Here is a 55411-nt window from a genome sequence, read left to right as displayed (position 1 = left end):
CGGTGAGTACACGCGCGAGGCGGGCGTGCGCAACCTGGAGCGGTCCGTCGCACGGCTGCTGCGCAAGGTCGCGGCCCAGCACGAACTGGGCGACCGGGAGCTGCCGTTCACGGTCAGGGACGAGGACCTGCGGGGCCTGATCGGGCGGCCGCACCACGTGCCCGAGTCCGCCCAGGACCCGGCGGAGCGGCGCACGGCGGTGCCGGGCGTGGCGACCGGGCTCGCGGTCACCGGAGCGGGCGGCGACGTGCTGTTCGTGGAGGCGTCGCTCGCGGACCCGGAGACGGGCGCATCGGGGCTCACGCTCACCGGTCAGCTCGGCGACGTGATGAAGGAGTCGGCGCAGATCGCGCTGAGCTTCCTGCGCTCGCACGGCGCCGAACTGGAGCTGCCCGTCGGCGACCTGAAGGAGCGGGGCGTGCACATCCACTTCCCCGCGGGCGCCGTGCCGAAGGACGGACCGAGCGCGGGCGTCACCCTGACGACCGCCCTCGCGTCGCTGCTCAGCGGCCGCCTGGTCCGCACGGACGTGGCGATGACCGGTGAGATCTCGCTGACCGGCCGCGTCCTGCCGATCGGCGGCGTCAAGCAGAAGCTGCTCGCCGCGCACCGCGCCGGGATCACCACGGTGATCATCCCGAAGCGGAACGAGGCGGACCTCGACGACGTGCCCGCCGAGGTCCTGGAGAAGCTCGACGTGCACCCGGTCACGGACGTGCGTCAGGTGCTTGAACTGGCCCTCACGGAGGCCGAGGTGAAGATCCCGGCCGCCGCGTAGCAGCGCACGAGGGAACGGCGGTCACCCCCGCGCAGGGGTGGCCGCCGTCCGTGCGCTCAGCCGTTGGCGAGCGCCACCACCCGGTCGAGGGCGCCGTTGAACTTGTTGTGGTCACCGACCGTCGGACCCGACGAGGTGTACTGCCACATCGTCTGGAAGCCCCAGCCGGCCGGGAGTTCGCCCGGCCCCGTGTCGTAGCGGGCGATCCAGAGCGGGTTGCTTGCGCCGAAGCCGCTGTAGTTGCCGGTGCACTGCTTCCACCAGCTGGTGGCGGTGTAGATGACGGCGTCGCGGCCGGTGCGGGACTTGTAGGTGTTCAGGAAGTCACGGATCCAGCTGACCATCGCCGACTGCGACTTGCCGAAGCAGGCCGCGCCGTACGGGTTCCATTCGATGTCCAGCGCGCCAGGCAGCGTCCTGCCGTCGCGCGACCAGCCGCCGCCACCGCTCGCGAAGTAGTTGGCCTGGGTGGCACCGCTGGAGGTGTCGGGCGTCGCGAAGTGGTACGCGCCGCGGATCATGCCGACGTTGTACGAACCGTTGTACTGCTGGGAGAAGTAGGGGTTCTTGTACGACGTGCTCTCGGTGGCCTTGACGTAGGCCCACTTCACGCCGCTGTTCCAGAGCGTCTGCCAGGCGACGTTGCCCTGGTGGCTGCTGACGTCGACGCCCTCGGTCTGGGCGGCGTCACCGCCGGTGGGCCTGCCGCCCTGGCCGTCGTGTTCGATGACGCCCTGGCCGAGGCGGGCGGTCCCGCGGTCGGGGACGTCGTCCGCCTGGGCCGCCGTGGGGAGCGTCAGGAGGAGGGAGAGAGCGGACAGTGCTGCGAGGAGAACCCCCGTCTGCGACAAGCGCGAGCGGCGGGCCGTTCCGGGTCTGTGCACGGGCATGTGCGTGCCTCCGAAGGCCTCGGTGGTGCTCGGTGGGGACCTGTCGACATGCAGTGGTGTGAACATGTCACTTGAAACGCTACGCACGTAGACCGCCGCTAGGGAAGAGGGTCAGAGTTCTGCCGTTGGTCCACTCCTGTGGCGGCCGCACCGGAGCGGCACCGCCCGGACCTTGCGAAATACTGGTCAGGCCGCTGTCACGACGGCCGCGGTGCGAGGGCCTTCCGGCGATAACTTTCAGAATCGGGAAAGCGGGACATGGGTGCTGCAGAAGAGGGCGTTGAGCCCGGCGCGCAGGACGACGTGGGGCACGATGTCGAGGACACGCGGGACGATGCGGGGCAAGACGATCAGGAGGCGCAGGGGGCGGACCGTGAGTTCCTCTCCCTGGAGCGGGAGTTGTCCCTCCTGATGCGCCGCGCCCGGGCCTCATCGGGCGAGATGGCCCGGCAGGTCCACCCCGACCTGGAGCCCGCGGCGTACGGACTGCTCGTCTGCCTGGACGACTCGGGCCCGCAGCGGGCCACCGACCTCGCGGCCTTCATCGGCGTCGGCAAGGCCACCATGAGCCGCCAGTTGCGGGCGCTCGAAGAGCTCGGCCTGGTCGCGCGCGAGCCCGATCCCGCGGACGGGCGCGCCTGGCTCATCCGGCTCACTCCCGACGGCCGCACCCGCTTCCGCACGGTGCGCGCCGCCCGCCGCGCCCAGTACGTGCGGCGGCTCGCCAGCTGGGAGCGGACGGAGGTCTCCGAACTGGCCCGGCTGCTCGGGCGGCTGAACGCGAGTGCGGACACCTGAGCCCCTCGGCCCCGGGTGCCCGCACTCGCGTCGGGAGCGGCGGCTACTTCGCGCCGAAGACGACCGCCAGCGGCTGCTTCTCCTTGTAGACGTCGGAGGGTTCGCTGACGTGGTCGGCGCCGAGGTAGAGCCGCTCGCCGGCGAACAGCAGCCGCCGGTCCGTCTCGAACCGAGCCTCCATCTCGTAGCTCCTGCCCGGGTTCTGCAGGACCTTCGTCTTCTCGAAGGTGGCCGGGTCGATCCGCCAGACCGCACCGCCGGCCTCGCCGACGATGTTCGCCTCCTGGTACGCGACGACCTTGCCGCCCTCGTCCACGCCCATGGGGATCAGCGCACCCTCGTCGGTCCCCTGGGTGGTGCCCTTCTTCTTCCCGGTCCTCAGGTCGAGGGCGACGACGTCGTTGTCGCCCTCGGAGCCGGGGCCCGCGTCCCGGGTGGGGAGGAACAGCGTGCCGGTCTTCTTGTCGACGGCCAGCTGCGAGCAGTTCGTGACGTTCGTACTGGCGCACTCGGCGTCGTACTTGCCGTACTTGCCGCCCGTCGTGCCGATCGTGGCGAGCAGCTTGCCCCGCGCCCCGGAGTCGTCGAGGGACAGGAACTCGGTGATGCCCGAGCCGCCGGGGGAGTCGCCGTCGTCCACGGCGACCGCCAGCGGGTCGGCGGAGACCACGTGCGCGTCCTCGGTGCCCTGCTCGAACTCGTAGGCGGACTTCACCGCGCGCGTCGCGGGGTCGACGGTCTGCAGGGTGAGCCGTGGGTGGTCGGTGTCGCCGCAGTCGCGCACCACGACCAGCTTCTCGCCCTCGCCCGCGAAGCCCTTCGCCGGGCACTTCTCGTCCTCGGTGGCGGCGGGCGACCACAGCGGCTTGCCGCCGGTCGTCCAGCCCGCACTGGCACTGGTGCCCGCCGCGGCCACGGTGCCGCCGCCGATGGTCACCTCGTCGAACATCTGGCGGCTCCCGTAACCGTCCAGGCCCTGCTTCTGCCACAGCAGTCTGCCCTTGTCGATGTCGACGAGGCCGACTTCGGTGCAGACCGCGGGGTCGTCCTTGTCGTTCTGGAAGAGGACGGCGACGAGCCCGTCCTCCGTTGCCTGCGGCGAGGACCAGCAGACCTCGCCGCCGAGCGGTATCTCCCACTCTGCTTTTCCGCCTGCCAGTGGATATCCGGATATCTTCTTCAATCCGGCCTTCACGAAATTCTTTTCCGTGGTCCACATCCCCATCGCGCCCGCCATCTCGCTCACCTTTGGCGTGGGCACCTTGCCGAGTAATGCCGCGTCGAAGGACGACGATTCCGAACCGCCACCGCCCTCGCCGCCGTTACCGCTGTCCTTCTCGTCCGCACCGCAGCCGGTGACGACCAGTGCGGCCGCGAGCGCGGCGCCGAAGATGGCCGCTCTGCGCGACATCCCGTTCTCCTCTTGTGCGTGGGCGCACGGCCGGGCATGGCCGTGCGATCTCCTCGCATTCGATCCTTCCCTTTCCGGGAGCGGAATTTCAACTCCGAATTCCTGATCTCTACTTCAGTTGAAATGTTCCGCAGGTGTATTTGTTTTTCTCTCACCATTCCGCGTAGACGACCGCCGCGTCGTCGTGCCGCTTCCCGCGCGGGAAGGCGAGGCGGTCCGGATCCGCGAGCTCCAACTCCCGCACCCGGTCCACCAGATGCTGCGGCCCCTGCTTGCGCAGCAGCGCGAGGCAGTCGGCCCAGTCGCCCTCGCGGAACGTCTCGACCCACCGCCCGGCCCCGTCGGTGAGCGCCGCCACCGCCGTGACGTCCGCCCGCGGCAGCTCTCCGGTGACGGCGCGCAGGGCGGCGGCGGGGTCGGAGGCGGCCGTGAAGAAGCCGTCCTCCGCGTTGCGCAGCGCTTCGACCGCCGCTCCGTAGGCACGGGCCGCCACGTCCCGCTCGGCGGAGCCGCGCGGCAGGGCGCGCACCTGGTCGCGCAGGGCGTGCACGGCGGGCGGCAGCTCGGCGAGGCGGCGGTCGAGGACGGCGGTCACCTCGCCCTCGTGGCCCGCGATGAGCAGCGCCGAGTCGGACAGGACCAGGTGCTCGACGCGCTCCTCGTCCCACCGCACGAGCACCACGGTTGCCTGCGGAGTGCGCGGGTGAGAAAGGTCACAGGTTGAACCATGTGCCTCGGCGGTACGGGTGATGGCCGCCGCCAGGATCTCAGTGAGCGTCATATCCCGCCGTGAAACGGACAGTTCCCCCAGCGCGCCGCCGAGTCGCGCGGTGAACCAGGGGACGGAATGCGGACAGCCCACCGACCCCTCCGGTGGTGTCACGCCGTCCAGGAGGACGAGCGATCCGCCCTGTCCGGACGCGGGAAGCGCGACCGACGCGTAGTCCTCGTTGGGGCGTGCGGGGTCACCGGGCTCGGTGGCGAGTTCGATACGCATCCGGCCAGTCTGCACGAGCTCTTCACAGGGGCCACCGGATGCCGAAAAGAGGGGGCGAACCGGCACCCGCGGGCAGGCCGGACGTCGGAAATCGACCGGAATGATCAACTCCGTCAGGGGTGTGGCGGCGCATCCTGCCAAAGCCGGTGGGAGACGTCCAACCGGCGCACCGCAGGGGGCCCATGGCGGCCGTACCGGGACTTGCCCCCCAACTCCCCGCCGATGTTCACTCCTTCGGGTGGCCAGGCAGGCGATGCGCGACCGCCACCAACCGGCACTGGAAGTGTCAGGAGCTGTACCGGGGGAGCGCTCGCGTTGACAGGTCGTCACCCGGGCCAAGGGCAGACGAAAAACCAAGAATGCGAGCACCGGTGCAGAAGATGCGGCCTCGGCGCAAAGGCAATCAGACGGCCCCGGAAGGGGCCACGCCGGGCGCGACGACTCCTACCGAGCATGCGCCGGAGCGCACGGCCACGGACGCCTCGCCGGGCGCAGGTTCGCCGGGCGCTGCCTCCGCGAGCGCGGACGCTCCTGTCCCGGCGCCCCCGGTCAACAAGGCGCCCACCGCGCGCGTGCGCAATCGGCTGATCGTCGCGGTCGCGGTCGTGGCCGCCGCCGTCGCGGGTGCGGGTGCGCCCGCCATCGTCGCCGCGTCGGGCAGCCTGAACGACACACAGAGCCTGGTCACCCTCGCCGGACAGACCCAGCAGGCGGTCTCCCTCGGCCACTCGCTCGCCGACGAGCGGGACGAGGTCACCTCGTTCATCGCCTCCGGGCGGCCGCAGGGCAAGGGCCTCTCCGAGAGCCGCAGCGCCCGCGTGGACCGGCAGATCGACGAGCTCCGCGGCGCCGATGCGCCCGCCGGACTGCGCGACGACCTCGCCGACATCGCCGCCGTGCGCAGAGCGGCGCTCACCGGCAAGAGCACCGCTCTCGAAGCCCATGAGGCGTACACCAAGGTCATCACCGAACTGCACGGCCTCACCCGCGTCCTGGCCGAGCAGCTGCCCCCCGAGGCCAACCGGGGGGCCCTCGCCCTCTCCGACCTCGACCACGCCGTCGAGCAGGCCGCCGCGGCCCGCGGTCTCCTCCTCGCCGCCCTCGCCCTGCCGAGCCCCCCCGGCACCTCCTCCGTCGACCCGGTCACCGGCCTGCCCACCACGGTCACCGAGGAGTCCCCGGCCGACGCCCGGCGCCGCGACGAGCTCACCACCGCCGCCCAGCAGGCCCGCGTCCGCGAGCTTGCCGCCCTCGCCGACTTCCGCGACGCCGCGGGCGACTCCGCCCGCGCCGCGTACGAATCGACCGTCACCGGCTCCGAGGTCGGCACCGCCGAGAAGTACCTGGAGCGCCTCACCGACGAGCCCAAGCTCTCCGCCGCCGAGCGGCGCTACGACCGCAAGAAGGTCGACGCCGCGCTCTCCGCCCGCATCGAGACGATGCGCGGCGCCGAGTCGGCGCTCGGCGTCGCGCGCGCCAAGCACCTCGCCCAGCTCCGCGACGACGACGTCACGGCGCTGGAGATCCGGATCGCGCTCGTCGGCGTCTGTCTGCTCGTCGCCGTCGGCTTCGCGATGGGCACGGCCCGTTCGCTGACCCGCCCGCTCGCCGTCCTGCGCCTCGGCTCGGCCCGCCTCGCCACCGAACCCGCGCCCCAGGAGCCGATCAGGTTCACCGGCCGCGACGACGAGTTCGCCCAGGTCGTCCGGTCCGTCAACGCGCTGCACGGCCACGCGGCCGCCCTCACCGAGCGCCTGGGCACCCTCGAATCGGACCGCAAGCACCTCATCGGGCAGCGGCAGTCCATGGCCGACGAGCGCGCGGCGCTGCGCGAGGAGCTCGCCGAGGCCTCCGCGCACCTGGAGCGGGTGCGCCAGTCCATCCACGGCACCTTCGTCAACCTCGCCCTGCGCACGCTGGGCCTGGTGGAGCGCCAGCTCGCCGTCATCGAGCACCTGGAGGACCGCGAGCAGGACCCGGACCGGCTCGCCACGCTCTTCAAGCTCGACCACCTCGCCACGGTCATGCGGCGGCACAGCGAGAACCTCCTGGTCCTCGCGGGCGCCGACCACGGCCACCAGCACCCCGGCGCCGTCCCGCTCGTCGACGTCGTGCGCGCGGCCGTCTCCGAGATCGAGCGGTACGAGCGCGTCCGCATCGCCACGCTGCCGCCGCACGCGCACGTGGCGGGCTTCGCCGCGGACGACATAAGCCACCTCACCGCCGAACTCCTGGAGAACGCGACCTCGTTCTCGCCGCCGGACTCCTCCGTCGAGGTCTCCGGCTGGCTCCTGGAGAACGGCGAGGTGATGCTCTCCGTCCAGGACGAGGGCATCGGCGTCACCCAGGACCGGATGCGGGAGCTCAACGCCCGCCTCGCCGACTTCGACCCCGACGACGCGTACGACCAGGAGAGCGGGGACGGCCTCGGGCTCGGTCTGTACGTCGTCGCGCGGCTCGCGGCCCGGCACGGGGCGCGGGTGCGACTGCGGGACCAGAAGCAGGGCGGGGTCGCGGCGGTCGTCGTGCTGCCCGAGGGGATCCTCGCCGAGGCTCCTTCGACGGCCGCGGTGGTCACGCCGCCGCGGTCCGGTGAACCCCTGACCCATCTGCCGGGATCGGAGGCCGAGGCCAACTCCAACGTACTTCCGGGGCGTCTGACCAGCGCATCCGGTGAGGACCCGCTGATCGCGGCGGCCGAGCGGACGCTGGAGTCGGCGCTGCCTTCGCCGTCTCCCACACCTGAACCGTCACCGTCGCCGTCACCTTCGGCGGAGACGACGATGGAGCTCGCGGCGCCCCCGGCGCCGGACCCCGACCCGGACCCCGACCCGGAGCCCGAGCCCGAGTCCGAGTCCGAGTCCGAGTCCACGCCGGACCCCGAGCCGGACCCCGAGTCCGAGTCGGACTCCGCGCCCCCCAAGTGGGAGCGCGTCACCGACAAGGGGCTGCCCAAGCGCACCCCGAAGATCACCGCGCCCACGGCCGCCGCGCCCAAGCCGCGTACCGGATCCGTGGACGCCGAAGCACTCCGGCGCCGTCTCGGCGGCTTCCACCAGGGCGCGATGAGCGGCCGACGGGACGTGGAGGCCGAGATCGCCGGGGAAGACCCGACGGCCGAGCCGCCGGAGCAGAACGAACGAGCCGCAGACGTAATGGGGGACCCAGTCGAGGAGGCAAGCAGTTGACTGCGCCCATGCGCACGCCCAGTTCTTCCGCCGCACCCACCGCGTACGGCCTGAGCAGGGAAGCCCGTAACCTGCACTGGCTCCTGACGAACCTGGTGGAGGAGGTGCCCGGGATTCTCTCCGTCGCGGTCGTCTCGTCCGACGGGCTGCTGCTGCTCTCCTCCGACCCCGGGCGGAACGCCGAACGGCCCGCGGACAAGCCCACCGGGCCCAAGGGCTCCAGTGCCGACCTCGCGACCATCGTCTCCGGGCTCGGCTCCCTCACCATCGGCGCCGCCAAGCTGATGGACGGCGGCGGGGTCAAGCAGACCGTGGTGGCGATGGAGGAGGGCAGCCTCTTCGTCATGGTGGTCAGCGACGGATCGCTCCTCGGCGTGCACGCCACCCCGGACTGCGACATGAGCGTCGTCGCGTACCACATGGCGCTCTTCGTCGGCCGTGCCGGGCACGTCCTCACCCCCGAACTCCGCAGCGAACTGCGCCAGTCGATGGAGAGTGCCCGATGAGCGGCAGCCGCAAGCCACCGAAGACTCAGCAGACACCGAAGACACCGAAGACACCGAAGCTGCCGCAGCGCGGCGGCGAGCGAAAACCCGCCCGTGTGCGCCCCTATTCGCTGACCGGCGGCCGGACCAGGTTCGGCCACGTCCTGCTCGTCGAGACGTTCGTGGCCAGCAACGCCGCGATCGAAGCGCCCGACGAGCGCCTCGAACTGACCAAGGGCACGCTGTCGAGGGTCATGCCGGAGATGCGGGCGATCGTCGAGATCTGCCGTCGCATGCGCACGGTGGCGGAGATCTCCGCGCTCCTCAAGATGCCGCTCGGTGTGGTCCGCGTGCTGCTCAGCGACCTCGCCGACCAGGGAAAGATCCGCGTGTACGGAACGGGCCACGGCCCGGGACAGCCCGACCGCGCACTGCTTGAAAGGGTGCTGAGTGGACTCCGCCGTCTCTGAACTCCTCGAGAACGAGGGTCAGTTGCAGGCCTGGCAGACGGACAGGTCACGCGCCCCGATCGCCACGAAGATAGTGGTGGCAGGTGGCTTCGGCGTCGGCAAGACGACGCTGGTGACCGCCGTCTCCGAGATCACGCCCCTCCAGACGGAGGCGCTGATGACCCAGGCGAGCGCCGACACCGACGACCTGACCGCGACCCCGGAGAAGACGACCACGACGGTCGCCATGGACTTCGGCCGCATCACGCTCGACGACGACCTGGTGCTCTACCTCTTCGGCACGCCCGGCCAGCAGCGCTTCTGGTTCATGTGGGACGACCTGGTGCGCGGCGCGATCGGCGCCGTCGTGCTGGCCGACACCCGCCGCCTGTCCGACTGCTTCCCGGCCCTCGACTACTTCGAGAGCTGCGGCCTGCCGTACATCGTGGCCGTCAACCACTTCGACGGCAGCGAGGAGTTCGAGGCGGTCGACGTGCGCGAGGCCTTGACGGTGCCGCCGCACATACCGGTACTGATCATGGACGCCAGGCAGCGGATCTCGGTCATCGAGTCACTGCTCGCCCTGGTCGGCCACGCGCTCGACGCGACCCCCGAGTAAGAGCCCTGAGGAAGAAGAAGGACCCGCATGCGGAAGATACTTGTCGTCGGAGCCGGCCAGTCCGGACTCCAGATCGCTCTCGGACTCCAGGCGCAGGGGTACGAGGTCACCCTGATGTCCAACCGCACGGCGGACGAGATCCGGTCCGGCCGTGTCATGTCCACGCAGTGCATGTTCCACACGGCGCTCCAGCACGAGCGCGACATCCAGGCGAACTTCTGGGAGTCGCAGGCCCCGAAGATCGAGGGCGTCGGCATCTCCGTCGCGGGTCCCGACGGCTCCCGGCCCATCGACTGGGTCGGCAAGCTCGACGGGTACGCCCAGTCCGTCGACCAGCGCGTGAAGATGGCGGGCTGGATGGACACCTTCGCGCAGCGCGGCGGCCAGCTGGTCATCCACGGCGCGGCCGTCTCCGACCTCGACTACTTCGCGCGCACCTACGACCTGGTGCTCGTCACCGCGGGCAAGGGCGAGCTCGTCTCGATGTTCGAGCGCGACGCGTCCCGCTCGCCGTTCGACACCCCGCAGCGCGCGCTCGCGGTGGCGTACGTGCACGGCCTCGGCCCGCGTCCCGAGCACCCCGAGTTCGACGCGGTGCGCTGCAACCTGGTGCCCGGCGTCGGCGAGCTCTTCGTCATGCCGACGCTCACCACCTCCGGCCGCGCGGACATCCTCTTCTGGGAGGGCATCCCCGGCGGCCCGCTCGACGTCTTCCAGGGCGTCAAGGACCCCTCGGAGCACCTGGCGCTCACCCTCGAACTCCTGGAGAAGTTCCTGCCCTGGGAGTACGCGCGCGCCACGAAGGTCGAACTGACCGACGCGGGCGGCACGCTGGCCGGGCGGTACGCCCCCACCGTGCGCAAGCCGATCGGGCAGCTGCCCAGCGGCGGTCTCGTCCTCGGTGTCGCCGATGTCGTCGTCGCCAACGACCCGATCACCGGGCAGGGCTCCAACTCGGCCTCCAAGTGCGCCGCTTCGTACATCTCCTCCATCGTCGAGCACGGCGACAAGCCCTTCGACGCCGAGTGGATGCAGGCTGCCTTCGACCGCTACTGGGAGACGGCGCAGCACGTCACCAAGTGGACGAACGCGATGCTGGGCGCCCCGCCGGAGCACGTCCTCAACCTCCTCGGCGCGGCCGGGCAGTTCCAGCCGGTCGCCGACCGGTTCGTCAACGGCTTCAACGACCCCGCGGACCTGGAGAACTTCTTCTTCGACCCGGACAAGACGGCCGCCTACCTGGAGTCGGTCGCGTCCGGCGCCTGAGTCCCGCCGAACCCGAGGTCGCTGCCGGAGGTGGCGCCTGCGGGCAGCTTCGGCGGGGTGTACCCGCGCATGGCCCGGCCCTCGGGGTCGGGCCGCACGGCGCCGAGGACCGGGTTGGCCGCGATCGGCGAGACCTTGACGCGGGAGCCGGGGCGCGGCGCCTGGACGACCTTGCCGTCGCCCAGGTACATCGCCACGTGCGTGGCCTTGGGGAAGTAGACGACCAGGTCTCCCGGCCGGAGCTTCGACAGCGGTACGCGGCGCAGCTCGGCCCACTGTTCCTGGCTGGTCCGCGGGATCTTCCGGCCCGCGTGCGCCCAGGCCCGCTGGGTAAGCCCCGAGCAGTCGAACGCCTCGGGGCCCTCGGCGCCCCACTCGTAGGGCCGTCCGATCTGGCGCACCGCGTAGTCGAGGGCCGTGCCGCCCTGGCGTGAGGGCGGCCGGTTGGCGGGGCTGCCGCCGAGGGCGCCGGACGCCAGGAACTTCCGCTGGGCCTCGGCCGTGCCCGCCTCCTCCGCCTGCCGCAGCGCGGCCAGCTGGTCGACGGTCAGGGACGAGAGCAGCTCCTCGACGTCCCTCAGCTGTCCGTCGACCTCGTCCCGTTGCTTCTTCTGCCGGGTGGCCAGGGCGGTCTGGGCGGCCAGGGCCCGCCGCGCGGCGCCCGCGAGGTCGTCGGCCCTCTTCTCGCCGCCCGCCAGCCGCTCCATCGTGGCGGCCCGGTCCGCGGCCACCCGCTGGATGACGTGGCCCTGGTCGAGGGCGCGCTGCGGGTCGCGGGCGAGCAGCAGGCGCAGGTACGGGGAGAGCGTGCTGGTGCCCTGGTACTGCTGGCGGGCGAACCGGCCCGCGTCGCCCCTGCTGTCGCGCACGGAGGCGCGCGCCTTCACCAGCTTCCGGTCCAGGGCCGCCGCCCTCGCTCGCTGCTTCTTCAGCTTCTCCTCGGTCGCGTTGTACGTCTCCGAGGTCTCCTCGGCCGACCTGTACAGCCGCTGAAGGTCCGTCAGGAGCTCGGTGACGGGGCGTTCTCCCGGCCCTGGCCCCGGGGCCGCGTGGGCGGGGGGAGTGCCGGTGCACAGGGCGCCGAGGGCGGCCCCTGCGCAGACCCACCGCAGCAGTGTGCCTGACACGTCATCACCTCCGGTGCGCGGAGGGCTTTCCTGCGCGCACGGCGAGCGTCCGGCCCCGGCGCCGGGGCCGCCTCCCGGCGGGGGGCGGTCGGCGCAATTCGGGTCACCCTTGCAGGGGGCGTCGGCGTGGTGGGTTGCGGGGTGCTTCGGGACGTGTCTCTCCGCGGGTGCGCGGGGGCTGGCCGCGCAGTTCCCCGCGCCCCTGAAGCGCCCCCTGCGGGGGCGTCCAGGGCAACGCGTGGCTGTGACCGCCCCGCAGGGGCGTTCCAGGGGCGCGGGGAACTGCGCGACCGGCCACGACGCACCCGCAGGGACACACCGTCAGCGGGGCCCCGGCTTGGACCACGGCCACTTCAGGCCGCCCCCCTTGTCGCCCTCCGCGTCGAAGTCGTACTGCCATCGCGCGCCGAGCGAGATCCGGCTGCCGGTCGCCGCGGCCACCCGCCGGTAGACGAGCACGGTCGGCGGGCCGCCCGCGTCGTCGGGGACGGGCACGCGGTAGACCTTCGGCGGATGTCCGGTCGGCCCGAGCAGCACCGGGAGCACCCGGCCGTCCAGGGGGCCGCCCACGAACGGGGTTTCTTCGCTCTTCACGCCCCCAGTGTCACACCCCCTGCGGCACACCGCGGAGGTCAGAGCAGGTGCGCCGCGTCGGCCACCACGGGCAGGACGCCCCGCGCGAGGTCGCCCACGGGCCCCTCGGGCGTCTCCAGGGTCAGCGCCCACCGGACGACCTCCGCGGTCTGCGGGTCGCGTCCCGCGGTCGCCACGAGCACCGCCATGAACTGCTCCACGAGCATGTCCCGCAGATCGCCGAGCGGCGGCTGCTTCTCCTCGTCCAGCCAGATCAGCGAGGCCGCCTCGACCGCCGTGATCCACATCCGCACGGTCATCCGCAGCCGCGGTCCGGGCTCCGGCACGTCGAGGTGGCTGAGGATGTGCTCGGCGGCGGCCCTGCGCACGCCGTCCACTATGGCGGAGGTCCGCGAGGTCTCCACCACGCTGCCGCCCTGCAGCAGCGCGCTGAAGCCCGTGTCGTGCTGGTCGACGAAGGCCAGATAGCGGTCGAGCGCCCGCGAGAGCCGTCGGGTGAGCGGACCCTCGGGCGGCTCGGCGAAGCACTGCTCCAGGTCGTCGGCGGCGGACCGCAGCGCGGCCTCGTACAACTGCTGCTTCCCGCCGGGGAAGTAGCGGTACACGAGCGGCCGCGAGACGCCCGCCGCCTCCGCGACGTCGTCGAGATTGACCTCCTCGGGCGCGCGGTGCGCGAAGAGGGTCAGCGCGGAATCAAGGAGCTGCCGCCGCCGTGCCTCGACGCTCAGGCGGCGGTACGCGGGCGTGGTGGCGGCAGGCGAGGTCATGCTTCGCAGCGTAACCCGGGGTGCCCCCATTTAGGGGCGCGGGACTGGGACATCTGCGGCTCCGCCGCGGGGGCGCGACCAGCCACGGAACGCCCGCGCCGTAATGATCAGGCCAGCAACCCCGATGACCGCCAGAGCCGTCGCCCGACCCCCCGCATCACACCGATGTCGTCCAGGAAGTCGGTGAGCCGCTTCGCCCCGGTCTGCATGACCTCCCTGCGGTGCCCGCTCGCCTTCACCTGCGCGACGGCCTCCCTGCGGTCCAGGCCCACGTTCGTGTAGACCTCGGGGTTCACGAAGGCGATGGAGAAGACACGGGCGGCCTCGCCGCAGCTGAGGCGGGTCAGCTGGCGCTCCCAGCCGGGCGCCGTCACCATCTGGCGCCGCAGCTCCTCGCGGGCGTACCGGACGTGGCGGGCCTCCTCGACGACGTGGATGCGGGTCACGCCGCGCACCAGCGTCTGGACGCGCTCGTCGGGGAACGTCAGCCGCTGCATCCAGTCGAGGATCTCCTCGCCGAGCAGGGTGCAGGCGAAGGAGCCGGGGGTGGTGGAGACCGTCTTCAGGACGCGCGCCAGGTTGTGGTTGAGGCGCGTGACGGGGTACGTCGGGGCGCCGCCCTTCTCGATCATCCGCGCGAACATCATGGAGTGGCGGCACTCGTCGGCGATCTCGGTGAGCGCGTACCGCACATGGGCGCTGGTCACCGACTTGTCGTAGATGTGCCGGACGAGCAGCTGCATCAGGATGATCTCGAACCAGATGCCGAGCGAGGCGAGGGAGGCCGCCTCGTGCCTGGCGAGGTCGAACCGCTGCTCCTCGGACATCCGCTGCCACATCGGCGTGCCGTAGAGGGAGACGAGCTCCGGCGGCCAGAACCACTTGCCCTCCTCGACCGGGGCCTCCCAGTCGAGCTCCTTGTCGGGGTCGAAGGAGTGCTTGGCGGACGACTCCAGGAGCCGCAGGGCGACCTGTTCCCGGTCCTTGAGCAGTCCGAGTGCGTCCCGCAGGCCCTCTAGCGAAACCTCTTCCGTCACCGTCGTCATGACTGTTCCTGCCTTGTCGCGGGGTTACCGGCGGTCAGGTCTTATGAGACTGCTTGTCAGTAAGGTCGTCAATCCCTTGCGCACGACTTGTTGACCGCTTGTCCAGGAGCGTGTGAGCCTGCCGTCATGGCGACGAACGAGCTTTACACCAGTCCACCGGACGGGCTCAACTGGCGCGTTCCGTCCGCCAGTTCGGCCCGCTTCAGCTGGGAGTACGACGAAGGGCGCGACCGGCTCCTCGCCCTCTACCAAAAGGGCAAGGACAAGCAGTGGGACGGCGCCAAGCGCATCGCGTGGGACCTGGAGGTCGACCCGCTCGACCCCCTCGGCACCCCCGACGAATCGATGACGCTCTACGGCACGCCGCACTGGGTGAAGATGACCGAGCGGGACAAGGGCGAGCTGCGCAAGCACTACGCCTCCTGGCAGTTCAGCCAGTTCCTGCACGGCGAGCAGGGCGCGATGGTGTGCGCGGCCCGCATCGTCGAGTCGGTCCCCGACCTGGACGCGAAGTTCTACTCCGCGACGCAGACCATGGACGAGGCGCGGCACGCGGAGATCTACAGCCGCTTCCTGCACGACAAGATCGGGATGCTCTACCCGATCAACGGGGACCTCCAGGCGCTGCTCGGCGACACGCTCCGCGACGCGCGCTGGGACATGCCCTACCTCGGCATGCAGGTCCTCATCGAGGGCCTCGCGCTCGCCGCGTTCGGCATGATCCGCGACACCACGGACAAGCCGCTGCCCAAGCAGATCCTCGCCTACGTCATGCAGGACGAGGCCCGGCACGTGGCCTTCGGCAGGATGGCGCTGCGCGACTACTACCAGCAGCTCACGGACGCCGAGCGGCGTGAACGCGAGGAATTCGTCATCGAGGGCTGCTACTTGATGCGCGACCGGCTGCGCGGAGTCGAGGTCCTGGAGAACTTCGGCATCCCCAGGGCGCAGGCCCAGGAGTACAGCGAGCAGTCCGAATTCCTGGCGCTCTTCCGCCAGTTGCTCTTCTCCCGCATCGTGCCCTGCGTCAAGGACATCGGCCTGTGGGGCAAGCGCCTCCAGGAGGCCTACGTGGACATGGGCGTCTTCGAGATGGGCGACGCCAACCTCGACCTGCTCATGGCCCAGGACGAGGAGATCGCCGAGAAGCTGGACGCGGAGCGCTTCGCCGCCGAGGAGCACGAGCGGGTGGCGGAGGTGCGGGACGCGATCGCGTCCGGCGCATCGGACTGACGCCACCGGTCAACGGGCACCGATCGCCGCCTCCATCACCGCCTTCGCGATCGGCGCCGCGCTGCCGCCCCCGCTGATGTCCCCGCGGTCCGCCGCCGCGTCCTCGACGACGACGGCGACCGCCACCGAGGGCTCCGGGTCGTCGGCCGCCTGCGCCCAGGAGATGAACCAGGCGTACGGCGTACCGGAGTTGTCGATGCCGTGCTGCGCGGTGCCCGTCTTGCCGCCGACCGTCACATCGGGGATCGCGGCGTTCGTGCCCGTGCCCTCGTCGACGACCTGCGTCATCATCTCGCGCAGCTGCGCCGCCGTGCCCGGATTCATCGCCTGGTGCAGGGACTTGGCGCCCTCGGTGTCGACCACGTCGCCGTCGTCCGTCGTCGTGCGGTCCACCAGGTGCGGCGCCTTCACCGAACCGCCGTTCGCCACGGCCGCCGACACCATCGCCATCTGCAGCGGCGTCGTCCGGGTGTCGTACTGCCCGATGGCGGAGAGCCCGAGCTGCGCCTTGTCCATCGAGGTGTCGAAGTTGCTGGCGGCGACGGACGAGGGGATCTTCAGGCCGCCGTTGTTGAACCCGAAGTTCCGGGCCGTGCCGAGCATCGGGCCGAGGCCCGTGTCGACGCCGAGCTTCGCGAAGACCGTGTTGCAGGACCACTGGAAGGCATAGCGCAGGCTGGCGTTCGTGCAGCCGTCGACCTCGTTGGTCAGCTGGGTGCTGGTGCCGGGCAGCGTGTACGGGTTCGGGGACTTGGTCGGCGCGTCCGGATCCGTCACCGCGCCGGAGTCCAGCGCCGCCGCGGCCGTCACCACCTTGAACGTCGAACCGGGCGGATAGGTCTGCCGGATCGCCCGGTTCAGCATCGGCTTGGCGGAGCTGCCGTTCAGCTCCGCCCAGGTGTCAGCCACCGCCCGATTGGTCCCGGAGAGCCTTTCCGGGTCGTACGAAGGGGCGCTGACCAGCGCGAGGATCTTCCCGGTCGACGGTTCGAGCGCGACGACCGCGCCCCGCTTGCCGCCCAGGCCCGCGTACGCCGCCTGCTGCACCGGCGCCTTGATGGTGGTCTCGACCTTGCCGCCGGGGTTCTGCGCGCGCGTGATGTCGTTCCACAGGGGGAGCGGGGCGAGCATCGGATCGGTGCCGGAGAGGATGTCGTCCTCGGCGTTCTCCAGGAACGTCGTGCCGTACACCTGCGAGGCGAAGCCGGTCACGGGGGCGTACAACGGTCCGTTCTTGTAGGTCCGTTCGTAGCGGAGCTGCTCGCCGGTGTCCTTGGAGCCGGTGACGGGCCGCCCGTCGACCATGATGTCGCCGCGCGGCTGCTCGAAGCGGACGATGGCGTTGCGGCGGTTGGCCTGGTTGGCGTCGAGGGAGTCGGCCTGGAAGACCTGGACGCGGGTGGCGTTGACGAGCAGCGCGATGAGCAGCAGCGCACAGAAGGCGGCGGCGTGCCGGATGTACCTCGTCACAGGGGCCCCTCGTCGACGGGCTGGCTGCGTGCCGAGTCGCTGACCCGGATCAGCAGCGCCACGATGATCCAGTTGGTGACGACGGACGAGCCGCCCTGCGCGAGGAACGGCATCGCCATGCCGGTCAGCGGGATCAGCCCCATGACGCCGCCCGCGATCACGAACACCTGGAGCGCCAGGATCGAGGAGAGCCCGATCGCGAGCAGCCGCCCGAAGGAGTCGCGCAGGGCGAGCCCGGCCCGGAAGCCGCGCTCCACGAGCAGCGCGTAGAGCAGGAAGATCGCGCAGAGCCCCGAAAGGCCCAGCTCCTCGCCCGCCGTCGCCAGGATGAAGTCGGACTTCGCGGCGAAGCCGATGAGGATGGAGTGCCCGAGCCCGAGGCCGGTGCCGAGCATCCCGCCCGCCGCGAACGCGAAGAGGGACTGGGCGAGTTGGTTCGGCCCCCGCCCTGCCTCGATGGAGGCGAAGGGGTGCAGCCAGTCCTCCACCCGGCTGTGGACGTGCGGCTCCAGCGAGCCGACCGCGAACGCGCCGAGCGCGGCGAGGAGCAGGCCGACCGCGATCCAGCCGATGCGGCCGGTGGCGACGTACAGCATGATCACGAAGAGCCCGAAGAAGAGCAGCGAGGTGCCGAGGTCGCGCTCCAGGACGAGGACGCCGACGCTCAGCAGCCAGATCGCGACGATGGGCCCGAGGACGCGCCCGGTGGGCAGCTGGAGGCGCTTGAACCGCCACAGCGTGCGGCCGGTGTAGGCGAGGGCGTTGCGGTTGGCCGCGAGGTAGCTGGCGAAGAAGACGGCGAGCAGGATCTTGGCGAACTCGCCGGGCTGGATGGAGAAGCCGCCGACCCTGATCCAGATCCGGGCGCCGTTCACGGCGGGGAAGAAGATCGGCACGATCATCAGGAGCAGCGCGGTGACGACGGAGAGATAGGCGTAGCGCTGCAGCACCCGGTGGTCGCGCAGGAAGAGGACGGCGGCGATGAACAGGCCCACGCCCGCGGTCGACCAGATCAGCTGGGCGGGCGCCGCCTCGTCGTGCGGGGTCTCCAGGTCGAGCCGGTAGATGAGCACCAGGCCCAGGCCGTTGAGGAGCACCGCGATGGGCAGCAGCAGCGGATCGGCGTACGGGGCGCGGAAGCGGACGGCGAGGTGGGCGACGAGCGCGAGCACGCCGAGCCCGGCGCCGTAACCGGCGGCGCCGGGCGGGACGGTGTCGTTCTTGGCGAGGCCGACCGCGCAGTAGCCGTACACGGAGAGCAGGACGGCCACGACGAGCAGGGTGAGTTCGGTGCCACGGCGTCGGGGGACACGGACAGCGGGGACCGCTGGGGGTGCGGTGCCCGCGCTGGTTCCTGCCATGCCGGGAACGTAGCAAGCAAATCACCCGGAAGTCCGCTTATGTCGACTATGTCGGCCATGCGGGGCGAGGGTGCGTCAGCACCAGCGCGGGACCCGCCCGATGTTGGCGATGTAGTGCGCGGAGCCCCAGGCCCAGGTCCCGTCGGTGAGCAGGTACCAGAGGTTGTTGTTGCCGACGACGTCGCCACTGGTCTTGCAGAAGATGGTGACGACCCTGCCGTACGGCTCCGTGCGGATCACCTTGCTGCCACGGGTCGGAGAGGTGTGGAGCAGGAGTCCGGTCTTGGCGGTGACGCGGCCCTTGTAGACGGGCGGGTGGTTGTTGGCGTCGTCCAGGGCGGCGGCGGGACCGGCGGCGGTGAGCGCGGCGAGGGCGCCGCCGGCGGCGAGTATGCCGAGCCGGATGGCGGTGGTCCGCGGGGACATGGGGCCTCCTCGGGGGAAGGGCGGGTGGGGCGGCCGAGGCGGATGCCCGTAAGCCGCAATTCACACTAAAAGCGGCACGGTGCGCACGCGCAAGCTCACGACCCGTCCTGCGGACCGCCCGACTCCTCGCCGTCCCCCGCCGATTCGAACGGCAGCCGCAGCGTCGCCACCGCCCCGCCGTCGGCCGCATTGGCGAACGTCAGCCGCGCGCCGAGCACCGCCGCCTGACCCAGCGCGATGGTCAGCCCGAGACCGTGCCCCTTGCTCGTCCCCTTGCTCGTGCCCTGGGTGCGGAACCGCTGCGGCCCGTGCACCACGAGGTAGTCGGGAAAGCCGTCGCCGTGGTCCCGCACGGAGACGACGGGACCGTCGACGGTCACGACGACCGGCGGTCGCCCGTGCTTGAGCGCGTTGGCGACGATATTGCCGAGCACCCGCTCCAGGCGCCGCCGGTCGGTGTCCACGCAGACATCGCGTACGACGACGAGCTCCGTGCCCTCCCCGGAAGAGCGCACCACCCGCTCCGCCAGTGGAGCGAGGTGATGGGCGTCCAGGTCCACCCGCTCGCTCTTCGCGTCGAGCCGGGAGATCTCCAGGAGGTCCTCGGTCAGCGTGCGCAGCGCGGCGACCCTGTCCTGGACCAGCTCGGTCGGCCGCCCCGGCGGCAGCAGCTCGGCCGCCGCGTGCAGCCCGGTCAGCGGGGTGCGCAGCTCGTGCGCCACGTCCGCGGTGAACCGCTGCTCGCTCAGCAGCTTGCCCTGCAGCGTGGAGGCCATGGTGTCCAGGGCCCCGGCGACCGCGGCCACCTCGTCCTGGCGCCGGGGCACCCCCGTGGTGTCAGGACCCGCGTGCGGATCCTTGACCCGCGCGTCCAGGTCGCCCGCGCTGATCCGCCGGGCCACCTGCGCCGTCTGGTGCAGCCGCCGCGTCACCCGCGTCACGGCGAACGCGCCGACCAGCAGCGTCGCGCCGATCGCGAGCACCGAGGAGCCGAGGATCGCCCGGTCGAGCCCGTCGATGGTGCGGGCGCCCTGCGCGTAGTCGACCTGGACGGCGATGGCGCGCTGTCCGTCGGCGGGCCCCGCGGCCCACATCGTCGGCCGGGACTCGTGGGCGGCGACCATCGTGCCGCGCTGCCCGCTCGCGGCGAGGTCGCGCAGGCGCGAGGGCAGACCGGGCGGGTCGACGCCCGCGCCGGGGCCGAGCCGGTCGCCCGCCTCGTACCGCTCGGTGACCTCGTTGAGGTGGGAGAGGGCGCGCTCGCGGGCCTGGCCCACGGTCTGGTTGGTCACCGAGACGTGCACGAGCGCGCCGAGCAGCGCGGCGAGCGCACAGCACATGACGGTGATGAAGACGGCGGCCTTCCAGGTGAGGGTCGCCGTCCAGGCGGGGAGCCGCGGCCCGCGCGGCCGCCGGTCGCTCACTGCCCGCCGCCCGCGGAGGGGGTGAGGGAGGCTGAGGGGGAGGGGCTGGGCGCGGCGGGCCGGGGCGTCTTGGACCGGTGCGCCTTGGGGGACACCTTCGAGGAGCGGACGATCTCGTCGCTCGTGGGCAGCATCGCCTTCTGGTGCGAGTCCCAGGACCAGACCGTGTGGTACTCGTACCCCGCGAGGCTGGAGATGGCGCGGATGATCAGGTCGCGCCCGGCCAGCTCGACGCCGAGCACGGCGTCGCTCATCTCCATGATCTGCGTCAGCTGCCGGTTCTCCTCGGCGTAGACGCGGATGTCGAGGTTGTCGTCGGGCGTCGAGACGCCGACGATCAGGTCGTCCTTGCCGTCGCCGGTCAGGTCCCGGTAGTACGCCTTGAGGACCGGGCACCGCCCCTGCTCGCCCGAGCCGTCCTCGGCGCAGTCCTTCAGCCGCTCGACTGTCTCCTTGTACGCCCGGTCGGTGGGTTCGTACGTTCCCGGGTTCTCCGTGAAGTCCGCGCGCACGACGTCGACGGGGTCCACCTTGTGCAGGTCGCCCTTCGGCACCTTGACGCCCTTGACCTTGACGGCCTCTATGGCGCCGTAGTCCTCGGCTGGCACCGAAGGGGACGCCAGGTCGGGCCAGAGGTGCGTGGGCCCCTCGGCGGTCGGCGTCGGGCCCGCGCTCCGCAGCCCGCCGGGGTCGCCGCAGCCACCGGCCAGCAGGACGGCGAGGACGGCGAAGGCGGCGGGCGCGAGCCGGCTGCGTTGCACTGCACTCCTGCCTGCCGCGGGGGTGCGGCCTGTCGTGGCACCAGGCCTGTTGTCACGTCACCAGGTCGGCGTAGAGAATGATGTTGTCCGAGCGGTGACCGCCCACGATCGGCCCGCCGCAGGTCAGCAGGCGCAACTCGGGTCGGTCGGTCGCCCCGTACACCTTATTGGTGGGGAAGTCCTTCTTGTCGACCTGCTGGATCTCCCGCACCTTGAACGTCGCGGTGCTGCCGTCCGCACGGGGCACCTCGACAGTGTCGCCGACCTTCACCTTCGCGACGTTCTTCATCAGCGCGGGACCGTTCGCCGTGTCGTAGTGCGCGACGATCACGGCGGCGCCCTTCTCGCCGGGCGTGACCCCGCCGGTCCACCAGCCGGGCTCGTCCGCCTTGTCCACCGGCGGCACGGCGAGCTCCTGGTCCGCCCCCACGCCGAGGTCGAGCATCGACTTGGCGTCGACCCCCGCCGAGGGGATCCGCAGCCCGGTCGGCTCGGACGCCTTCAGCGGGGCGACGGCCTGCTTGGCCTGGGCGGTGGCGGCGTTGTTCACCTTCACGTCGGGGGCCGGGTCGCCCTTGCCGCCGCCGCCCTGTCCGCAGGCGATCAGGCCGATGCCGAGGGCGGCGGTGAGGGCTGCCGCGGCGGCGATCCGGGCGGTGCCCCTGCGGGGGCGGGCGGGCGCCTCGGCTCCGTCGGGTGTGCCGGGCGTGCCGGGCTCGAAGCCGGTGGGGGTGCGGGGGGTCATGGGTGGGGCTCCTGTGGTGGAGGGGGAGGCGGGGGAGGACCGGCTCGGCGGGGTTCAGCCGTCCGTGCGGCCGCGGCGCAGCATCGCGAAGCCGAGGCCCGCCGCACCGGCGGCCGCCATGCCGCCACCGGCCACCAGGAACGCGGGGTCCCCGGCGTCGCGCACACCCTCGGCGCCTGCCTTGACCCCACCCTTGGGCGCGACGGTCTTGTTGCCGGTGCCGGTGCCGGTTCCGTGCCGCTGCTTCTGGCCGTTGTCGTCGCCCTTCAGGTACGTGATGCCGATGTGCCCGTTGGACGGGTGCAGCTCGTACTTCACGCCGCCCTGGGTGACCGTCGGATGCGTGGCGGAGAGGGTCGCTATCTCCTTGCCCTTGAGCGAGATCGTCGCGACGTACGCGCCGCCGCGGTTCTGGATCTTCGCCTGCGCGCCGTTGCCGAGGGTCACCTCGAAGACCTCGCCCTTGGGGTGGGGCTTGCGCGCCGGGTCCTCGGTCGGCTTCTGATCCGGCTTCCGCTGGTCCGGCTTCTCGCTCTGCGTGGCCGTCGGCTCCGGTGCGGGCGAGTCCGCGAAGGCGCCCGCGGCCGGGAGGAGCAGCGCTCCGCCGACGAGGGCGGAGACGGCGGCGGTACGGAGGAGGGTGTGGCGGCGACTGGTGCTCACGGGACGTTCCTTACGGTCGGTCGGCTGATCGCTCCGGCGTGATCGGGGGGACTCCTAAGAAGTTAGATGTCCGCTATTGCGGCAATTCGGCGACTATGTAACAACGGCCCATAGCTGTGTGGGCAGTGCCGTTACGGGACCGGTGGGACTTCACACCCGGACCGGGCGCACTCGGCGCAAAGACGCCCCAACTTCCTTCCGCCGCGACCGGGTTCTTGCCGGGGAGCGTGTGGGCTGTTCCCATGGTCGAGGGGGTGATGGCGCATGACCGGACTGCGCGTCGTACCGGCCTGGAGGCACGGTCAGGAGCGTTTGTACGTGTATCTCGCGGACGGCAGGAACGTGGCCTGGTACGACCGCGACTCGGCCCGCGTCAACCTGCTCAGCGAGGAGAGCGAGGGCGCCGTCCTTGACGTCCTCGCCCCCTTCCTCGCGGGCCAGGTCACCGTGGGCCCGCCGCCCGTCCCCACCCCCGTCGAGCTGGCCCGTCTCGCCCTCCACCCGGACGACGACCTCGCGCCCAACCGCCCCGGCGAGGCCCTGCAGATCTCCCTAGACCGCGACCCGGCGCCCGCCCGCAGGCTGCGCGCCGACGCCCGGCACCGCGCGCTCGCCGCCGAGCGGTCCGTCGGCGAGGCCCTCGACGGGCTCGAAGGCGCGGGCTGGCGGGTGCTGCACTCCCTGCCGCTGCCCGGCGACGCCCGCATCCACCATCTGCTGATCGGACCCGGTGGCCTGTTCTGCGTGGGCACCCTGGCCGTCCGCAAGCAGCGGGTGCGCATCGCCGACCCGATGGTGACGGTCGGCCGCGCCGAGCCGTTCCCCCTGCTGCGCTCGCTCCGCTCGGACGCGGGCCGGGCCTCCTTCGCGCTGACGGCGGAGGTCCGCCCCGTCCTGGTGCTGGCCGGGACCGGCGCCGCCGACCTGGACGTGGCGGCGCCGCCGCGCGATGTGCGGGTGCTGCGCGAGGCGGACCTGCCTGCGCTGGCGCGCCTCGGCGGGGTGTTGAAACCGGCCGATGTGGAGGCCCTGCACGCGCTGGCCCGGGACCGCCGTACTTGGAAGCGGGTCTGACGCCTCGGGGGCGGGGGGCCGGGGGCCGGATCGCTACAGGTTGTCCCCCCAGCCGCCCTGGATCATGGTCTGGAAGGCCCAGGATCCGCCGCGCCTGATCAGGATGTCGGCGTAGCGCAGCTGCTGCGTCTCGCCGTTCGCCGTCATCACCGAGTCGGTGAAGACGACGGCCATCGCGGGGGAGAGGAAGACGGGCGTGCGCGTGGACTCGAAGGTGATGTCCTCGCTCCCGTCCCCCATCACGTGCGTCATGGTCCCCACGAACTGCTCCCGGTCCCACTGCGCCGCCCGCCCGTCGCCCGCGGAGTCGTCGCTGACCAGGTTGAGCGGGAAGACGGCCAGGTCGGCCATCCGCTCGACATCGCGCTTCGCGCTGTGCGCGTCGTACTCGGCGAACCAGGCGTCCAGGCTCGTGCGGTCCTCGTCGGTCGGGACGTATCCGGTCTCGGGAAGAAGGGTCACGCGGTCTCCTCTGCGGTGCACGGGATTACTCAAGTTTGACTACGCCAGGAAAGGTATGCCACGAGAGGCCCTTAGTCAAACTTGATTAGCTGTGACGCCGGTCACGGGGCGAGGCTTCCGCAAAACCTGTTGGCGGCCCGCGGCGGCCGTTGCTACATTCCTGACGGCCGTGCGAGAGATGGAGGAGGTGGTACCCGTGGACGTATCGACGTGGGTGCTCTCCTCCGGGGTCACGGTCGGGCGATAGGTCGTCCGGGAGTGCCGCTCAAGCGCATTCCCGAAAGGCACGACCATGCATTTCGCTTTCACTTCCGAGCAGCGCCTCGACGACGGCGTCCTCGAACGCGAGTTCACCCTCGGCGAGATCCCCGGCACCCTGTGGACGCCGCCTGAAGCTGCGTCCGCATCGGCCCCGCTGGTCCTGATGGCCCACAACAACGGCCTGCCCAAGGCGCAGCCCCGGCTGGTGGCCCGGGCCCGGCACACCGCGGCGTGCGGCTACGCGGTGGCGACCATCGACGCCGCCGGGTGCGGTGACCGCCCCCGTTCCGCCGCCGAAGAGCAGGCCCGCGCCGACCTCCGCCGGGCGATTCAGGCGGGCGAGCCGGTCGACGAGATCTTCGAGTCCGTCGTGGGCCCGATGGTCGAGAAGGCGGCTCCGGAGTGGCTGACCACCCTGGACGCCCTCCTCGCGCTGCCCGGCATCGGCGGCCCGGTCGGGTACTCGGGGTGGACCGCCCTCGGCATCCGCCTCGCGGCGGTCGAGCCGCGCATCGCGGCCGCCGGGTTCTTCGCCGGGGGTTACGTGCCCCGCGCCCAGCGCGAGGAGGCCCGGCAGGTCACCATTCCGCTGCTGCTCCTGCTGCAGTGGGACGACGAGGGGAACCCGCGGCAGCGGGCCCTGGACCTGTTCGACGCGTTCGGCAGCAAGCAGAAGACGCTGCACGCCAATCTGGGCGGACACACCGGCACCCCGTGGTTCGAGGTGGAGGACGGGGGACGGTTCTACGACCGGCACTTGAAGTAGGCCGGGGCACCTGAAGCGGGCCGGGCCGTCAGTCCGGCGGCAGCGGGCGCGCCAGGTCGGGGTCGTCGAGCGGTTCGAACAGATCCCCGTGCCGCGCCAGCCGCGAGGCGATGTCGTCCGCGGCGAAGACCAGTCGGCCCGGCTCCTCGCACTCCTCGACCTCGTCCCAGGTCACGGGGGTGGAGACGGTCGGCTCCTGGCGCGCCCGCAGGGTGTAGGGGGCGGCAGTGGTCTTCGCGCCGGCGTTCTGGCTGAAGTCGACGAAGACCTTGCCGGGGCGCAGGCTCCGCGTCATGCGGTGCACGACGAGGCCGGGCAGCGCACGCTCGGCCTCGACGGCCAGCGCCTTGGCGTACGCCGTGACCCGTTCGGAGGAGACGGGCTCCAGCGGTACGAGCAGGTGCAGCCCCTTGCTGCCCGACGTCTTCGCGTACGCGTGGAATCCGTCGGCGGCCAGCCGCTCCCGCAGCCAGAGCGCCGCCCGGCAGCACTCCACGACCGTGGCGGGCGGTCCCGGATCCAGATCGAGGACCATCCGGTCGGCCAGGGCCGGGGCGTCGGCCCGCCACTGCGGCACGTGGAACTCGGTGACCAGGTTGGCCGCCCACATCAGGGTGGCCAGGTCCTGCACGACGACCTGCCGGGCGGTCCCCTCGGAGCGGGAGCGGGGCACCTCGGCGGTGTGCACCCAGTCGGGCGTGCCGGGCGGCACGTTCTTGGAGAAGAACTGCTGGCCGTCGGGCCCGTCCGGGTAGCGCAGGAAGGAGACGGGCCGGTCGCGGAGGTGGGGGAGGAGGGCGTCGGCCGTCGCGGCGTAGTAGTGCAGGACCTCGCCCTTGGTGAAGCCGCTCGCGGGATACAGGACCTTGTCCAGATTGCTGAGCGCGAGCCGCCGCCCCTCCACCTCTGTGATCGGCGTCATAGGATGAGAGTCCCATAAAACGCCTGTAGAGCCATATACGCGACAAACGCGGCAGGTACTAGAAATCGTCGAGCTCTTTCCCCGCTCCCGTCCCAGTGAGGTGTCGGACGTGCGATCCATATGGAACGGTGCGATCTCCTTCGGGCTGGTCAGCATCCCGATCAAGCTCGTGAACGCGACCGAGAGCCACGCGGTCTCCTTCCGCCAGATCCACACGGAGGACGGCGGCCGCATCCGCTACCGCAAGGTGTGCGAGCTGGAGGAGCGCGAGGTGCCGACGGCGGAGATCGGCAAGGGGTACGAGGACGCGGACGGCTCGATCATCCCGATCACGGACGACGACCTGGCCACGCTGCCCATCCCCACCGCCAAGACGATCGAGATCGTCGCCTTCGTCCCCGCGGACCGCATCGACCCCCTCCAGATGGGTGCCGCGTACTACCTCGCGGCGAGCGGCACCCCGGCCGCCAAGCCGTACACGCTGCTGCGCGAAGCGCTCAAGCGGAGCAAGAAGGTGGCCATCGCGAAGTTCGCGCTCCGGGGCCGGGAGCGGCTCGGCATGCTGCGCGTGGTCGACGACGTGATCGCCATGCACGGGCTGCTGTGGCCGGACGAGATCCGCGCGCCGGAAGGGGTGGCCCCGGACACGGAGGTCACCGTGCGCGACGCCGAACTCGACCTGGCGGACGCGCTGATGGACACCCTCGGCGAGGTCGACATCGACACCCTCCACGACGACTACCGCGAGGCGGTCGAGGAACTCATCGCGGCGAAGGCCGACGGCGCGGCCCCGGCGGAACGGGCCCCGGCCGGGGAGGGCGGCGGCAAGGTCATCGACCTGCTCGCGGCCCTGGAGAACAGCGTCCGCGAGGCCCGTACGGCGCGGGGCGAGAACCCGGAGGGCGCCTCGCGGAAGGTGGCCGACGTGACCCCGCTCGCCCGCAAGTCGTCCCGCGCGACCCCCAAGCAGGTGGGCGGCAAGAAGTCGACGGCGGCCTCGGCGAAGAAGAAGACCGCCCCCGCGGGCAAGAAGACGACCAAGACGTCGTCGGCGACCAGGACGTCAGGCTCGAAGGCGTCGGGGTCGAAGCAGGCGGAGGCGAAGGCGACGGCCGGGACGACCGCGCGCAAGACGTCGGCCAAGAAGAAGACCACGACGGCCACGACGGCGGCCGGGGCCAAGAAGACGGCCGCGGCGAAGAAGACGACGTCGGGGAGGCGCAGGGCTTCCGCCTGAGCGGGGCGCCGTCAGGGCTTGGCCGCGCTCCGGCCCGCCAGTGCGGAGGCGATGACCTCCGTGACGTACGGCAGATGGTCGTCGAGGAAGAAGTGGCCTCCGGCCAGCACGTGGCAGGAGAAGTCGCCGCTCGTCTCGCTCTCCCAGGCCCGCACGCTCTCGACCGGGACGCGGGGGTCCGTGTCCCCGGTCAGCGCGACGACCGGGCAGCCGAGCGGTGGACCGGCGCGGTGGACGTGGTTGTCCAGGAGCCGGTAGTCGGCGCGGACCGGCGGCAGGATGAGCGGCAGCAGGTCGGGGGAGGACAGGAGCTCGTTGGCGGTGCCGGACAGCTTCCGCATCTCGTCCACGAGTTCGGGGTCGGACATCTCGTGCACCGGCCGGTCCGCCGCGGGACGCCAGGGCAGCGAGGGCGCCTGCCGTCCGGAGACGAACAGGGCCACGGGCGGCCGTCCCTCGGCCGTCATGCGCCGCGCGGCCTCGAACGCGAGGACGGCGCCCATGCTGTGCCCGAACAGGGCGGTCGACGCGGTCGACGCGGCCGGGGAGGTCGGTGCGGCCGGGGTGCCCGCTCCCCGGCCGGGAAGCGCGGCGAGTACGGCGTCGACGACCTCGTCCGTCCGCTCGGCGAACGGCTCGCCGTACCGCTCCTGGCGGCCCGGGTACTGCACGACCAGCGGGTCGACGGTGCCCGAGACGGCGGCCGACAGCGGGTGGTAGGCGCTGGCGGAGCCGCCCGCGTGCGGGAAGCAGAGCAGTCGGGTCCCGGCGGCGGGTGCGGGGTGGAAGCTGCGTATCCAGTCGCCCACGATCGGGACCGTCCTTTCGCATGCCGCGCACGGCGGCGGTGTTCTTCGTACGACGTCCGCCAGCATGCCCGAAGGGGGGCGCGGGGGCGAAGGTCGGGGGAGGGCTCCGACCTAGACTGACGGCTGACGCCTAGTGCGCGAAGGACGAGCAGGACGAGCAGTACGAGTAGGACTGGAAAGGCGACGGTGGTGAGAGCGGGAGGCCGGTGGACGGCGTCGTCGGCGTCGTCGGCGTCGGCGGCGTCGGATGCGACGACGCACGGGCCGACGGACGGGCCGACGCACGGGCCGACGGACGGCGTGGGCGGCCACGACGATCCGCCCGCCGAGCTCCTCACGGAGGCGGCCGCCGCCTTCGGCCTGCTCGCGTCGTCCGCGCGGCTGCACATCGTGTGGGCCCTGGCGCAGGGCGAGAGCGATGTGAGCGGCCTCGCCGACCGGGTGGGCGGCGCGCTGCCCGCCGTCAGCCAGCACCTCACCAAGCTGAAACTGGCCGGGCTCGTCGGGTCGCGCCGCGAGGGCCGCCGCGTCGTGTACTTCGTCGCCGACCCCGACGTGGTGACGGTCGTACGCCTGATGGTCACCCAACTCGCGTCGCGCGCCGAGGCGTCCACCGCCCCGGCCCGCCGACTCCGCGGAACCGGTGCCTGAGGGGCCGGTGTCCGGGCCGACCACGCTCCAGGTCCTGCGCTCGCTGGAGACCGGACCGCGAGGCCTCACGGAGGAGGAGGCCGACGCCCGCCTGGCCCGCCACGGCCCGAACGTGCTGCCGACCCGGCGAAGGGTGCCGTGGCCGCTCCGTTTCGTACGCGGACTGCGCGACCCCTTCACCGCGGTCCTGTTCTGCCTGGGCCTGGTCTCCGCGGGCATGGGGGCGTGGGGCACGACCTCTGTGATCACCGTCCTGGTGGCGGTGAGCTGTGCGCTGCGTGCGACGGGCGAGCACCGCGCCGACCGCGCGATGACGGCCCTGCGCGACCTGGTGCCCACGACGGCGACGGTCCTGCGCCGCCCGTCCGCCGCCGACGGGCGGCCCTCGCCCCGCGAACTCCCCGTCGACGAACTCGTCCCCGGTGACGTCATCCGGCTGGCCCCCGGAGACGTGATCCCGGCGGATGCCCAGGTGCTCGGTGCGACGGCCCTGTCGGTGACCGAGGCCCCGCTGACGGGCGAGTCGTCCCCGACCGGCAAACACCCTTGGACGACGCCGACGGGGCGGGCCCCTGCCCCACCCAACTCCCCCCGCCCCCACCTCTGCTACCAGGGCAGCAGCGTCACCGCGGGCAGTGGCACCGCCGTCGTGACGGCGACGGGACGGCACACGCGCTTCGCCGCGACGCACACACCCCACAGGCGGCCCGCCCGCGCCTTCGACCGTTCCGTGAACGGCATCTCCTGGATCCTCATCCGCTTCATGCTGCTCACGCCTCCGCTGGTGCTCATGGCGGACGCCGCACTGCGCGGCCGCGGCCTGGAGACGCTGCCGTTCGCCGTCGCCGTGGCGGTCGGACTCACCCCGGAGATGCTGCCGGTCGTCGTCACGACGTGCCTGGCCCGGGGCGCCGCGCACCTCTCCCGCACCCACGGCGTGATCGTCAGACGGCTGCCCGCCCTGCACGACCTCGGCGCCATGGACGTCCTGTGCGTCGACAAGACCGGCACGCTCACGCAGGACCGCCCGCGGGTCGACCGCGGCGTCGACGCGGAGGGCCGTGACACCCCCGAGGTCCTGCACTGGGCGGCGGTGAACGCCTGGTGGACCCTGCAACTGGCCGACCTGCCAGCCCCGGACGCCCTCGACGAGGCGATCCTGGCCGCGGCGGCGCCCGACGAGGACGCCCTCACCCGCTACGACGGCGTCGCGGCACTGCCCTTCGATCCGGTACGCCGCCTCGCCACGGCCGTCGTCACGCGCCCCGGCGCGGGCCTCGGCGTCCACACGCTGGTGGTCAAGGGCGCCGTCGAGAACGTACTGGAGCTCTGCGTCCTGCCCGACGAGGAGCGCGCACGCCTCCGCGCCCGGGCGGCCCGGCACGCGGCGGAGGGCCTGCGCCTGCTGGCCGTGGCCACGGCGGACCGCCCCGCACGACTCTCCCGGCACGCCTGGTGCACCCCGCACGCCCTGCGCACCGCACACACCGCGCACACCGGGCACACCGGGCACGGGGCCTGGACCCCGGCCGACGTGCACACCCTGACCTTCCGCGGCTTCGTCACCTTCGGCGACGCCCTGGCACCGGCAGCCGGACCCGCCCTGCGCGCGCTCGCCGACCGTGGCGTCACGGTCAAGATCCTCACCGGCGACCACCCCGGCACGGCCGCACGCGCCTGCCGCGACCTGGGCCTGCCCGTCGCCCCGGACGCCGTCCGCACGGCCGCCGACATAGACGCCCTGCCACCCACCGAACTCGCGCGACTGGCAGAACTGGCCCACCGCACCACGGTCTTCGCCGACTGCACCCCCGACCACAAGGCCCGCGTCGTCGCGGCCCTGCGCGCCCACGGCCACACCACGGGCTTCCTGGGCGACGGCGTCAACGACCTGCCTGCCCTGCACACGGCCGACGTGGCCCTGGCCCCGCACGACGCGGTGCCGGTGGCGAGGGAGGCGGCGGACGTGGTGCTGCCCGAGCGCGTGCCGCACGGCACTCCGAACCCCGCCGACGTCCCGCCCCTCCACTCCACGGCGAACGGCCTGGCAGCCATCGACCACGCCGTCACCGCGGGCCGGGGCAGCGGCGCGAACATCGCGACGTATCTGCGCATCACGCTCTCCTCGAACCTCGGCAACGTCATGGCGATGCTCACCGCGGGCCTCCTCCTGCCCTTCCTGCCGATGCTCCCGGCACAGGTGCTCGCCCAGAACCTCTGCTTCGACGCGGCCCAGCTCGCCTTCGCCTACGAACGCTCGGCGGCCACCGCCCTGCGCCGCCCCACCACCCTGCGTCCCCGCGCCTTCCTCCGTCTGATCACGGGTTTCGGCGTGCTCAACGCGGTGGCGGACCTGGCGACCTTCGCGGTCCTCGCGCTCGCGGCGCCGGGCCCGACGGGGACGGAGGACGAGCCGCTGTTCCACTCGGGCTGGTTCACCGAGAACCTGCTCACGCAGGCCTTGGCGATGCTGCTCCTGCGTACGACGTACGCCACGACGCACGCCACGGCGACCCGCGCCAAAGCCGCCCGCGCCAAAGCCCCCCGCGGCCGGACCGCCGCGACCCCGGTCACCCGTGCGGCCATGGCCCTGTCGGCCGCAGGCATCCTCCTCCCGCTCTCCCCCCTGGGCCCGCCCCTCGGCATGACGGCCCTGCCGCTCCTCTACTACGCACTCCTGGCCCTGGTCCTGGCCCTCTACGCAACGGCACTGCTGACCCTGAGAACCCGCTTCGCCGATCAGCCATGACAGTTGTACAGTTGCGCAATATGGCAAGTGTTGTGAGTGCGGCAACTGTGAGAGACGAGGGCCAACGATGATCCGCAACGCCCTGCAGCCCTGGCACCTACTGATCGTGGTGCTGGCGATCGTGGTGCTGTTCGGCTCCAAGAAGCTCCCGGACGCCGCCCGCTCGGTGGGCAAGTCCCTGCGCATCCTCAAGAGCGAGACGAGGGCGCTGAGGGACGAGGACGCGAAGCGGGAGCAGGAAGACCGCTAGCGAAGCGGGAGCAGGAAGACCGCTAGGACGCGGTGGCCCGCACCGCGGAGATGTCGAACTGCAGCCGGACCTTCTCGCTCACCATGGTGCCGCCCGCCGCGAGGCGCTGGTTGTAGACCAGCCCCCACTCGGTGCGGTCGATGGTGGTGGTGCCGTCGAACCCGACCCGCTCGAAACCGAAGGGGTCCACGACCGAACCCAGGTAGTCGAGTTGCAGCTCGACGGGACGGGTGACGTCGCGGATGGTCAGGTCCCCGGTCATGCGGAAGCTCTCCCCGCCCTCGTGGACGGTGGAGGTGCTGCGGAACGTCATCTCCGGGAAGCGGCGCGCGTCGAAGAAGTCGGTGCCGACGAGATGCGCGTCCCGCTGCTCCACGCCGGTGTCGACGCTGGCGACCCGGATGACGATCTCGGCCCGCGACTCGGCGGGCCGGGCGCCGTCGAAGTACAAGGTGCTGTCGTAGTCCGCGAAGGCGCCCCGGACGGTCGTGACCATCGCGTGCCGCACGGAGAATCCGACGCGGCTGTGCGGGCGGTCGATGGTCCACTGCCCCGTCAGACCACGCAGCGCGGAGTCGAGCTCGACACCGCCGGTCGAGGCCTGCGCGCCGGGCGCGCCGGGACCGCCTGCCGGTATCGGCTCGATGGTGGCGGTCTGGCGACGGCTGAAGATGCCCACGAGGTCGTACCCTCCTTCGACAATGATCACTCCGTGTTATCACGTCGACCGCTCGGGCCACCCAGCAAGATGGGTGGCCTCGTCCGGGTTCCATGGCCTTGACTGCAAAGATGCACAGGATCGACATGATGTGGAGGCGCGGCCGGACGGCGGGAGGTCACGTACGGTCACGGCGCCGGGTCGAAGGGGAGCGCGAGCTGGGGGAGTGAGGAGGAGATCCGTCACCCGGGCGGCGTGCCGGAGCCGGACGCACCGGCACACCGACACACCGCCTCATCAGGTGTACGCGCCCCTACGCCCTCCCCCGTTCACATGGGCGCAGTGGCGGACACTGGCGGCGGGCCCCCGTTCTCGCCGCCGCACCAGAGTCTTCCCGACCGCTCAATCCGCGTCTTTGACCAAGGGCGCACTGTTGTTGACCGCCAGCGCACTCCCGTTGCTCATCAGCGTACGAGCGCGTACTTCACTCGGTGCGAGTCCGTACGCGGCGCGGAACGCGCGGGTGAAGACGGCGGGCTGCGCGAAGCCCCAGCGGGCCGCGATCGCGCCGACGGGCACGGTGGCGAGCGCCGGATTGGCCAGCGCCCGGCGGCAGCGCTCCAGGCGCAGCTGCCGGATCCAGGAGGAGACCGTCAGCCCTTGGTCCTGGAAGAGCCGGTGCAGATAGCGGGTGGAGATGTGGTGGGCGGCGGCGATGCTGTCCGGATTGAGCCCGGGGTCGCGCAGCCGCCTGCGGATGTGGCTCTGCACCTGCAACAACAGGGTGCGCGTACGGCTCTCGGGCGGTAACTCGCGCTCGTTGTCGAGGTGTTGGGCGGCGAGATGCCCCACCAGGTCGACGAGGGTATGGGTGAGCCGGTCCGCTGCCGCGGTCGTGTCCCCGAACTGACCGGCGTCATCGACGACTTGGCACATGAAGTGGGCGAGCAGCGAGCCGAAGCCTTCGCGGCCGGACAGCGGCCGGGAGACGACGTCGGAGAGGCGGTCGGCAGGGAAGGGGAGCAGGTGCATGGGCAGCGTCGCGACGATGCTCCGGGTCGGGGCGCCGCTTTCGTCCCCGCGCCGCATCCACCCCTCGAAGGGCGACGAGGACTCGTACAGAAGGAAGTTGCCCGGCCCGAACCGCACGTTGCGCCCGGCCTGTTCGAAGCCGCTGAGCCCCTCCAGGGTGAGGGAGACCTGGAGGCTGCCGGGATCGCCCCTGCGGATGTGCCGGGCCGTCCGGCGCACTTCGGCCGACGGATACGACATGGTGGTCAGCGTCGCCGCACCGAGGTCCACGTGGTCGACCGCCACGGGGAAGTCGTCGGTGAAGTCACTGTGCAACGTCGTCGCGATCGGTGACGCGGACTTCAGCCCGAACCACCAGTCGAACCGCTCCTCCGGGGGCACGGCCTCACTGTTCAGGCACGCTCGGATCATCCTCAGCCCTCTCGCTCGTACGCTCGTCCCCCCGCCCCCGATTGCCCCCTGTCACCGACTCCCCAAGCGTGCAGCCGACTCCCTGCGAGCGGAAGGCTCCGTTACTGCTTTCCGGTGCCGACGGGGTCCACCGTGACGGTCGCGACGTTCTTGTCGGTGACGGGGAGATTGAGGGAGACGGGCAGGGTCTTGGAGTGGGTCTCGTCGGGCGGGGTGATGACGAGGCTGGTGATGTCCAGACCGGAGCCGCCGGAGTCGTTGCTCGGGTAGTGGAGGGTGAAGCGGGTCGTCTCACCGGACTTGAGGGCGACGGCAGGGGCCGCGAGCTTGCTGCGCTCGGCGCCGATGGCACCGGGACCGCTGTCGGCCTTGAGGTCGACACCGGGGAACCCCTTGAGCGAACAGGCCTCGCCCGTGTTCTTGAGCCCGACCACGAGGCTGCCCTCGGCCATGCCGGGGGAGGTGCGGAACTCGAGGGCGGCGGTCTTGCAGGGCCCGGTGGTGATCTGCCCGTGCCCGCTCCCTTCCTCCCCGGACGCCCCCGAGCTGCCCTCGCCGCCGCTGCCGCCCGCACTGTCCTCACTGCCCTCACCCGCGGAAGAACCGGAGGAGGAAGACGAACCCCCGGAACGATCCCCGGAACCATCCCCACTCGCGGTGGAATCCTCGTCCCCCTGGCAGGCGGTGAGCGAGAGCCCGGCAGCGAGGGCCAGGGCGGCGAGGGCGAGGGTATTGGAGCGCATTGGTTGTTCCCTGCGGTAGTCGCCGTTCGCCCGCGAGGGGCGGGCCAACGGCAGGTGCGGTGCGGTACTGATGGCCAGGACTTGCTGGGCCCATGACAAGGTTCCACGCAACGACCTTCTAACGCATGTCCGTTACACCCGCTCACAAGGCCCACACAATGCACCCCAGCCGTGCCGCGGCGCTTCCGCCACATAGCGTCAGGAAGATGGAAACAACGAACCGACAAGCCGCCCGGGTCATCTGCATGGATGCCGCCCACCGTCTGCTTCTCCTGCGCTGGCGGGACCCGTCCGACGGAACATGGCTCTGGGAGCCACCGGGCGGCGGCATCGAACCCGGCGAGACGCCACTGCAGGCGGCACGACGCGAACTGTTCGAGGAAACCGGCCTGGACCCGTCAGCGGTCCTCGACGGATCGGTGCTCGTCGACCGGGACGTGCAGTGGAACGGCAAGCGATACACCGGGACGGAACACTTCTTCGTGGCCCGCTTCCCCATCGCCCAACCACCCCTGAGCCGCACGGGCTTGCTCCCGGACGAGGAATCGAGCCTGGACACGCACACCTGGATCGAGTGGTCGGACCTGCCCTCGCTCCAGGACCCGGTCGAGCCACCGCAGTTGCTGGAGGTACTGGACACGTTGGCACCGGACGGCCCGTGGCGCGACCGCGACGGCGCGTAAGACGCCCCGCCGGGGCGGCAGTCAGACTTTGACGACCGTCACACGTCCGCCGCGGCAGAGCGCGGTGAGGTCATCGGGATCGGACGTCAGGACCGTGACGGGTCCGGGCGCGGCCAGCGCTGTGGCGCCGAGCATGGCGTCGATGGCGTACTTGTGGCCGTGGAGATTCGCGTCGGTGAGGAGCGCGGCGGCGTGCCGGGCAATCGGCTCGGTGATCGGCTCCACGATGATTCGCGAGAGCGTCCATTCCAGGGCCGGGCGGTTGATCCGGGGGTGGACCACTTCCACGAGCGTGGCCGCGGAGGTGACCACGCGCAGATCATCGGCGCGGGCGAGAGCGAGCCAGCCGGTCACGGTCCGGTCGCGCAGGACGGCCTTGGCCAGCCCTTCGCTGTCAAGGACCAGGGTGCCGCCAGGGGCGGCGGGGGAGCGGGTCACGCGGCGCTCGCTCCGCCTTGCGCCTGCTCGTGGCGAGCCTGTTGGAGCTGGTCGCGGAGGGACTGGATCTCCTCGTCCGTGACGGGACCGTGCTCCGCCTCGGCGACCTGGATGAGCTCGTTCAGGTTGTCCCGCTCGATCTGCCGGGCCACGGCCGCGGCCACGTAGGCAGACAGCCCGGACGGCCCACCGCGGGCCTTGGCGGCTTCGGCGATGTCGCGCGGCATGGTGATCGAGTACTTGCCGGTAGGCTCACTCATGCCACCAATCCTACCTGTCATCCTCCCGCCTCTGAGGGCTTGGACGTGGCGATCATCTGCGGCTCTGACCCCTGGCGATGTCGACAAGGTCCGTGGACAGGAACCTCGCCCCGTAGAGAAGACCCACCGCGACCAGGGCAACTACTCCGACGAGCACGCTCGTTGCCGGGTCGGGCAATCCGAGCAGTGACGCCCCCGCGGCCGTTCCGACCACCGTGATGCCCAGCCCGGCCAGACGCATCCACTCACGGTTCACTGCTTTGGTGGAATCGGCCAGATCTTCGGGATCCAGCAAGGCGCCGGTGCGTCCCTCTGCGTATCGCTCGGCAATCTTCAGCAGCATCTTGGCCAGGTCTTCAAAGGCCTCGGCAGTGTCGGCGTCAATGTCCTGCCGCGCCTCGGCAGCCCTCAGTGCACCGATTACTTCTGCCGCATGCTCTTTGAGCTGCCGTCGGTGTACGCGCCGCACGTGGCCATGCCGAAACCGCCAAGCGGACCAGATCACCCGTTCCGCATCGGAGATATCCACTCGGGGGGAGTGCAAAGGGGCACTGGTTGCCCACGCTCTACGTCTGGCACGCGCGAGGCCGACGCGTCCGGCCCGAGAAGTGAGGACCACTGCGGGTCTGTATATAGAAGCCTCCGCATAACGCCCCGCAACGAGACTCAAGAGGATTTCGAACCTGGGGGACAGTCCTGCATGGGGGTCCGGTGGAATGGACCCGGGGTCCTGCACTCTGCGGAAGACCGGCGCCGCCGCGCGGAGCACCCGTAGGAGCATCAGGAGCAGCACCAGCATGAGCACGATGACTACTGCCACTCCGGCGCTCGGCACATACCTGTAGCTCCCTGCCCGCCCCCAAGCCCCTCTCAGGGCGTCAACGAACGGGCCGACAGTGAGCAGAGCCCACGTCAAGATCATCAATTTGAGAACGGCAGCCACAGCCGCGAACGGGGAAGCCGCGTACCACTTCTCGACCGCCTGGCGGAGGGGTTTTTCGCTACCCAGTTCAACGAGCCCAAAAGAAGACAGGTCTCAACAGGTGTTGCTCAAATGCCGACCTGCTTGCCCCCGCGCCCACGCCAGATGCCGAGCGTCGAACGATTCGAGTCTGCGCAAGATCCATTGGCTTACCGGGCCTGAACCGGCTGTATTGGCTCCGACAATGGATAACCAGCAAAGCGCGAAGAGGCCGAGGAGGCAGAGCCCACCCAGAACGGACTTCAAGGTTGCGAGCACCTGGGCAGTCTGGCCCCAACTACCCTTCGGAGGGGCCAATTTACCGATTCGGCGACCCGCCGCAGCGAGGGCCTGCTGAGCGAGTACGGCTGACCCGCCCGCAGATCAGGACGTGGTCTTGACCAAGGCCATCACGTCCCTACCAACTGGGTGCCCTGTCCGGGGCCAGGACAGCGCCCTATCGTCGGAGCATGATCTCGGGTAGCGGCGAGGAAGCGGGAGACAGCGACGGGGAGTTCACGGCGGAGGGCGTGGCGGTCGTACTCCGCGAGGCGTGCCAAGCGGCTGGCCTGGACTCCACAGGAGCGGAGTTGCTCCGACTCGGCTCGAACGCCGTCTACCGGCTCGCCTCCGCGCCGATCATCGTGCGCATCGCTCGTGACCCGTCTGTCCTGGCCGAGATGGAACGGGCGGTGACGGTGGCCCGTTGGCTGGAGGAGGCCGACTTCCCCGCAACGCGCGTTCGGGCCGACATCGCCCAACCCACCCTCGCAGGCGGTCGAGTGGTGACCTTTTGGGAGAGCGTCCAGGAGCAGGAGGAGTACGCGACGGTCGGAGAGCTGGCCGACCTGCTCCGCCGACTCCACCGGCTCGAAGAGCCTGGATCGCTGGGCCTCCCGTATTTCGACCCCCTGGCCAAGCTGTCGTCTTCCCTGGAGAGCCTGACCGCTGTCTTGGAGGAGGACCGGTCCTTCCTGGATGAGCGGGCGTCCAGGCTCACCAAGGAGTACGACCGTCTGGACTTCGTCCTCCCCTTCGGCCTGATCCACGGTGACGCCAACATCGGAAACGTCCTGCGCCACCGCGACGGTCACGCCGTCCTCATCGACCTCGATGGGCTGACCCTTGCCCCGCGCGAGTGGGACCTGATCCTGACCGCGATCTACTACGACCGCTATGGCTGGCACGGCAAGGCCGAGTACGACGAGTTCGTTCACCGTTACGGCTTCGACCTCATGAATTGGCCCGGGTACGAGCCCCTGGCCGACTTGAGGGAGCTGATGATGGTCGTGTGGGTGGGGCATCAGGCCGGTACGAGCGATCGCTCCGCCGCGGAGTTCGCGCGTCGCATGACATCCCTGCGTACGGGCGAGGGGCGAGACTCTTGGGGTGCCTTCTGAGATCCGGCCGATAGATCAGCCGCTGACGGTTCTTCGGCCGAACGTCCCGGCAGCGATCCACAGCCTGTGATCCTGCGCCTCCTCGGCGAGGTCACGTGCCGCCGTGCTCGGTCCTCTCTCACTCAGGTCTCGGCGGAACTCAGCGAGATAGTTGACGCACCTCGCGGACTTGAGCTGCTCGCCGAGATCGAGTGCATCCAGAGCAACGCGACACGCCTCTTCGACCTCACCCGCGCGCAGGTGCGCGTCGGCGAGCACCATGGTCACGAAGAAGTCGCTTCGTACGTGGCTGCCGCTCATGGCGTTCTCCGCATGAGTCACCGCCTGGCGGGCGCTGTTGACGTCACGGAAGCAGTGGGCGGCTTCGGCGGCAAGCTCGATGTCGTCGAAGTAGCTGATCCACTCCGGCTCGTCCTCGCTGTTCCGGCCTTCGAGGGCCTTGGACGCTGCGCTCAGCGCGGCCTCGCATCCGACGACATCACCTGCACGGGCAAGGGCGCGGGCCTCTATGGCGTGGAACTGGGCCCGAAGCGTCGGCGTAGCAACCGGGGAAATGCCCATGAGAGCTGCACGGGCAAGGGTGGCCGCCTGGGTGTGCCGCCCCAGGAACGTCGCCTGGTGGCTCATCGCGCTCAGGATGCTGCCCGCGAGCCGACGGTCGTTGGCATCCTGGGCGAGCCGGAGTGCCTGGAGAAAGTACCGCTGCGCCAGCCCGTGGCGGCATGAGTCGTACGACATCCAACCGGCGAGGAGCGTGGCTTCCGCGACGGTGGAGAAGAGCGCCCGCCCCACTTGCTCGGTGTATCGGCCTCGCAGCAGCGGTGCCACGTCGTTGTTGAGGTACTGGATGACCGAATGACGCGCGTGATCCCCGCCGAACTGGTCGTCGAGTCGGGCGAACACATCCGCTGTGGTCTTGACCGCCGCTACGTCGCCGAGCCCGACCCGAACTCCGTCGTCCCGCGGGCGAGGAGTGCCGGGCTCCGGCGCTACCAACCACCGGAGGGACGCCTCGCTCCACGCGGGCTCGGACGGCTCCGAGGTGAGCAGAGGGTCGTACTGATTGAGATCCGCACGCCACAACTGCCCGACCGTCTGGATGGCGTCGTCAGGGCTGGCGGGGTACGCCGCGTCGAGTACGGCCGCGTCTTTGGGCTCGCTGTGATTCAGCCCGAGCTCTCCGGCATTCACGGCGTACGAATCGCAGAGCAGCGGGCCGTAGAACTCGTCAGGGACGCTGTGCCCGTTCTCCCAACTGGCGAGTCGGCGCTTGACGCTGCTGTCCGACGGAAGAAGCTGATGCCCACGCCGGGCGGCTGCCTGGCGCAACTCCCTGACCAGTCGCGGCTGACTCCAACCACGACTGACGCGAGCCTCACGTAAGCGGACACTGGTCGGCTTCATGGAGACATGAACCCTTCGTTCCCGTGCGCATGCGCTGGTGGGGCACCTCGACCTGTCTCATCGAATGTACGCGTGGTGACTGTCGCTCGCAGACAGTAATTGGAGATCGTTTCGCGCATAGGCAGACGACGGGGGATGACGCGACCCTCGTGGACGCGTCATCCCCCGTCACCCCTCGTCATCTGCCCAGACCCGGCGTTGAGCCGTGAGTCTGGATTGACGGCGGCCCTGGGCCGCACGCGACTCCGGTTGAGGGTGGGATGACGTGCAGCGGATGACAAAGCGAGGCATGGAGTGGCTGACCGCGGCAGCGGACAACGCAGCCGAGTGCCGACAGGTCTGGGCGGATGACCCGCGAACACCGACCCTCCTGCCGGTCGGTCGCCTGTTCGACGTGGTGAGCGTGGAACAGCGCCTCGGTATGGAGATGTTCGACCGCCTCCTGCGCAGCGCGATGCCGTTCGGACCGACGGTCGTCGACCGCAAGGCACAGAGAATCGGGTTCTTCCTCAGCTCCGGAAGCCGAGAGGCCTTCACATGTTGCCTCGACCGCGAAACGGCTTCTCCGCCTCCTTACCGGTACCTCGACCAAGGCTCCGCGGTGGTCGTACCCGGTCCCATCCCGTTGGCAGAGGACCGCTACCAGTGGCTCCGCGCACCGAGGCGTCGGCCGGAGGCCAACCCGCTGCGCCCGGTTGCGAAGGCGACCGCCCTGGTGGCGGCCGCCGAACTCCTGGCCAGGATCGACCGCTTCGACGAGCTGTACCCGACTCCGTACGCGGCGGTCACTGCTCCCCACAACGAGATGGACCACTGATGCCGATCGATCCGCCCGACGGATCCGACGCTGCTGAGTGGTCCCCTCTCGACAGCGGCGGCTGGTACGCGGCCCGAAACGCGACGACAGCGCTGCGCGATGCTCTCGTGAGCGCGGGCCTGGGCAAGAACTTCCCATACCTGCGGGCGGAGTTGAATGCCTTCGGGCACGGCCTGGTCGAGCTGGGCCGGGTATCACCCGGCACGGCGGAGCGCGTCGCTGAGCTCTGGCGCTTGGCGCTGGCCGACGGCCTCGGCCCAACCCCCGCCGCGGAGGCTCCACCGTCGTTGCCGACCGCCGAAGAACGCAAAGGAAGGTCCTGACGCCGTGACTGACCGACGTGGAGTGGAACCGCGCCCGGCGCGGCGCCGACGCGTCAGCCGATCAACTCGTCCTGCTGGGGCTGGACTCCGACTTTGTCGACCCGACGGCGGACGTGAACGTCGTCGGCGACGTACTGGTGCAGCTCGGGACCGTGCGCCCCGAGGCTGCAGAGCTGCTGGCGAAGCTGATCAGAGCAGGATCCCAAGCGGAGTCGTCTGGCAGCCCTATTGGTCGTTGTCGGCCGGTGTCGAGCGGCTTCGGACGGTCCAGGCGCGGCCCGAAGTCCGGCCCCCATGGGCTGACCAGCTAGCATCGCGGCCAGTTCAGGGGAGGAGGGTGCGCCATGGCAATCGGCCGCAAAGGTTCGCGACGCATCGTCGTCGGCGGCACGACTTACCGCTGGTGTCTGCGCCGTCGGCCGACTTACGGCCAGGCTCTTTGCGACAATCCGTGCACGTACGCGGTGCAGCACGCGGACACCCCTGGCACCACCCTCGTCGTCGCCACGAATCAGCCGCATGCCAGCAACTGGCTCGGAGCGCCGAGTGCTGCGGTGCTGCCCAGCGATGTCAGCGCCGCCATCACATCGGCCCTCGCCCGGGGCTGGCACCCGACGCGTCCCGGCTCACCGTTCCACCTGGACCGGTCCCACGGGTTCGTCCGCTTCCGGCCCTGACACTGCTCTCCTCTACGACCGCTTCTTCCCGAACGCGGTCACCAGCATCCCTTGCCTGCCCGACTGCTGTGCTGGCCTGTGGGTTGTTCGTCGATACCGTCCGTGACGCCCAGAGCCCTCTCGCAGTGTTTGGCTCCCTCCCAATTGGTCCTCCAGAGGCGGGTGCTCAGTGGGCCGGTGTGTCAGCGTTTCTTCTGTGCGGCTGCGCATAGACCGACATCGATGGGCGGAAGCCCCGGCCTTCCATGTCGTCAGTGCTTCCGCCCTATGCGCTTGGGGTGTAGTGAGAGCAACGGACGGCTTACGACTTCTTGCGAAGTGTGGACCGTGACCTTGACGATATGCCCGTGGATAGTTGGGGCGATCTTGTAAGTCAAGCCGTAAGCGCACTGGTTGGCACCCTGGTTGGTGGCGCCATCACGGTTCTGGTGGCTCGATGGCAGACAACTAGGACGATCGCTGCGCAAGCGGCTCTTGCTGCTGCTCAACAAGCTGCTGCTACTCACTTGGCACGTGCGGAGCGGCAACAGGAGCGAGCGTCCGCCGCGGCGAGCCAATTGTTGGAGACGCTAGCCACCCTCTATGACTGGCTGCCATCCCTGCCTGATGTGTCGAAGGAGACGCCACGACTGAGCGAGCATGCTCGGGATCAGTGCCGTGCTGCACTCCAGGGACTGCGTCGAGGAATGATGACCGATCTTCCTTTGATCGGTGAGACCGAAATTCGGGCTCGGTATAGGACGCTTGTGAAGTTGTCTTACGACGTTGGGTGGCGAGGCAAGGGCCTTGAACGCGGTGCAGGAGTCGTGAGGGACATTCGCGGTTACCTGAGGTACGTGCAGTTCTCGTTGGAGACTGTCGTCGACGGGACTCCAATACCTGGCCATGAGGAGCCGCCGGTTCTTGACCGCCCGGGCGCCGACGGTTGGAGGTCGCCTCAAGTGTCGGACGACTGGGCTGATCCAGCTGACGGCAGCTGACCTTCGGAGCCCATGGGGCCTTTCGGGTGGCGAGGGAGGCACTGATGGGGGCAATGTCCGGGGGGCGCTATCAAAGATCATCACGCTATTGCGACGCGATCACTGGCGATCGGTTGGTTCCGACGGCATCTGCCCGTGCATACGCGAAGACCCCGGCCTCAGCGTTTCCGCTGGTGACGGGGTCTTGGGCACCCAATACAAGGTGCCCCCGGCAGGATTCGAACCTGCGCACACGGCTCCGGAGAGAACGCGCCGATGAGGAAGCTCAGGCACTCTGACCTGTGTGGCAGCCTCAAAGGGCCGAGAGAGCAAGCGAGGTGTGTCGGAGGTGTGTCGCAGCAGGACGCACTCGTGCTTCGTCGACTACCTGCCATGCACTGACGCAAGCTTGGTCCAACCTGTTGCGTTGAGGCCACGAAGCGACGGTGCCGCTGACAGGTACGACGTTGGTGGGACACCAGCGACAGTCGCTGTCAGCGCCTCTGCTTAGGCTCTTGCCATCAGACGATCGCCTAGGGGTGGGCCGTGAGAATCCAGGACCTAAGCAGTGGCACAGCCGTAGAAGCGGCCATGGCTGAATACGACCGCATGGGAGGGCAGGCCTTCCGAAGCCTGCATGAGTTCGGACCATCGACTCAGTACTACGTCAGCCACAGTGGCCGGCTCTACGACGCCAAGGCGATCGCCGGCGTCGCTTACGGCTACCAGCACCCGAGTCACGGAGCTCTATCGAGGGACGAGTTTTCCGGCGGCGAGTCAGGGGCGAACCCGGTGCTTCGTGCGCTGGGGTTCGCAGTACTAGACAGCCACTCGGACACCCCGGACGCTGAGCTGGAATGGCGTCTGGCTGTGTGGCAGAACCTGCTCGCTCGGCGAGACAGCGCTGGACTCGTATCGGCGGACGCCGTCCGTTCGGTGGGTGCGTACGGCAACTTCCGCGGCATTTGGACCGACAAGACCCGCACAAAGCGAGTCCACCCGCACGGGGTCACGATCGGGCTGAAGCACACGGGACAGCACTACCCTGACGATCTCGACGAGTACGGGGTGCTCTACCACTACCCCGTAACACGACGGCCGGGGCGTGACCGAGGTGAGGTAGACGCGACGAAGGTGGCCGCCTCACTGCGCTTGCCCGTCTTTGTGATTACCGAGCACGCGGAGCGCCGGGGCGTACGGCTTGCGTGGGTGGAAGGCTGGGAGGACGAAAGCAGCCTGTTCCTGGTCAAGTTCGGTGAGACGCCGCCCGTACAGGTCATCGATCACGACCGCTCGGAAGAGCAGCCGTTTCAACTCGAAGGAAACCGGCGGCGCCGGCGAAGCGGAACCGTCGTCGCCCGACCGGACCAGGCACGTTTCAAGCTCGAAGTGTTCCAGAGGTACGGCCCCCGCTGCCCTCTCTCCGGCATCGCGGTACCGCAGATGGTGGAAGCTGCCCATCTCCGCGGCGACGCAGACGGCGGAACCTCCGATGCTCGCAACGGCCTGCCCATGAACGCAGCACTCCACCGAGCATTCGACGCGCACCTCTTCGCCATCAATCCCGACACCCTGACCGCAGAGGCACGTCCCGACGGTCCCACCTTGCATGACCTCGGCATCCTGCACCCCAAGCTGGAACTAGAGCGTCTCCCGCATCCGGATGCCCTCAGGTGGCGCTACAACGAGTGGCTGCGCTGCACAGGCCGCGAAGGTGAGCAGAACGCGCGGTAGCCCAGCTGTGCCGAGCGGCGGTTCTCCGTTAGGAGACCGCTCGTGGGCAACGTCGGTTACCGAAGGGTGTGAGTGTCAGTGCCGTTGAGCTATAGGGAGTAGCCGTACTGCGCCGGCGGCCAAGGCGAGAAGGGCCCGCAGCAGGCTGCTGCGCCGAGCAGGCGCGTCGCTCTCCTCGCGTGGGCCGGGGGAGGCACCCCAGCAGGATCGAAACTGTGGCCATGTCCTTAGAAGAGACTGATCTGCTTAACGGATTGTGGGACTCCGAGCTGCGACGGAGTGCCCGTTGGTAGAGGCGGCCCCTTCTACTTCACCGCGTATTCACCGGAAGGTGGCGTTCCACCGTCCTCTTGCAGCGATACTCCGTCAGCACTTCGGCTGACTCGGTGACCATGGAGCCACCTGCAACAGGCAAGTGCCTGGCCATGGGGAAAAGGTCATGACGATCCCAGGAGGCGCCCGTATCGTCTGACCATGAGCGATTCTTCCGGTGAGCAGAAGTTGATGCGCCACCACCGCACGGTGCCGCGCCTGCTGTGGCGGCGTATCGCCGATGGCGAGCAGATCGTGCGCGTCCCTCTCGACGGTGGCAAGCGGCGGCTTGTCGGGATCGCTGACATCACTGCTCGCCGGGACTTTCTCTTGATGCGGGACGCTTGCGCCTGACTAGGGCGTGTCGCCCGCCCCATGCTCTAAGTTGGTGTGCGCCCCTCTTGAACGCGGTGTATTGAATTGCTGAGCGATTCGCACTCTCGCGGATCACTGTTTGATGGGATGTGAATGCCGCATGACTGACGGTGAAGCGTCCGAGGCTATCTCATTCGTCTATGATGAACAGCGTATTCCTGCCTATATGGAGTGGATCGAGGAAGCTTACGCGGGCGCCGATAGCTACAGTGACATTGCTTCCCGAATTTTCGATAGATCTAGAGGGGTAAGTGATCGGCGACTTGAGGCGGAGGTGCGAGAAGTAGCGTCGACGTTTTACTACAGAATTGAGTTGGATCGAGGGGATGCGGGTAAAGCGGGAAGTCAGATTGAACCTAGGGACTCGGATGCCTCTGGGCAGACCTATTGGCCGCGCCCGCTGAAGCAAGTCGATTCTGCAACGAAGGAACTCTGGGCGAGCCTCCTGCTGCAGTCGCGGCATCCGGAATTGTCTGCCTTGCTGGCAGACATTCTTTTCACTGTGCGCCATGGAAAGGTCCATCTGTATGCCCGTGAGGCGGTCAAGGGCTACGTAATTGCCAAGGAGGGAGGGTTTAACGTCCTTCATAAGGGCGAGATGCTGGTAAGGGCGTGGACGCTAATGCGCTCGATTCGTGCGCACGACCTGGAGCCGACAGTAGATTCCGCCATGGAGGAATTCGCTGACAATGTCCTCAACTCTGCCGAATTTGTTCCCGGTGCGGTAATTCCTTTGCTTCCGTGCCTGTTGAGGGAGCCGCTTTCACCTGCCCCAGGTGCTGACGCGGCGCGTGACGATGCGTCGAAGCCGGTGCAGCTCTTGTTTGATGCCTTCGAGAGGTATCAGGCTGACTATTTGTCCCTTCAGTTGGCAGAGATTGCCCGGAACTGCCTCCGTGACACTGCCCTAGTGGACCGAGCCCTCAAGCAGACTGTCGACAACATGCTGGCGGAAGCAGACGGAACAAGTGATGCACTCGTAAAAATGCATAAATTGGATCAGGCGGCAAAGTTTGCGCGCCAGTATCACCTTGATGATCGACACGATGAAGCAGTTAGGAGGATTCAGTCGGTCGATCAGGAGTCTTTCAACTGGGTGACAATCTCGTCCGAAGCTGGAATTCGGTCGAGTGACATCGAGTCATACTTGCGCGTCTTCGACAGGCCTTATCTGATTGAGTCTCTCGCTAGGTACTTCAATACTCCTGCGCCTAGCGGTTCGCGTAATAGTAACGAGGAAACTGCTAGGAAGATGATTGAAGGGTCCCTTCTTGGTATCTTCGGCTCCATGCGGTACGGGGCACATGGATTGCCGCAACAATCCTATTCTGCTGATCATGAGAAACTGGAGCAGCAGGTGGGGAACGTTGAAGCGATGGCTATGGGATTCCATGGTGAGATGCTCGCCGCGGCACTGCACCGCATGAAGATGCGCCATGGAGCTCCTGAGGTCAATACTCTGCATGGTTGGTTCACGGAAATGTACGGTTCGGACTCTGGCCTCTGTATGTCGTTGGCTTTGAGTTTGAGTCTTTTCTGGCGGGAAGAGTACCTTGCGTGCGTGCAAGTTGCCATGCCGAGAGTCGAGGCAGCAGCCCGGTCCCTTTGTCTTCTGCTTGACGAGCCTATTTATAGGGTGGAGGAGGGTAGAGCGCCGGGCGGGTTTCCCGGTCTCGGATTCATGCTGCCCCAGCTAGAGAAGCATGGATTTGATCCTGATTGGTCATCATTTCTGCACGCGTTGCTGCTTCCACGTGGAAGGAATCTAAGGAACTTGGGTGCGCATGGTTTTGTCCAAGATGCTGATGCACCTACAGCGGCTCTCGTAATTCGGGCACTCGGAGTCGTTGCTCTGGTAGCGCCGAGCGAGACAAGTCAACAGGCGGTTGAGGCCGATGCCGTGCGGAACTCACTGCGTTTCCCTACTTCGTTGAGCCGCATCAGAGGCTGGCGAGCGAGACTGGCTCTACGACTCATCGCGAGGCTTACCCGCGGGCTGCTGGCGCGAGACGATGGCATCGAGCGCAAGTCGACGTAGGTAGCAGGAGAGGCCGGGGCGCCACCTGCGTGCGTGCGCGACAAGTAGGCGTTGAAGCTGACATGCAACTATGGGGAGCGAGTCTGAAGCTGATGGAGGGAAGGCCACGTGCCGCAGGCCAGTCCGCGAGGGACGTACTTGCAGGTCTCGGAGTCTCTGCGACAGCAGATCGAGAAGGGCAAGATCAGCGATGTGCTCCCTTCTGAAGCGGAGCTGATGCGCAAATTCGGTGTGAGCCGCTCCACGATCGGCCGCGCACTAAAGACGCTTAAGAGCGACGGAGTCATTGAGTCCGTTCAGGGGGCAGGCTGGTTCGTCACGGGGACTGGCGACCGCCGACCGCTCGTGGAGAAGGTGACGGACCTCCTCCGGTGCGAGGGTGTCGGAGTGGGTGATCCCTTCCCCTCCGAGAAGGAGTTGTGCGACGAGTTCGGAGTGTCCCGTACGGCACTGCGTTCCGCTCTCGCATTGCTGGAAGGGCGGGGTCTCATCGAGATGGGATCGAACCGTCGACGGCAGGTTCGTGCTCTCCCGGCAGGACCGGGGGGCTCGTAGCCTTGGTCCCCATGGATCTCACTGAGCGTGCCTACGGCCTCGCCGAATCGCTTCTGTCCGAACCGCTGCCGCGGCGCTGGTCACACTCCCTCGGAGTTGCGGAGCGGGCGCGTTCCCTACAGTCGATCCTGGGTGACGACGCAGCCCTGATGGAGTCCGCGGCAGTCCTCCACGACATCGGCTACTCGCCGCGGATCGCCGCAACCGGCTTCCACCCGCTCGATGGTGCCCGTTTCCTCCGTGACCAGGAAGGCATGGATGAGCGAGTCGTCTGCCTCGTGGCGCATCACTCATGCGCCCTGCTGGAGGCGGAGGAGCGAGGGCTCCGAGAAGAGCTAGAAGGCGAATTCGAGCTGGAGCGCCCCGCTCTGGTGGACGCGCTGATCTTCTGCGACATGACGACCACGCCGGACGGTGGGCACACGACGTCCGATGCTCGGGTTGCCGAGATCGTAGGGCGCTACGGGCCAGACACGATTGTGGGTCGCTTCATCCAGCGTGCCGCCCCCGAGATCCACGCGGCAGTGCATCGCGTGGAGGGGCGTCTTTCGTCCGCGGAGCAGTCGAATCAGCCGATGTAGGGCGTGGTCCGTGAGTCGTCGAGACCGTGGCTGATCCGGAGTCGCATGGACGGGTGAATGTCCAACGTGTCGAGGTCCGCGGGGGAGACCCAGCGAACCTCTTTGGATTCGGAGCTGGTGCGGAGACGTCCGCCAACAGGGCGAGCGTGAAAGCAGATTGAGAACTGCTGTCGGACTTCACCATCGTCGTAGGCGATGACGTGCTGTGGGTCTGTGTAGAGACCCACGATGTCCTCCACGACGACAGCAATTCCGGTCTCTTCGTCCACCTCGCGTACGACTGTCTGCTCCACGCTCTCCCCGACGTCGTGGCCACCACCGGGAAGTGCCCACAGCCCGTTGTCGGTCTTGTGGATGAGCAGAATGTTTCCCTGCGCGTTGCGGACCACCGCAGTGACGGACGGCACGACCGAGTTTGCTGCGGGGGCATTCGGGTCACGGAAGTGGTCGGTGCGACTCATGCTGTGGCGCCCTCGTAGTCGGTTGGCGAAGTGATCCGTCGGGCGGCCTCCCACACGCGTTCCACGCTCTCTGTATACGTGTCGAAGAGTTCGCCGCCGGGGATGCGCTGGAGGTGGAGCACGGGCGCCATGTAGGCGCCCACGCCGTAGACGTGCCCATTTGCTAACAGCTGGTTGTCCGCCCGGTAGATGGAGTTGTAGAGAGTTGTGTCGTGGAGCCTGAACTCCACGTTCGGAAGCCGGAAGAGCGGCGCGTAGTTCATGAGGGCGTTGCGGATTTTGCCTGCCATGGCTGCTCCGATGCCCTCATCCCCGCCGCGGACGGCGACGGCCGCGCTATCGGGGTCGCCGAGCATGAACCGCACGGGCACGCCGGCGGCAGACTTCTCTCGTACGAGCCGGTGGAACCGTGCGTCCTCGGTCAGCCAAAATCCCGAGTAGACCAGCACGTCGAAGTGCGTTGTCGCGTCGGCGTACAGCTTCGTCCACGTGTCTGGGGGAACAACGGAGCGGTGAGGGTAGAGCTTCATCACCTCCGAGTCGCTGGAGGCGGTGACCTCCTCAGAGGTCCGCTCGTCCGGCCAGAGGAATGAGACTTCGCGCTGGAGCATCGAGGCGACCGCGTATTGAAATCGCCTGTAGGGCTTGCGATTTGGCTCGGAGATCCAGCGGTCCACGGTCTTGGGGGATACCCCGATACGTGCTGCCACCTGCTCCAACTTGAGGCCACTCTCCACGATCGCCCCACGGAGCCTCTCGTTCGCCATACGACCTCCCCCGTCTGGGACGTTCTGGGACGACTCCGACCCTAGCGAGTCGGATGCAAGTCGTACATGCACGGAGTCCAACGTCCGGCGCTTCGTTGCGAAGCTGGTCATGTCGCTGATCGAGGGCGGCAGTTCCGGCATCAAGCAATCCGAAGGTTGACGATGCGGAACTGATCCGTCACGGTGAGAGGCATGTAATACATGTCTCGCATTGAACGGGATATGGATGCACGACTGCTTGACCTGCACGAACGCCCGGAGAGGTCCGTAGTAGGCGGATTGCCTCGAAGGAAGCGACTGCGTTGTTTGAGAACTCAACAGAGTGCCGACCCAGCCGCATGAACAGGTGCGGTCGATGGGTGCGGGTCACCATCCCGACCGACCATGTCGGGCCGGGTGGCCTGCCCGGTTGTGCTCCCCAGAGCGGCGACCGGCACTACTTGATCTGACTACGCAGAACCTTCCGCGGGCCGTATCGGTTCGCGCCGAGCACCAGTGCTCACGGTGCCCGACACCAGCGTCGTTACGGCGTCCCGTGCCGGGTGGCCGTGTCCGCTCGTGCAGTTTGGCGAGAGGTCATTCCCCAACGGCGGGCGCCCCCGGAGCGGCTACTCCGAGGGCGCTGTTTGGGCCGTTCCAACGGTTAAGGAGACACGACCCATGAAGTGCATCGTTGCTGGTCATACCGCCGTTACGGCGAAGGAGTTCGCTGAACTGGCGTTGGGCTTGGCTGAGTATGCGGCGGGGTTCGACACGGAGCTGTTCACCGGCACCGCCACGGAATCCGAGGAGGACCGGGCGGCGCGACTGGCCGTGGCGCGCGACGTGCTCTCGGACCTGCGCCAGGTCGACCCGGTGGCGGCGGCCTACGCCCGTGCGCTGCTGAGGGCGAGCGACCTGCCCCAGCGTGCCCCGCGGGCCCGGCGGACGCGCAAGACGTCGGCTCACCGGGCGGGCCTCTGTGGCGCGTCGCGGATGGCGGTGGCGGCATGAGGGCGGTCCGGACGACGCAGTCTCTGGCCGCCCCCTTGCGTGCCCTGCGTCTGCTTGCCCTTGACTTCCCCGACCTGCCGGCGCCGACGGTTCACCTCACGCCGATCTATCCGGAGCGGTTGGAGTTGTCCCTGCACGACGACTTGGGGGCCTTTGAGCCCTGGCGTATCGCGCTGGGCATCGGGCACGGCGACGTGGACTTCCACACGCAGGGCGACGGCGAGACGTGGGTGCTGCAGGCATCCACCGACTGCGCGGGGGCCACCGTGCGGCTGACCGCGTACGGCACCTCGTTGGAGGCCACGCGGTCCGGAGGCGGGGACGACGGCAGGCCGCCGGGGCCGCTCGGGGGTGCGGCATGAACGGTGTTCAGATCCGTTCAGCGGAGCGTGCCCTGTCGGGCGGCACGTGGTTGATCGTGTGCGGGGCGATGCTGTTTTCCATCCTGACCGTGACGCCGTTGATGGCGGCGCACACGGCCAAGGAGTGGGATTGGACGGCGCCGATTCTGCCGTTGGTGGTGGATGCCGCGGTCGTCATCGTGGTGAAGCTCGATGACGTGCTGGCCCGGTTGGGTGGGCACGGTGGCCGGTGGCCGTTCGTGCTGCGCTGGATGACCGGCCTGATGACGCTCGCCCTGAACACCGCCGACTCCGCTCTGAAGAAGGACCTGGTCGGGGTGGCGGTCCACGCGGTGGCACCGCTCCTTTTGATCGTCACAGCGGAGACCAGTCTCGCCTACCGGCGCGCGCTCGCCGCGGCCATGGCCGCTGTGGACGCCACGCAGCGGGAAGAGCGCGAGCGGGCCGAACAGAGGGCTCGGGAGCGGGCAGAGCAGGCCCGTCAGGACGCTCGGGAGGAACGCGAGCACGCCGCGGCGCTGGTGCGTGAACAGCGCGAGCACGAGGCCGCCTTGGCCCGCGAGCAAGCCGAGCGGGAAGAGCGGCGGGTGCGGGACGAGCGGGAGGCGCGCGAGCGGGCTGAGGCCCGGGAGCGGGCCGACCGTGAACGCGTTGAACGCGAGCGTGAACAGCGTGAACACGAGCGCTTGACCCGTGAACGCGTGGACCAAGAACGGGCGGCTGCGGCGCGGCGTGAGCGCGCTGAGGCGGCCGCTCGTGAACAGCGTGAACACTCCGAGCGCCTGGCCCGTGAGCGTGGGGCGCTGTGGGAGCGCGGTCCCGCCCCGGGCAAGCTGCCCGAGGATGAGGCTCGCCGGATCGTGCGTGCTGCGTTCGATGCGGAGATGAAGGTGCGGGAGGCTGCGGAGCTGTGCGGCTGGTCGGTGGGCTGGGTCTCGGCTCGCTTCGCCGAACACCGCGATCCCGCCGCCGGTTGTGGCGGTGCGGCGCTGGCCATAGCGGGCCGCTGATGAGTGCCGCGGTCAGCAAGTGCTACGACCCCACCGGCGCCCGCTACGGCATCCCGACCTACCCCTGGCGCTACGCCCCCGCCGGTCTGGCCACCCGCCGGCAGTTGCGGGAGCGCGGTCTGCGGCCCGGTGGTCAGCCGGTCGCCGGGCAGGTGATGCTGCGCCACCGCGGCCGCAAGAGCGGGGCCAAGGTCGCCTACCTGTATCGCGTCGATCGTGCCGCGCAGGTGCGGCCGATGACGTCGCGCAAGTGGGGTGCGCTCGCGCTGGCCATGCTGGCTCGCCGTACCTGCCCCGTCTGCCGGGTGGTCTACAGCTACTGCCTGCCCACCTCGCTCGGCATGTGCCTTCTGTGCGCGGATGCCGACCGGCAGCGCGCCGCCTGATCCTCTTCGACTTCGACCTTGGAGTTTCCGTGTCCAGTCGTACCCGTGCCCGGGCGCGCGCCGCGAAGGTGCCTGCCGGGGCCACCACGATCCGTATCCCGCGCCAGCGTGGCCGGCGCCGCTCGAACCAGCCGTTCATCGTCGTCCTGCCCGAACAGCGCTCCCTGACCAGCGAGTTACTGGGCTCCCTGCTCCGTGCCGTGTGGGCGCACCGGCGCCCGCTCGCCCCGCTCGGGATCGCCCTGGTGATCCTGCCGGCCACCGCGCTCCTGCACGCCCTGGTGTGGTGGTCGGGTCTGGTCCTGGCGCCGCTGGCGGTGGGCCCGCTGGTGTGGCTGCTGATCACCCAGCGGCGCCGTCCGGCCGCGGACGGCGTGGTGTGGGCCTGGCGCGCTGGCCTGGCCGCGCTCGGCACCGTCGCGGCGGCCTGGGTCGCGCTGGCCGCGGCCTTCGGCCCGCTGGCGGGCCCGTTGGAGCTGGTCTGGCTGTTCACCCTGATTGCCGCGCAGACCGTGTGGTTCATCGTCCGCCGTTCGCACTGACCTGAGGAGATCCTTCGATGGCACGCACCACCAACGGCCAGCGCTCCGGGCGGCCGACCAGCGACCCCAAGACGGGCAAGTTCGCCAACGCCGGCGCCGCGGCCGGCGGCTTCGTCGGCGCGATGGGCGGCAGCTTCGTCCCGCCGGTCAACATCACCGTGAATAACAACAAGGGGGCGGCCCGCCACGGCGGGAGCCGCTCGGACTCGCTCCTGCCGGCCCCCGAGTTCACCTCTCCGGCGCTGGTGCGCAACTACTGCAACACCCTGCGCGCGGCGGCGGTAACGCTGTCCATCGAGGTAGCCATGGGCGCCGAGATCCTCAAGGGCGTGCTCGCCGCGGTGCCCGACCCCGAGGGCAAGGCGTTCGGCTCCCGCATCCGGGCGGCGAAGGTGGCCCGCAAGATGAACAAGGCCGCCGACGATCTGAAGTCCGCGGCCAAGAATGCCGCCGCCTGCTACGCGGTCTTCCAGCAGCAGTACGAGGAAGAGATCAACCGCGTCCGTCACCGTGCCCGCCGGCCGAAGCAGCCGGTCATGAACTGGGCCCAGCAGTAAGGAGGGTTGACCATGATGCGGCGCAGCGAGAGCGACGAACAACAGGCGCTCCTTCAACTGCTCGAAGCCCAACGCGGCACCGCGGACGGCGGTGGCATGGGCTCCTACCTGGTGCACCGGGCCAAGCCGCACGTCCCCCCGTGGCTGGGGGTGGGCGGTATCGGCCTGGCCGGGGTGCTGGGGCACCTGCGGTGGGCCGACAGCACCGCCGCCGGCGTCGGCCTGACCCTGTCCTCCGTGGCGCTGTCCGCCGGCGCCTACGCGATCGGGAAGACCACCAGCAAGCAGCGGCGCTTGCACTCTGCGATCACGACGGGCATGGCGTCCGCGTGGCTGACCGCGGCCTGTCTGGCCGGGCCGACCGCGGGTCCGCTGGATGACCTCTACCTCATGGGCGGTCCCGCGGCCGCCCTGTCGTGGAACATCCGCATGTTCATGCGCCACAACGCCGACGGATCCGGCGACGGCTCCGATGCCGGCCTGCTGGAGAAGGTGGGGTTGGCCCGCACGAAGCTGGCCGCGGGCAAGGTGGAGGCGAACCGGGTCACCGTCCCGTACTCGCTGCCCGCCGGGGAGGCGACCAACGAGGACGTGGCCAAGGCGCTGCCCAAGCTCGCCGGCGCGTTGGACGTGCCGCCCAATGCGGTGCGCTACCGGCCCAACCCGGACTCCCACAGCCGCGGCGAACTGGTCGTCGTGCCCGAGGACATGCTCAAGCAGGTCACCTGGTATCCCGGCCCGTCCAAGCCGGGCGGCTCGATTGCCGAGCCGCTGGTCATCGGCCTGTACGACGACGGGTCGCTGTTGCTGCTCACGCTGCCGCAGGCCATCCACCTGCTCATCATGGGCGTGACCGGCGCGGGCAAGACCGAGGGCGCCCTCGACATCCTGGCCGAGGTGCTGACCCGACGGGATGTGGCGGTGTGGCTGTCCGACCACGTCAAGAAGGGCCAAGACCTCGGAGAGGTCTTCCCAGCCTGCGACTGGGTGGCCACCACCCCGCAGGACACCGAAATCATGATCGAGGCGGTCAAGGCCGCCATCCCCGCCCGCACCGAGTGGCTGGGGGCGCACAGCTACCGCTCGTGGTGCCCCGAGGCCGCCGAAATCCAAAAGGACCCGGCGCACTCCTGCCGCACGGACGGCACCGCATGCGGCTGCGAGGGCATGGCCTACCTTCTCGCCTGGTTCGAGGAGGCCGCCAACACCCTCGCGCGCCTGGACGACGACGTGTTCACCACCATCGCGCAAGAGGCCCGCTCCGCTGGCGTCTTTCTGACGGTCTCGATGCAGCGGGCCAGCGGCTACCAGATCAGCACCGACACCCGCGCCTCCCTGCCGTCCTCGCTGTGTTTCGGCGTGGACGAGAAGGACGCCGGCTTCGCCCTGCCTGCCGAAGTGCTCGATGCGGGCGCCAACCCCGGGGCGTGGAAGAACCGCAAGCCCGGCTACTGCTACCTCGTCGCCGCCGCGATCGAGGAAGAGCTGTACGCCAATCCGGCCCGCACCTTCCGCAACGACCCCGTGACCCTGGAATGGATCGCGCGGGAGTTCGCGGACTGCCGGATGCCGCTGGATGCGGTGACCTCCGGCGCGGCGGCGGGTGTCGCCGGCCGCGCCTACACCGACCGCAGCCGCCCCGACGCCCCGATCGACCCCTTGGAGGAGGACGACATGGACGACGAGGAACTGCGCTCCGGCGTGGACCCCGAGGACGAGGACATGGATCCCGAGGAAGAGCTCCCCGAGCCCGAACCGGGCGACGAACACCCCATCTTCGGCGCGGACCGCGGTCATAAGCCGAAGCCGCAGGAGGCGCGGCGGCTGTTCGCCGCGGCGCTCGCCGAGTTCGAGGCGGCCGGCCGCATGATCGTGGGCCCGAAGGACTTCATCGACTGGTGCGACCGCAACAACCTGTCGCGTCCCTGGGTCTCCGAGCGCCTCAAAGAGGCCGCGTTGGAGGGCCGGTTGGAGCCGACGGACACCACCGGCCGGTGGCGCATCGTCCCCACCTCCGAGCCGACCCTGACGGCCGCCTGACACCTGACACCGCCTGACACCGTCACGGCCGCCTGACACCCGAACCCTTAGGTAGGCGCGGGTGTCACGCTCCCTGACAGCCCCCTCTGACAGTCCCTGACACCCGAGCCTGACACGTTGCACCCCGTGGGGCCCCGCCCCCGCCCGCGCGGGGCCCCCCCCCGCCCCCGGGGGGGCCCAGAAACAAACCCCACCACCCCCCCGGCCCACCCGGGGTGGTGGGCAGAAACCCCCCCCCCCCCCCCGGGACCCC

57 protein-coding genes (1 of these 57 cut by a window edge) are annotated in these 55411 nt (G+C 69.7%); 31 read left to right on the top strand and 26 right to left on the bottom strand.

From position 1 onward, the window contains the following. Window positions 1-778, top strand: the 3' portion of a protein-coding gene (gene lon, locus AC068B_RS06060; RefSeq protein ID WP_478669378.1) for an endopeptidase La. Its footprint begins 1643 nt before the window's first position; the window shows 778 of its 2421 coding nt (coding positions 1644-2421); the start codon falls outside the window, past its left edge; its stop codon occupies window positions 776-778. 56 nt (window positions 779-834) lie between these two features. On the opposite strand, the gene AC068B_RS06055 is transcribed toward lon, so the two are convergent. Then, window positions 835-1668, bottom strand: coding sequence for a lysozyme (locus AC068B_RS06055; RefSeq protein ID WP_478669377.1), 834 nt, complete (start codon window positions 1666-1668; stop codon window positions 835-837). 258 nt (window positions 1669-1926) lie between these two features. On the opposite strand from AC068B_RS06055, the gene AC068B_RS06050 reads away from it, so the two are divergent. Further along, on the top strand, window positions 1927-2466 hold the full coding sequence (locus tag AC068B_RS06050; RefSeq protein ID WP_478669375.1) for a MarR family winged helix-turn-helix transcriptional regulator: 540 nt from the start codon (window positions 1927-1929) through the stop codon (window positions 2464-2466). A gap of 43 nt (window positions 2467-2509) precedes the next feature. On the opposite strand, the gene AC068B_RS06045 is transcribed toward AC068B_RS06050, so the two are convergent. Continuing rightward, window positions 2510-3877: a hypothetical protein gene (locus tag AC068B_RS06045; RefSeq protein ID WP_478669373.1), complete on the bottom strand. Its 1368-nt coding sequence runs from the start codon at window positions 3875-3877 to the stop codon at window positions 2510-2512. A 151-nt stretch (window positions 3878-4028) separates the two neighbouring features. Further along, on the bottom strand, window positions 4029-4874 hold the full coding sequence (locus AC068B_RS06040) for a protein phosphatase 2C domain-containing protein (protein WP_478669372.1): 846 nt from the start codon (window positions 4872-4874) through the stop codon (window positions 4029-4031). A gap of 359 nt (window positions 4875-5233) precedes the next feature. Here AC068B_RS06040 and AC068B_RS06035 point away from each other — a divergent pair, with 359 nt between their 5' ends. Genes AC068B_RS06035 through AC068B_RS06015 form a run of 5 tightly spaced genes read left to right on the top strand, consistent with a single transcriptional unit; the run spans window position 5234 to window position 10881 of the window. Further along, entirely contained in the window at window positions 5234-8062 is a 2829-nt protein-coding gene (locus AC068B_RS06035) for a sensor histidine kinase (protein ID WP_478669371.1), read from the top strand. 8 nt (window positions 8063-8070) lie between these two features. Continuing rightward, on the top strand, window positions 8071-8568 hold the full coding sequence (locus AC068B_RS06030) for a roadblock/LC7 domain-containing protein (protein WP_478669369.1): 498 nt from the start codon (window positions 8071-8073) through the stop codon (window positions 8566-8568). Next, window positions 8565-9017 carry a DUF742 domain-containing protein gene (locus AC068B_RS06025; RefSeq protein WP_478669368.1) on the top strand — a complete coding sequence of 151 codons (453 nt, stop codon included), beginning with the start codon at window positions 8565-8567 and terminating at the stop codon, window positions 9015-9017. Before AC068B_RS06030 ends, AC068B_RS06025 begins: the two co-directional genes overlap by 4 nt. Next, on the top strand, window positions 8998-9615 hold the full coding sequence (locus AC068B_RS06020) for a GTP-binding protein (protein WP_468556977.1): 618 nt from the start codon (window positions 8998-9000) through the stop codon (window positions 9613-9615). Before AC068B_RS06025 ends, AC068B_RS06020 begins: the two co-directional genes overlap by 20 nt. Before the next feature lie 27 nt (window positions 9616-9642). Continuing rightward, entirely contained in the window at window positions 9643-10881 is a 1239-nt protein-coding gene (locus AC068B_RS06015; RefSeq protein WP_478669366.1) for a styrene monooxygenase/indole monooxygenase family protein, read from the top strand. On the opposite strand, the gene AC068B_RS06010 is transcribed toward AC068B_RS06015, so the two are convergent. The 4 genes from AC068B_RS06010 to AC068B_RS05995 all read right to left on the bottom strand — a co-directional run bounded on the left by AC068B_RS06010 (window position 10851) and on the right by AC068B_RS05995 (window position 14415). Continuing rightward, window positions 10851-12008 (bottom strand): C40 family peptidase, encoded by a 1158-nt coding sequence (locus AC068B_RS06010; RefSeq protein WP_478669365.1) that lies wholly within the window; start codon window positions 12006-12008, stop codon window positions 10851-10853. The two genes, AC068B_RS06015 and AC068B_RS06010, sit on opposite strands and share 31 nt — an antisense overlap. A gap of 321 nt (window positions 12009-12329) precedes the next feature. Continuing rightward, window positions 12330-12602: a hypothetical protein gene (locus tag AC068B_RS06005; RefSeq protein WP_356256382.1), complete on the bottom strand. Its 273-nt coding sequence runs from the start codon at window positions 12600-12602 to the stop codon at window positions 12330-12332. Window positions 12603-12640: 38 nt separating this feature from the next. Next, complete coding sequence (locus AC068B_RS06000) at window positions 12641-13369, bottom strand: TetR/AcrR family transcriptional regulator (protein WP_356256385.1); 729 nt, start codon at window positions 13367-13369, stop codon at window positions 12641-12643. A gap of 107 nt (window positions 13370-13476) precedes the next feature. Next, on the bottom strand, window positions 13477-14415 hold the full coding sequence (locus tag AC068B_RS05995) for an AurF N-oxygenase family protein (protein ID WP_478669363.1): 939 nt from the start codon (window positions 14413-14415) through the stop codon (window positions 13477-13479). Between the two features lie 126 nt (window positions 14416-14541). On the opposite strand from AC068B_RS05995, the gene AC068B_RS05990 reads away from it, so the two are divergent. After that, a complete protein-coding gene (locus tag AC068B_RS05990; protein ID WP_478669362.1) occupies window positions 14542-15648 on the top strand; it encodes a ferritin-like domain-containing protein in 1107 nt (368 codons plus the stop codon). Between the two features lie 9 nt (window positions 15649-15657). On the opposite strand, the gene AC068B_RS05985 is transcribed toward AC068B_RS05990, so the two are convergent. The 7 genes from AC068B_RS05985 to AC068B_RS05955 form a co-directional block, all read right to left on the bottom strand. Then, the gene (locus AC068B_RS05985; RefSeq protein ID WP_478669361.1) at window positions 15658-17118 is read right to left on the bottom strand and encodes a peptidoglycan D,D-transpeptidase FtsI family protein; all 1461 of its coding nucleotides are present in this window, start codon (window positions 17116-17118) and stop codon (window positions 15658-15660) included. Continuing rightward, the gene (locus AC068B_RS05980; protein WP_478669359.1) at window positions 17115-18479 is read right to left on the bottom strand and encodes an FtsW/RodA/SpoVE family cell cycle protein; all 1365 of its coding nucleotides are present in this window, start codon (window positions 18477-18479) and stop codon (window positions 17115-17117) included. Before AC068B_RS05980 ends, AC068B_RS05985 begins: the two co-directional genes overlap by 4 nt. Window positions 18480-18554: 75 nt before the next feature. Continuing rightward, window positions 18555-18905, bottom strand: a complete 351-nt coding sequence (locus tag AC068B_RS05975; RefSeq protein ID WP_478669358.1) for an SH3 domain-containing protein — start codon at window positions 18903-18905, stop codon at window positions 18555-18557. Window positions 18906-19000: 95 nt separating this feature from the next. Then, window positions 19001-20329, bottom strand: a complete 1329-nt coding sequence (locus tag AC068B_RS05970) for an ATP-binding protein (RefSeq protein ID WP_478669356.1) — start codon at window positions 20327-20329, stop codon at window positions 19001-19003. Continuing rightward, entirely contained in the window at window positions 20326-21090 is a 765-nt protein-coding gene (locus tag AC068B_RS05965; protein ID WP_478669355.1) for a hypothetical protein, read from the bottom strand. Before AC068B_RS05965 ends, AC068B_RS05970 begins: the two co-directional genes overlap by 4 nt. 52 nt (window positions 21091-21142) lie before the next feature. Beyond that, window positions 21143-21835, bottom strand: coding sequence for a class F sortase (locus AC068B_RS05960; protein ID WP_478669353.1), 693 nt, complete (start codon window positions 21833-21835; stop codon window positions 21143-21145). A gap of 54 nt (window positions 21836-21889) precedes the next feature. Next, window positions 21890-22498 (bottom strand): hypothetical protein, encoded by a 609-nt coding sequence (locus tag AC068B_RS05955; protein ID WP_478669351.1) that lies wholly within the window; start codon window positions 22496-22498, stop codon window positions 21890-21892. Between the two features lie 264 nt (window positions 22499-22762). On the opposite strand from AC068B_RS05955, the gene AC068B_RS05950 reads away from it, so the two are divergent. Next, window positions 22763-23572, top strand: a complete 810-nt coding sequence (locus tag AC068B_RS05950; protein WP_478669350.1) for a nuclease-related domain-containing protein — start codon at window positions 22763-22765, stop codon at window positions 23570-23572. Window positions 23573-23605: 33 nt separating this feature from the next. On the opposite strand, the gene AC068B_RS05945 is transcribed toward AC068B_RS05950, so the two are convergent. Continuing rightward, window positions 23606-24034 carry a nuclear transport factor 2 family protein gene (locus AC068B_RS05945; protein WP_478669348.1) on the bottom strand — a complete coding sequence of 143 codons (429 nt, stop codon included), beginning with the start codon at window positions 24032-24034 and terminating at the stop codon, window positions 23606-23608. Window positions 24035-24326: 292 nt separating this feature from the next. Between AC068B_RS05945 and AC068B_RS05940 the strand changes: the two genes are divergently transcribed. Continuing rightward, complete coding sequence (locus AC068B_RS05940) at window positions 24327-25061, top strand: dienelactone hydrolase family protein (protein WP_478669347.1); 735 nt, start codon at window positions 24327-24329, stop codon at window positions 25059-25061. 28 nt (window positions 25062-25089) lie between these two features. Here AC068B_RS05940 and ligD read toward each other — a convergent pair whose 3' ends face one another. Beyond that, complete coding sequence (gene ligD, locus AC068B_RS05935) at window positions 25090-25983, bottom strand: non-homologous end-joining DNA ligase (protein ID WP_478669345.1); 894 nt, start codon at window positions 25981-25983, stop codon at window positions 25090-25092. A 109-nt stretch (window positions 25984-26092) separates the two neighbouring features. On the opposite strand from ligD, the gene ku reads away from it, so the two are divergent. Further along, window positions 26093-27220 (top strand): non-homologous end joining protein Ku, encoded by a 1128-nt coding sequence (ku, locus tag AC068B_RS05930; RefSeq protein ID WP_478669344.1) that lies wholly within the window; start codon window positions 26093-26095, stop codon window positions 27218-27220. 11 nt (window positions 27221-27231) lie between these two features. Here the strand turns inward: ku and AC068B_RS05925 are convergent, their stop codons facing one another. Then, window positions 27232-28029: a thioesterase II family protein gene (locus AC068B_RS05925; RefSeq protein ID WP_478669342.1), complete on the bottom strand. Its 798-nt coding sequence runs from the start codon at window positions 28027-28029 to the stop codon at window positions 27232-27234. Window positions 28030-28329: 300 nt separating this feature from the next. Here AC068B_RS05925 and AC068B_RS05920 point away from each other — a divergent pair, with 300 nt between their 5' ends. The 3 genes from AC068B_RS05920 to tatA all read left to right on the top strand — a co-directional run bounded on the left by AC068B_RS05920 (window position 28330) and on the right by tatA (window position 31679). Then, a complete protein-coding gene (locus tag AC068B_RS05920) occupies window positions 28330-28680 on the top strand; it encodes an ArsR/SmtB family transcription factor (protein WP_478670232.1) in 351 nt (116 codons plus the stop codon). Window positions 28681-28687: 7 nt separating this feature from the next. Next, window positions 28688-31429, top strand: coding sequence for a P-type ATPase actuator domain-containing protein (locus AC068B_RS05915; protein WP_478669341.1), 2742 nt, complete (start codon window positions 28688-28690; stop codon window positions 31427-31429). A gap of 67 nt (window positions 31430-31496) precedes the next feature. Then, window positions 31497-31679, top strand: a complete 183-nt coding sequence (tatA, locus tag AC068B_RS05910; protein ID WP_478669339.1) for a Sec-independent protein translocase subunit TatA — start codon at window positions 31497-31499, stop codon at window positions 31677-31679. A 22-nt stretch (window positions 31680-31701) separates the two neighbouring features. Here tatA and AC068B_RS05905 read toward each other — a convergent pair whose 3' ends face one another. The 3 genes from AC068B_RS05905 to AC068B_RS05895 form a co-directional block, all read right to left on the bottom strand. Continuing rightward, complete coding sequence (locus tag AC068B_RS05905; RefSeq protein WP_478669338.1) at window positions 31702-32358, bottom strand: YceI family protein; 657 nt, start codon at window positions 32356-32358, stop codon at window positions 31702-31704. Between the two features lie 381 nt (window positions 32359-32739). Continuing rightward, a complete protein-coding gene (locus tag AC068B_RS05900) occupies window positions 32740-33750 on the bottom strand; it encodes a helix-turn-helix domain-containing protein (RefSeq protein WP_478669336.1) in 1011 nt (336 codons plus the stop codon). 131 nt (window positions 33751-33881) lie between these two features. Continuing rightward, the gene (locus AC068B_RS05895) at window positions 33882-34523 is read right to left on the bottom strand and encodes a DUF4232 domain-containing protein (RefSeq protein ID WP_478669335.1); all 642 of its coding nucleotides are present in this window, start codon (window positions 34521-34523) and stop codon (window positions 33882-33884) included. 206 nt (window positions 34524-34729) lie between these two features. Here AC068B_RS05895 and AC068B_RS05890 point away from each other — a divergent pair, with 206 nt between their 5' ends. Next, entirely contained in the window at window positions 34730-35206 is a 477-nt protein-coding gene (locus AC068B_RS05890) for an NUDIX hydrolase (protein ID WP_478669333.1), read from the top strand. A gap of 21 nt (window positions 35207-35227) precedes the next feature. Here the strand turns inward: AC068B_RS05890 and AC068B_RS05885 are convergent, their stop codons facing one another. From AC068B_RS05885 to AC068B_RS05875, 3 genes are read right to left on the bottom strand one after another with little or no spacing between them, the layout of a single operon-like run. Further along, complete coding sequence (locus tag AC068B_RS05885; RefSeq protein WP_478669331.1) at window positions 35228-35644, bottom strand: type II toxin-antitoxin system VapC family toxin; 417 nt, start codon at window positions 35642-35644, stop codon at window positions 35228-35230. Continuing rightward, window positions 35641-35904: a CopG family transcriptional regulator gene (locus AC068B_RS05880; RefSeq protein ID WP_478669330.1), complete on the bottom strand. Its 264-nt coding sequence runs from the start codon at window positions 35902-35904 to the stop codon at window positions 35641-35643. The genes AC068B_RS05885 and AC068B_RS05880 overlap by 4 nt, the downstream gene beginning before the upstream one ends. Window positions 35905-35956: 52 nt before the next feature. Then, on the bottom strand, window positions 35957-36433 hold the full coding sequence (locus AC068B_RS05875; protein ID WP_478669329.1) for a hypothetical protein: 477 nt from the start codon (window positions 36431-36433) through the stop codon (window positions 35957-35959). A gap of 902 nt (window positions 36434-37335) precedes the next feature. Between AC068B_RS05875 and AC068B_RS05870 the strand changes: the two genes are divergently transcribed. Then, the gene (locus AC068B_RS05870) at window positions 37336-38265 is read left to right on the top strand and encodes a phosphotransferase enzyme family protein (RefSeq protein WP_478669327.1); all 930 of its coding nucleotides are present in this window, start codon (window positions 37336-37338) and stop codon (window positions 38263-38265) included. A 15-nt stretch (window positions 38266-38280) separates the two neighbouring features. Here the strand turns inward: AC068B_RS05870 and AC068B_RS05865 are convergent, their stop codons facing one another. Beyond that, window positions 38281-39669: a hypothetical protein gene (locus tag AC068B_RS05865; RefSeq protein WP_478669326.1), complete on the bottom strand. Its 1389-nt coding sequence runs from the start codon at window positions 39667-39669 to the stop codon at window positions 38281-38283. Window positions 39670-39958: 289 nt separating this feature from the next. Between AC068B_RS05865 and AC068B_RS05860 the strand changes: the two genes are divergently transcribed. From AC068B_RS05860 to AC068B_RS05825, 8 genes are all read left to right on the top strand, one after another. Further along, the gene (locus tag AC068B_RS05860) at window positions 39959-40486 is read left to right on the top strand and encodes a bifunctional DNA primase/polymerase (RefSeq protein ID WP_478669324.1); all 528 of its coding nucleotides are present in this window, start codon (window positions 39959-39961) and stop codon (window positions 40484-40486) included. Further along, the gene (locus tag AC068B_RS05855; protein WP_478669323.1) at window positions 40486-40809 is read left to right on the top strand and encodes a hypothetical protein; all 324 of its coding nucleotides are present in this window, start codon (window positions 40486-40488) and stop codon (window positions 40807-40809) included. Before AC068B_RS05860 ends, AC068B_RS05855 begins: the two co-directional genes overlap by 1 nt. A 344-nt stretch (window positions 40810-41153) precedes the next feature. Further along, on the top strand, window positions 41154-41486 hold the full coding sequence (locus AC068B_RS05850) for a hypothetical protein (RefSeq protein WP_478669322.1): 333 nt from the start codon (window positions 41154-41156) through the stop codon (window positions 41484-41486). Window positions 41487-42991: 1505 nt separating this feature from the next. Then, complete coding sequence (locus AC068B_RS05845) at window positions 42992-44179, top strand: HNH endonuclease (RefSeq protein WP_478669320.1); 1188 nt, start codon at window positions 42992-42994, stop codon at window positions 44177-44179. A 474-nt stretch (window positions 44180-44653) separates the two neighbouring features. Beyond that, entirely contained in the window at window positions 44654-44845 is a 192-nt protein-coding gene (locus AC068B_RS05840; RefSeq protein WP_478669319.1) for a hypothetical protein, read from the top strand. A 121-nt stretch (window positions 44846-44966) separates the two neighbouring features. Next, complete coding sequence (locus AC068B_RS05835; protein WP_478669318.1) at window positions 44967-46904, top strand: hypothetical protein; 1938 nt, start codon at window positions 44967-44969, stop codon at window positions 46902-46904. Window positions 46905-47012: 108 nt separating this feature from the next. Further along, on the top strand, window positions 47013-47459 hold the full coding sequence (locus AC068B_RS05830) for a FadR/GntR family transcriptional regulator (RefSeq protein WP_478669316.1): 447 nt from the start codon (window positions 47013-47015) through the stop codon (window positions 47457-47459). A gap of 11 nt (window positions 47460-47470) precedes the next feature. Further along, window positions 47471-48040, top strand: coding sequence for an HD domain-containing protein (locus AC068B_RS05825; protein ID WP_478669314.1), 570 nt, complete (start codon window positions 47471-47473; stop codon window positions 48038-48040). On the opposite strand, the gene AC068B_RS05820 is transcribed toward AC068B_RS05825, so the two are convergent. Both AC068B_RS05820 and AC068B_RS05815 read right to left on the bottom strand, forming a co-directional pair. Next, window positions 48028-48501: an NUDIX hydrolase gene (locus tag AC068B_RS05820; RefSeq protein WP_478669312.1), complete on the bottom strand. Its 474-nt coding sequence runs from the start codon at window positions 48499-48501 to the stop codon at window positions 48028-48030. The two genes, AC068B_RS05825 and AC068B_RS05820, sit on opposite strands and share 13 nt — an antisense overlap. Next, window positions 48498-49268: an XRE family transcriptional regulator gene (locus AC068B_RS05815; RefSeq protein WP_478669310.1), complete on the bottom strand. Its 771-nt coding sequence runs from the start codon at window positions 49266-49268 to the stop codon at window positions 48498-48500. Before AC068B_RS05815 ends, AC068B_RS05820 begins: the two co-directional genes overlap by 4 nt. Window positions 49269-49928: 660 nt before the next feature. On the opposite strand from AC068B_RS05815, the gene AC068B_RS05810 reads away from it, so the two are divergent. From AC068B_RS05810 to traB, 7 genes are read left to right on the top strand one after another with little or no spacing between them, the layout of a single operon-like run. Continuing rightward, window positions 49929-50261 carry a hypothetical protein gene (locus AC068B_RS05810; protein WP_478669309.1) on the top strand — a complete coding sequence of 111 codons (333 nt, stop codon included), beginning with the start codon at window positions 49929-49931 and terminating at the stop codon, window positions 50259-50261. Next, window positions 50258-50623, top strand: coding sequence for a hypothetical protein (locus tag AC068B_RS05805; RefSeq protein ID WP_478669307.1), 366 nt, complete (start codon window positions 50258-50260; stop codon window positions 50621-50623). Before AC068B_RS05810 ends, AC068B_RS05805 begins: the two co-directional genes overlap by 4 nt. After that, window positions 50620-51633, top strand: a complete 1014-nt coding sequence (locus AC068B_RS05800) for a DUF2637 domain-containing protein (RefSeq protein ID WP_478669305.1) — start codon at window positions 50620-50622, stop codon at window positions 51631-51633. Before AC068B_RS05805 ends, AC068B_RS05800 begins: the two co-directional genes overlap by 4 nt. Further along, window positions 51633-52019 carry an RRQRL motif-containing zinc-binding protein gene (locus AC068B_RS05795; RefSeq protein WP_478669304.1) on the top strand — a complete coding sequence of 129 codons (387 nt, stop codon included), beginning with the start codon at window positions 51633-51635 and terminating at the stop codon, window positions 52017-52019. The genes AC068B_RS05800 and AC068B_RS05795 overlap by 1 nt, the downstream gene beginning before the upstream one ends. 29 nt (window positions 52020-52048) lie before the next feature. Next, complete coding sequence (locus tag AC068B_RS05790; protein WP_478669302.1) at window positions 52049-52561, top strand: hypothetical protein; 513 nt, start codon at window positions 52049-52051, stop codon at window positions 52559-52561. 17 nt (window positions 52562-52578) lie between these two features. Continuing rightward, the gene (gene traA / locus AC068B_RS05785) at window positions 52579-53118 is read left to right on the top strand and encodes a plasmid transfer protein TraA (protein ID WP_478669300.1); all 540 of its coding nucleotides are present in this window, start codon (window positions 52579-52581) and stop codon (window positions 53116-53118) included. Window positions 53119-53130: 12 nt separating this feature from the next. After that, entirely contained in the window at window positions 53131-55158 is a 2028-nt protein-coding gene (gene traB / locus AC068B_RS05780; RefSeq protein WP_478669298.1) for a plasmid transfer protein TraB, read from the top strand. The last annotated feature ends 253 nt before the right edge of the window (window positions 55159-55411 follow it).

Source organism: Streptomyces sp. NPDC042371 (assembly GCF_056437465.1).
This window is presented reverse-complemented; position numbering and strand designations above follow the sequence as displayed.

Excerpts from the sequence above, each read along its gene's own strand:
- AC068B_RS05880 (WP_478669330.1), bottom strand. The coding sequence starts at position 35,904 with ATGAGTGAGCCTACCGGCAAGTACTCGATCACCATGCCGCGCGACATC.
- tatA (WP_478669339.1), top strand. The coding sequence starts at position 31,497 with ATGATCCGCAACGCCCTGCAGCCCTGGCACCTACTGATCGTGGTGCTG.
- AC068B_RS06040 (WP_478669372.1), bottom strand. The coding sequence starts at position 4,874 with ATGCGTATCGAACTCGCCACCGAGCCCGGTGACCCCGCACGCCCCAAC.
- AC068B_RS05810 (WP_478669309.1), top strand. The coding sequence starts at position 49,929 with ATGAAGTGCATCGTTGCTGGTCATACCGCCGTTACGGCGAAGGAGTTC.
- AC068B_RS05835 (WP_478669318.1), top strand. The coding sequence starts at position 44,967 with ATGACTGACGGTGAAGCGTCCGAGGCTATCTCATTCGTCTATGATGAA.
- AC068B_RS05855 (WP_478669323.1), top strand. The coding sequence starts at position 40,486 with ATGCCGATCGATCCGCCCGACGGATCCGACGCTGCTGAGTGGTCCCCT.
- AC068B_RS05850 (WP_478669322.1), top strand. The coding sequence starts at position 41,154 with ATGGCAATCGGCCGCAAAGGTTCGCGACGCATCGTCGTCGGCGGCACG.
- AC068B_RS05805 (WP_478669307.1), top strand. The coding sequence starts at position 50,258 with ATGAGGGCGGTCCGGACGACGCAGTCTCTGGCCGCCCCCTTGCGTGCC.
- traB (WP_478669298.1), top strand. The coding sequence starts at position 53,131 with ATGATGCGGCGCAGCGAGAGCGACGAACAACAGGCGCTCCTTCAACTG.
- AC068B_RS06055 (WP_478669377.1), bottom strand. The coding sequence starts at position 1,668 with ATGCCCGTGCACAGACCCGGAACGGCCCGCCGCTCGCGCTTGTCGCAG.
- AC068B_RS05990 (WP_478669362.1), top strand. The coding sequence starts at position 14,542 with ATGGCGACGAACGAGCTTTACACCAGTCCACCGGACGGGCTCAACTGG.
- AC068B_RS06015 (WP_478669366.1), top strand. The coding sequence starts at position 9,643 with ATGCGGAAGATACTTGTCGTCGGAGCCGGCCAGTCCGGACTCCAGATC.
- AC068B_RS05895 (WP_478669335.1), bottom strand. The coding sequence starts at position 34,523 with ATGCGCTCCAATACCCTCGCCCTCGCCGCCCTGGCCCTCGCTGCCGGG.
- AC068B_RS05960 (WP_478669353.1), bottom strand. The coding sequence starts at position 21,835 with ATGACCCCCCGCACCCCCACCGGCTTCGAGCCCGGCACGCCCGGCACA.
- AC068B_RS05840 (WP_478669319.1), top strand. The coding sequence starts at position 44,654 with ATGAGCGATTCTTCCGGTGAGCAGAAGTTGATGCGCCACCACCGCACG.
- traA (WP_478669300.1), top strand. The coding sequence starts at position 52,579 with ATGGCACGCACCACCAACGGCCAGCGCTCCGGGCGGCCGACCAGCGAC.
- AC068B_RS06035 (WP_478669371.1), top strand. The coding sequence starts at position 5,234 with ATGCGAGCACCGGTGCAGAAGATGCGGCCTCGGCGCAAAGGCAATCAG.
- AC068B_RS05995 (WP_478669363.1), bottom strand. The coding sequence starts at position 14,415 with ATGACGACGGTGACGGAAGAGGTTTCGCTAGAGGGCCTGCGGGACGCA.
- AC068B_RS05975 (WP_478669358.1), bottom strand. The coding sequence starts at position 18,905 with ATGTCCCCGCGGACCACCGCCATCCGGCTCGGCATACTCGCCGCCGGC.
- AC068B_RS05795 (WP_478669304.1), top strand. The coding sequence starts at position 51,633 with ATGAGTGCCGCGGTCAGCAAGTGCTACGACCCCACCGGCGCCCGCTAC.
- AC068B_RS05825 (WP_478669314.1), top strand. The coding sequence starts at position 47,471 with ATGGATCTCACTGAGCGTGCCTACGGCCTCGCCGAATCGCTTCTGTCC.
- AC068B_RS06025 (WP_478669368.1), top strand. The coding sequence starts at position 8,565 with ATGAGCGGCAGCCGCAAGCCACCGAAGACTCAGCAGACACCGAAGACA.
- AC068B_RS05980 (WP_478669359.1), bottom strand. The coding sequence starts at position 18,479 with ATGGCAGGAACCAGCGCGGGCACCGCACCCCCAGCGGTCCCCGCTGTC.
- AC068B_RS05800 (WP_478669305.1), top strand. The coding sequence starts at position 50,620 with ATGAACGGTGTTCAGATCCGTTCAGCGGAGCGTGCCCTGTCGGGCGGC.
- AC068B_RS05940 (WP_478669347.1), top strand. The coding sequence starts at position 24,327 with ATGCATTTCGCTTTCACTTCCGAGCAGCGCCTCGACGACGGCGTCCTC.
- AC068B_RS05820 (WP_478669312.1), bottom strand. The coding sequence starts at position 48,501 with ATGAGTCGCACCGACCACTTCCGTGACCCGAATGCCCCCGCAGCAAAC.
- AC068B_RS06030 (WP_478669369.1), top strand. The coding sequence starts at position 8,071 with ATGCGCACGCCCAGTTCTTCCGCCGCACCCACCGCGTACGGCCTGAGC.
- AC068B_RS06000 (WP_356256385.1), bottom strand. The coding sequence starts at position 13,369 with ATGACCTCGCCTGCCGCCACCACGCCCGCGTACCGCCGCCTGAGCGTC.
- AC068B_RS05815 (WP_478669310.1), bottom strand. The coding sequence starts at position 49,268 with ATGGCGAACGAGAGGCTCCGTGGGGCGATCGTGGAGAGTGGCCTCAAG.
- ligD (WP_478669345.1), bottom strand. The coding sequence starts at position 25,983 with ATGACGCCGATCACAGAGGTGGAGGGGCGGCGGCTCGCGCTCAGCAAT.
- AC068B_RS05890 (WP_478669333.1), top strand. The coding sequence starts at position 34,730 with ATGGAAACAACGAACCGACAAGCCGCCCGGGTCATCTGCATGGATGCC.
- AC068B_RS05860 (WP_478669324.1), top strand. The coding sequence starts at position 39,959 with ATGGAGTGGCTGACCGCGGCAGCGGACAACGCAGCCGAGTGCCGACAG.
- AC068B_RS05865 (WP_478669326.1), bottom strand. The coding sequence starts at position 39,669 with ATGAAGCCGACCAGTGTCCGCTTACGTGAGGCTCGCGTCAGTCGTGGT.
- AC068B_RS05950 (WP_478669350.1), top strand. The coding sequence starts at position 22,763 with ATGACCGGACTGCGCGTCGTACCGGCCTGGAGGCACGGTCAGGAGCGT.
- AC068B_RS06045 (WP_478669373.1), bottom strand. The coding sequence starts at position 3,877 with ATGTCGCGCAGAGCGGCCATCTTCGGCGCCGCGCTCGCGGCCGCACTG.
- AC068B_RS05870 (WP_478669327.1), top strand. The coding sequence starts at position 37,336 with ATGATCTCGGGTAGCGGCGAGGAAGCGGGAGACAGCGACGGGGAGTTC.
- AC068B_RS06050 (WP_478669375.1), top strand. The coding sequence starts at position 1,927 with ATGGGTGCTGCAGAAGAGGGCGTTGAGCCCGGCGCGCAGGACGACGTG.